This is a genomic window from Streptococcus sp. FSL E2-3494, from assembly GCF_038007085.1.
In the GTDB taxonomy this organism is placed as follows: Bacteria; Bacillota; Bacilli; order Lactobacillales; family Streptococcaceae; genus Streptococcus; species Streptococcus thermophilus.
The window spans coordinates 1-57,671 of the sequence record NZ_JBBOWN010000002.1 but is presented as its reverse complement, the minus strand read 5'-3'; the positions used below and the strand labels follow the sequence as shown (position 1 = coordinate 57,671).

The 57,671-nt window shown below is 38.0% G+C and carries 58 protein-coding genes, 6 pseudogenes and 1 riboswitch (1 of these 65 running past the window's edge); of the genes and pseudogenes, 54 read left to right on the top strand and 10 right to left on the bottom strand.

The window, feature by feature from the left end; genetic code table 11:
- The 4 genes from NST05_RS08655 to murC all read left to right on the top strand — a co-directional run.
- Positions 1-170 carry the final stretch of a cell division site-positioning protein MapZ family protein gene (locus NST05_RS08655; RefSeq protein WP_064355650.1) on the top strand. The gene continues 1,693 nt to the left of window position 1, outside the view, so only the last 170 of its 1,863 coding nucleotides appear in the window; its start codon lies beyond the left edge, outside the window; the stop codon is at positions 168-170.
- A 111-nt stretch (positions 171-281) separates the two neighbouring features.
- Complete coding sequence (locus NST05_RS08650) at positions 282-3,377, top strand: DEAD/DEAH box helicase (RefSeq protein ID WP_340742997.1); 3,096 nt, start codon at positions 282-284, stop codon at positions 3,375-3,377.
- A gap of 155 nt (positions 3,378-3,532) precedes the next feature.
- Positions 3,533-4,249: a hypothetical protein gene (locus NST05_RS08645; protein ID WP_011225424.1), complete on the top strand. Its 717-nt coding sequence runs from the start codon at positions 3,533-3,535 to the stop codon at positions 4,247-4,249.
- A 26-nt stretch (positions 4,250-4,275) separates the two neighbouring features.
- A complete protein-coding gene (gene murC, locus NST05_RS08640) occupies positions 4,276-5,604 on the top strand; it encodes a UDP-N-acetylmuramate--L-alanine ligase (protein ID WP_014607936.1) in 1,329 nt (442 codons plus the stop codon).
- 44 nt (positions 5,605-5,648) lie between these two features.
- Here the strand turns inward: murC and NST05_RS08635 are convergent.
- Positions 5,649-6,898 (bottom strand): annotated as a pseudogene (locus NST05_RS08635) (ISL3 family transposase).
- Between the two features lie 185 nt (positions 6,899-7,083).
- Here NST05_RS08635 and NST05_RS08630 point away from each other — a divergent pair.
- The 4 genes and pseudogenes from NST05_RS08630 to NST05_RS08615 all read left to right on the top strand — a co-directional run.
- Positions 7,084-7,576: pseudogene (locus NST05_RS08630) on the top strand (GNAT family N-acetyltransferase).
- 99 nt (positions 7,577-7,675) lie between these two features.
- Positions 7,676-9,652, top strand: coding sequence for an endolytic transglycosylase MltG (gene mltG / locus NST05_RS08625; RefSeq protein ID WP_084828461.1), 1,977 nt, complete (start codon positions 7,676-7,678; stop codon positions 9,650-9,652).
- A gap of 84 nt (positions 9,653-9,736) precedes the next feature.
- Entirely contained in the window at positions 9,737-10,219 is a 483-nt protein-coding gene (gene greA, locus NST05_RS08620) for a transcription elongation factor GreA (protein WP_011680708.1), read from the top strand.
- Positions 10,220-10,534: 315 nt separating this feature from the next.
- A pseudogene (locus NST05_RS08615) lies at positions 10,535-11,112 on the top strand (IS3 family transposase); the annotation flags it as partial.
- Between the two features lie 55 nt (positions 11,113-11,167).
- Here NST05_RS08615 and yidC read toward each other — a convergent pair.
- The gene (gene yidC, locus NST05_RS08610) at positions 11,168-12,085 is read right to left on the bottom strand and encodes a membrane protein insertase YidC (protein WP_002949461.1); all 918 of its coding nucleotides are present in this window, start codon (positions 12,083-12,085) and stop codon (positions 11,168-11,170) included.
- A gap of 86 nt (positions 12,086-12,171) precedes the next feature.
- Positions 12,172-12,450, bottom strand: a complete 279-nt coding sequence (locus NST05_RS08605) for an acylphosphatase (protein ID WP_065972893.1) — start codon at positions 12,448-12,450, stop codon at positions 12,172-12,174.
- A 102-nt stretch (positions 12,451-12,552) separates the two neighbouring features.
- On the opposite strand from NST05_RS08605, the gene NST05_RS08600 reads away from it, so the two are divergent.
- The 3 genes from NST05_RS08600 (at position 12,553) to NST05_RS08590 (ending at position 14,609) form a co-directional block, all read left to right on the top strand.
- Entirely contained in the window at positions 12,553-13,290 is a 738-nt protein-coding gene (locus NST05_RS08600) for a TrmH family RNA methyltransferase (protein WP_084828462.1), read from the top strand.
- Positions 13,291-13,391: 101 nt separating this feature from the next.
- A complete protein-coding gene (locus NST05_RS08595; RefSeq protein ID WP_011680712.1) occupies positions 13,392-13,886 on the top strand; it encodes an HD domain-containing protein in 495 nt (164 codons plus the stop codon).
- 33 nt (positions 13,887-13,919) lie between these two features.
- Positions 13,920-14,609: a Bax inhibitor-1/YccA family protein gene (locus tag NST05_RS08590; RefSeq protein WP_340742996.1), complete on the top strand. Its 690-nt coding sequence runs from the start codon at positions 13,920-13,922 to the stop codon at positions 14,607-14,609.
- A gap of 783 nt (positions 14,610-15,392) precedes the next feature.
- Here the strand turns inward: NST05_RS08590 and NST05_RS08585 are convergent.
- Positions 15,393-15,671: a hypothetical protein gene (locus NST05_RS08585; protein WP_224103192.1), complete on the bottom strand. Its 279-nt coding sequence runs from the start codon at positions 15,669-15,671 to the stop codon at positions 15,393-15,395.
- Between the two features lie 246 nt (positions 15,672-15,917).
- On the opposite strand from NST05_RS08585, the gene NST05_RS08580 reads away from it, so the two are divergent.
- On the top strand, positions 15,918-17,171 hold the full coding sequence (locus tag NST05_RS08580) for a diaminopimelate decarboxylase (RefSeq protein WP_071417480.1): 1,254 nt from the start codon (positions 15,918-15,920) through the stop codon (positions 17,169-17,171).
- Positions 17,172-17,200: 29 nt separating this feature from the next.
- On the opposite strand, the gene NST05_RS08575 is transcribed toward NST05_RS08580, so the two are convergent.
- A complete protein-coding gene (locus NST05_RS08575) occupies positions 17,201-17,740 on the bottom strand; it encodes a TetR-like C-terminal domain-containing protein (protein ID WP_024009728.1) in 540 nt (179 codons plus the stop codon).
- 240 nt (positions 17,741-17,980) lie between these two features.
- On the opposite strand from NST05_RS08575, the gene NST05_RS08570 reads away from it, so the two are divergent.
- The 11 genes and pseudogenes from NST05_RS08570 to yidD all read left to right on the top strand — a co-directional run bounded on the left by NST05_RS08570 (position 17,981) and on the right by yidD (position 24,123).
- Positions 17,981-18,226 carry a YneF family protein gene (locus tag NST05_RS08570; RefSeq protein WP_002949478.1) on the top strand — a complete coding sequence of 82 codons (246 nt, stop codon included), beginning with the start codon at positions 17,981-17,983 and terminating at the stop codon, positions 18,224-18,226.
- 64 nt (positions 18,227-18,290) lie between these two features.
- Entirely contained in the window at positions 18,291-19,106 is an 816-nt protein-coding gene (gene racE, locus NST05_RS08565; protein ID WP_002949483.1) for a glutamate racemase, read from the top strand.
- Positions 19,099-20,037, top strand: a pseudogene (locus NST05_RS08560) (nucleoside-triphosphate diphosphatase); the annotation flags it as partial. The gene racE and the pseudogene NST05_RS08560, both read left to right, overlap by 8 nt.
- Positions 20,000-20,104 carry a hypothetical protein gene (locus NST05_RS11105; protein ID WP_370869437.1) on the top strand — a complete coding sequence of 35 codons (105 nt, stop codon included), beginning with the start codon at positions 20,000-20,002 and terminating at the stop codon, positions 20,102-20,104. The pseudogene NST05_RS08560 and the gene NST05_RS11105, both read left to right, overlap by 38 nt.
- Positions 20,055-20,576 carry a metallophosphoesterase gene (locus tag NST05_RS08555; RefSeq protein WP_084828463.1) on the top strand — a complete coding sequence of 174 codons (522 nt, stop codon included), beginning with the start codon at positions 20,055-20,057 and terminating at the stop codon, positions 20,574-20,576. The genes NST05_RS11105 and NST05_RS08555 overlap by 50 nt, the downstream gene beginning before the upstream one ends.
- Positions 20,573-21,055, top strand: coding sequence for a cyclic-di-AMP-binding protein CbpB (gene cbpB, locus NST05_RS08550; RefSeq protein WP_084828464.1), 483 nt, complete (start codon positions 20,573-20,575; stop codon positions 21,053-21,055). The genes NST05_RS08555 and cbpB overlap by 4 nt, the downstream gene beginning before the upstream one ends.
- A complete protein-coding gene (gene xerD, locus NST05_RS08545) occupies positions 21,009-21,770 on the top strand; it encodes a site-specific tyrosine recombinase XerD (RefSeq protein ID WP_084828465.1) in 762 nt (253 codons plus the stop codon). Before cbpB ends, xerD begins: the two co-directional genes overlap by 47 nt.
- Entirely contained in the window at positions 21,770-22,483 is a 714-nt protein-coding gene (locus NST05_RS08540; RefSeq protein WP_084828466.1) for a segregation/condensation protein A, read from the top strand. Before xerD ends, NST05_RS08540 begins: the two co-directional genes overlap by 1 nt.
- Positions 22,476-23,057, top strand: coding sequence for an SMC-Scp complex subunit ScpB (gene scpB / locus NST05_RS08535; RefSeq protein ID WP_340742995.1), 582 nt, complete (start codon positions 22,476-22,478; stop codon positions 23,055-23,057). The genes NST05_RS08540 and scpB overlap by 8 nt, the downstream gene beginning before the upstream one ends.
- A gap of 92 nt (positions 23,058-23,149) precedes the next feature.
- A complete protein-coding gene (locus NST05_RS08530; protein WP_002949498.1) occupies positions 23,150-23,875 on the top strand; it encodes a pseudouridine synthase in 726 nt (241 codons plus the stop codon).
- The gene (gene yidD / locus NST05_RS08525; protein WP_084828467.1) at positions 23,872-24,123 is read left to right on the top strand and encodes a membrane protein insertion efficiency factor YidD; all 252 of its coding nucleotides are present in this window, start codon (positions 23,872-23,874) and stop codon (positions 24,121-24,123) included. Before NST05_RS08530 ends, yidD begins: the two co-directional genes overlap by 4 nt.
- A gap of 22 nt (positions 24,124-24,145) precedes the next feature.
- Here yidD and NST05_RS08520 read toward each other — a convergent pair whose 3' ends face one another.
- Positions 24,146-25,585 (bottom strand): TrkH family potassium uptake protein, encoded by a 1,440-nt coding sequence (locus tag NST05_RS08520; RefSeq protein ID WP_024704180.1) that lies wholly within the window; start codon positions 25,583-25,585, stop codon positions 24,146-24,148.
- 6 nt (positions 25,586-25,591) lie between these two features.
- Positions 25,592-26,941 carry a Trk system potassium transporter TrkA gene (gene trkA / locus NST05_RS08515; RefSeq protein ID WP_084828468.1) on the bottom strand — a complete coding sequence of 450 codons (1,350 nt, stop codon included), beginning with the start codon at positions 26,939-26,941 and terminating at the stop codon, positions 25,592-25,594.
- A 259-nt stretch (positions 26,942-27,200) separates the two neighbouring features.
- Here trkA and NST05_RS08510 point away from each other — a divergent pair, with 259 nt between their 5' ends.
- From NST05_RS08510 to NST05_RS08465, 10 genes and pseudogenes are all read left to right on the top strand, one after another.
- A complete protein-coding gene (locus tag NST05_RS08510; RefSeq protein ID WP_372585740.1) occupies positions 27,201-27,740 on the top strand; it encodes a tRNA (cytidine(34)-2'-O)-methyltransferase in 540 nt (179 codons plus the stop codon).
- Between the two features lie 106 nt (positions 27,741-27,846).
- A riboswitch (FMN riboswitch) is annotated at positions 27,847-27,969 on the top strand.
- Between the two features lie 81 nt (positions 27,970-28,050).
- Positions 28,051-28,608, top strand: coding sequence for an ECF transporter S component (locus tag NST05_RS08505; protein WP_084828469.1), 558 nt, complete (start codon positions 28,051-28,053; stop codon positions 28,606-28,608).
- 2 nt (positions 28,609-28,610) lie between these two features.
- Complete coding sequence (locus NST05_RS08500; RefSeq protein ID WP_084828470.1) at positions 28,611-29,261, top strand: phosphatase PAP2 family protein; 651 nt, start codon at positions 28,611-28,613, stop codon at positions 29,259-29,261.
- A gap of 196 nt (positions 29,262-29,457) precedes the next feature.
- Positions 29,458-30,357 carry a helix-turn-helix domain-containing protein gene (locus NST05_RS08495; RefSeq protein WP_084828471.1) on the top strand — a complete coding sequence of 300 codons (900 nt, stop codon included), beginning with the start codon at positions 29,458-29,460 and terminating at the stop codon, positions 30,355-30,357.
- A 173-nt stretch (positions 30,358-30,530) separates the two neighbouring features.
- A pseudogene (locus tag NST05_RS08490) lies at positions 30,531-30,890 on the top strand (cysteine peptidase family C39 domain-containing protein); the annotation flags it as partial.
- A 165-nt stretch (positions 30,891-31,055) separates the two neighbouring features.
- Entirely contained in the window at positions 31,056-31,451 is a 396-nt protein-coding gene (locus NST05_RS08485; RefSeq protein WP_252989162.1) for an ABC transporter transmembrane domain-containing protein, read from the top strand.
- 83 nt (positions 31,452-31,534) lie between these two features.
- Entirely contained in the window at positions 31,535-31,903 is a 369-nt protein-coding gene (locus NST05_RS08480) for an ABC transporter transmembrane domain-containing protein (RefSeq protein ID WP_252989163.1), read from the top strand.
- A gap of 84 nt (positions 31,904-31,987) precedes the next feature.
- A complete protein-coding gene (locus tag NST05_RS08475; protein WP_159341049.1) occupies positions 31,988-33,163 on the top strand; it encodes an IS256-like element IS1191 family transposase in 1,176 nt (391 codons plus the stop codon).
- 217 nt (positions 33,164-33,380) lie between these two features.
- Complete coding sequence (locus NST05_RS08470; protein ID WP_232694047.1) at positions 33,381-33,950, top strand: ATP-binding cassette domain-containing protein; 570 nt, start codon at positions 33,381-33,383, stop codon at positions 33,948-33,950.
- 106 nt (positions 33,951-34,056) lie between these two features.
- Entirely contained in the window at positions 34,057-34,389 is a 333-nt protein-coding gene (locus NST05_RS08465; RefSeq protein ID WP_024704184.1) for a DUF805 domain-containing protein, read from the top strand.
- Between the two features lie 145 nt (positions 34,390-34,534).
- Here the strand turns inward: NST05_RS08465 and NST05_RS08460 are convergent, their stop codons facing one another.
- Together NST05_RS08460 and NST05_RS08455 are read right to left on the bottom strand one after the other, a co-directional pair.
- Entirely contained in the window at positions 34,535-35,014 is a 480-nt protein-coding gene (locus NST05_RS08460) for a DUF4153 domain-containing protein (RefSeq protein WP_224107489.1), read from the bottom strand.
- Positions 35,015-35,455: 441 nt separating this feature from the next.
- Complete coding sequence (locus NST05_RS08455) at positions 35,456-35,827, bottom strand: hypothetical protein (RefSeq protein ID WP_224107488.1); 372 nt, start codon at positions 35,825-35,827, stop codon at positions 35,456-35,458.
- 404 nt (positions 35,828-36,231) lie between these two features.
- Between NST05_RS08455 and NST05_RS08450 the strand changes: the two genes are divergently transcribed.
- The 15 genes from NST05_RS08450 (at position 36,232) to NST05_RS08380 (ending at position 51,395) form a co-directional block, all read left to right on the top strand.
- The gene (locus NST05_RS08450; protein WP_024704185.1) at positions 36,232-36,747 is read left to right on the top strand and encodes an AmiS/UreI family transporter; all 516 of its coding nucleotides are present in this window, start codon (positions 36,232-36,234) and stop codon (positions 36,745-36,747) included.
- Between the two features lie 24 nt (positions 36,748-36,771).
- Positions 36,772-37,074, top strand: coding sequence for an urease subunit gamma (locus tag NST05_RS08445; RefSeq protein WP_002886558.1), 303 nt, complete (start codon positions 36,772-36,774; stop codon positions 37,072-37,074).
- A gap of 11 nt (positions 37,075-37,085) precedes the next feature.
- Positions 37,086-37,397 carry an urease subunit beta gene (locus tag NST05_RS08440; RefSeq protein WP_002886559.1) on the top strand — a complete coding sequence of 104 codons (312 nt, stop codon included), beginning with the start codon at positions 37,086-37,088 and terminating at the stop codon, positions 37,395-37,397.
- A 15-nt stretch (positions 37,398-37,412) separates the two neighbouring features.
- On the top strand, positions 37,413-39,131 hold the full coding sequence (gene ureC, locus NST05_RS08435; protein WP_084828473.1) for an urease subunit alpha: 1,719 nt from the start codon (positions 37,413-37,415) through the stop codon (positions 39,129-39,131).
- 139 nt (positions 39,132-39,270) lie between these two features.
- Positions 39,271-39,723, top strand: a complete 453-nt coding sequence (ureE, locus tag NST05_RS08430; protein WP_002949549.1) for an urease accessory protein UreE — start codon at positions 39,271-39,273, stop codon at positions 39,721-39,723.
- On the top strand, positions 39,713-40,426 hold the full coding sequence (locus tag NST05_RS08425; protein WP_002946398.1) for an urease accessory protein UreF: 714 nt from the start codon (positions 39,713-39,715) through the stop codon (positions 40,424-40,426). Before ureE ends, NST05_RS08425 begins: the two co-directional genes overlap by 11 nt.
- 29 nt (positions 40,427-40,455) lie before the next feature.
- On the top strand, positions 40,456-41,070 hold the full coding sequence (gene ureG, locus NST05_RS08420) for an urease accessory protein UreG (RefSeq protein WP_002889928.1): 615 nt from the start codon (positions 40,456-40,458) through the stop codon (positions 41,068-41,070).
- A 1-nt stretch (position 41,071) separates the two neighbouring features.
- Positions 41,072-41,911 carry an urease accessory protein UreD gene (locus NST05_RS08415; protein ID WP_084828474.1) on the top strand — a complete coding sequence of 280 codons (840 nt, stop codon included), beginning with the start codon at positions 41,072-41,074 and terminating at the stop codon, positions 41,909-41,911.
- Between the two features lie 3 nt (positions 41,912-41,914).
- Positions 41,915-42,892: a cobalt transporter CbiM gene (cbiM, locus tag NST05_RS08410; RefSeq protein ID WP_011680723.1), complete on the top strand. Its 978-nt coding sequence runs from the start codon at positions 41,915-41,917 to the stop codon at positions 42,890-42,892.
- Positions 42,889-43,668, top strand: a complete 780-nt coding sequence (locus tag NST05_RS08405) for an energy-coupling factor transporter transmembrane component T (protein ID WP_084828475.1) — start codon at positions 42,889-42,891, stop codon at positions 43,666-43,668. The genes cbiM and NST05_RS08405 overlap by 4 nt, the downstream gene beginning before the upstream one ends.
- A 1-nt stretch (position 43,669) precedes the next feature.
- Positions 43,670-44,383 (top strand): ABC transporter ATP-binding protein, encoded by a 714-nt coding sequence (locus tag NST05_RS08400; RefSeq protein WP_011225459.1) that lies wholly within the window; start codon positions 43,670-43,672, stop codon positions 44,381-44,383.
- A 164-nt stretch (positions 44,384-44,547) separates the two neighbouring features.
- Positions 44,548-45,396 (top strand): amino acid ABC transporter substrate-binding protein, encoded by an 849-nt coding sequence (locus NST05_RS08395; protein ID WP_011680725.1) that lies wholly within the window; start codon positions 44,548-44,550, stop codon positions 45,394-45,396.
- A 230-nt stretch (positions 45,397-45,626) separates the two neighbouring features.
- Positions 45,627-48,518, top strand: coding sequence for a non-ribosomal peptide synthetase (locus NST05_RS08390; RefSeq protein WP_011225461.1), 2,892 nt, complete (start codon positions 45,627-45,629; stop codon positions 48,516-48,518).
- A complete protein-coding gene (locus NST05_RS08385) occupies positions 48,515-50,161 on the top strand; it encodes an NUDIX domain-containing protein (protein WP_011225462.1) in 1,647 nt (548 codons plus the stop codon). The genes NST05_RS08390 and NST05_RS08385 overlap by 4 nt, the downstream gene beginning before the upstream one ends.
- A 25-nt stretch (positions 50,162-50,186) precedes the next feature.
- Positions 50,187-51,395 (top strand): MFS transporter, encoded by a 1,209-nt coding sequence (locus NST05_RS08380; RefSeq protein WP_011225463.1) that lies wholly within the window; start codon positions 50,187-50,189, stop codon positions 51,393-51,395.
- 222 nt (positions 51,396-51,617) lie between these two features.
- On the opposite strand, the pseudogene NST05_RS08375 reads toward NST05_RS08380, so the two are convergent.
- Positions 51,618-51,973, bottom strand: a pseudogene (locus NST05_RS08375) (transposase); the annotation flags it as partial.
- 128 nt (positions 51,974-52,101) lie between these two features.
- Here NST05_RS08375 and NST05_RS08370 point away from each other — a divergent pair.
- The 6 genes from NST05_RS08370 to NST05_RS08345 form a co-directional block, all read left to right on the top strand.
- Entirely contained in the window at positions 52,102-52,950 is an 849-nt protein-coding gene (locus NST05_RS08370) for an amino acid ABC transporter substrate-binding protein (protein WP_084828477.1), read from the top strand.
- 160 nt (positions 52,951-53,110) lie between these two features.
- Entirely contained in the window at positions 53,111-54,016 is a 906-nt protein-coding gene (locus NST05_RS08365; protein WP_084828478.1) for a MetQ/NlpA family ABC transporter substrate-binding protein, read from the top strand.
- A gap of 61 nt (positions 54,017-54,077) precedes the next feature.
- Positions 54,078-55,451 (top strand): M20/M25/M40 family metallo-hydrolase, encoded by a 1,374-nt coding sequence (locus tag NST05_RS08360; RefSeq protein WP_084828479.1) that lies wholly within the window; start codon positions 54,078-54,080, stop codon positions 55,449-55,451.
- The gene (locus tag NST05_RS08355; protein WP_084828480.1) at positions 55,444-56,511 is read left to right on the top strand and encodes a methionine ABC transporter ATP-binding protein; all 1,068 of its coding nucleotides are present in this window, start codon (positions 55,444-55,446) and stop codon (positions 56,509-56,511) included. Before NST05_RS08360 ends, NST05_RS08355 begins: the two co-directional genes overlap by 8 nt.
- On the top strand, positions 56,511-57,203 hold the full coding sequence (locus tag NST05_RS08350; protein ID WP_084825771.1) for a methionine ABC transporter permease: 693 nt from the start codon (positions 56,511-56,513) through the stop codon (positions 57,201-57,203). The genes NST05_RS08355 and NST05_RS08350 overlap by 1 nt, the downstream gene beginning before the upstream one ends.
- 122 nt (positions 57,204-57,325) lie before the next feature.
- On the top strand, positions 57,326-57,671 hold a 346-nt coding region (locus NST05_RS08345; RefSeq protein ID WP_340742994.1), incomplete at its 3' end, for a cation:dicarboxylate symporter family transporter.

Here is a 57,671-nt window from a genome sequence, read left to right as displayed (position 1 = left end):
GTGGGTACTTCTCAGGAGATAACTTTATCCTTGAGCCAGTCAACATCATCAACGGAAATGGTTATTACAACATGTACCTTCCAGATGGAACTTATCTCTTTAGTATCAACTGTAAGACAGGTTACTATGTAGGCAATGGTTCAGGTCACTCAGATAAACTTGATTATTAATAAAAATCGACGACACTCCCTAGGGAGTGTTTTTTTTTGTTTTATCTTTGTGAAGTCCGAATTTATAAGAGTTTTGTGCTATAATAGGGGGATAAGATAGGGGTGAATACTATGGCGAAATTGATTCCGGGTAGAGTCCGTAATGAGGGAATTAAACTTTTTGAAAAGGGTTTAATTGCCATTAGTCAGGTCTCAGAAACTCAGTTGGACACGACGGTTGGTCAACATCATTTAATTTATGCACTCGATGATCCTGAAATCATGTGTGACTGTGATTTTTTCGCTCAAAAAGGCTATTGCTCCCATTTGGCAGCGGTTGAGTACTATCTAAAAAATGCTAAGGAGGGCCAGCGTCTCTTAGCAAAATTAGAGGAGAAACAAGAGTCCGCCCAGGACCAAGAGCGGGGGCGTTCTTTTGGTGGTTTATTTTTAGAGAGCCTTTCTCTGAATGAGAATGATACAGTTAGATATAGCCTCACGGTAGAGGGAGAGGAATCTACCTTTGGTTCAGAGATTTGGTGGAGTTTACGTTTACGTCGCTTACCGGACGAACGTTCTTACGTTGTTCGAGATATCCCAGCCTTCCTCAAGCTTATAGAGACTGAAGGCTATTATCAGATAGGTAAGAATTACTATGAACCTCTATCACTCATTCAGTTTGACCAGGCTTCACAAGCATTTTTAGACTTTTTAGGACGGATGATTCCAGATGAAGCCAAAACAAATTTAACCTTTATTTTACCGAATAATGCACGACACCTTAGTCTCCCCTATGGTTTTTTTGAGGAGGGATTGAGGTTGATGCAAGATTTGGATGGCTTCAGGTTTGAATGGGAAGGTATTGAATATCGCAGCTTTTTGGTAGAGGACTTGACTGCTGAAGCCAATCTTTTCTCGTTTGATATTTGTGTCGAGCCCAAAATGATTGAATTGACTGTTGCTGAGAAAAATAGCCAAACATTTTTTAATAATCGTATTATCTTTTATCAGGGTGTTTTCTATCGTCTTAATAGAAAACAGCAAAAAATTTTGCTTGGCTTACGTTCTCTCCCTATCGGAAGCGATTTGAATAAACATGTCAGTTTTAATCTAGAAGAACAAGCTATCTTAGCTGCTAGTCTTTCTGATTTTAAGACTATGGGACCGGTTAAAGCCCCAAAAGCGTTTAATATCAAAGATTTCACCCCGAGATTTCGCTTTGATTTGAAAGGTGAACGCGAGGTTGTGCTCACATTGGCTTTTGATTTTGATGGATATGTTGTGGATAATCGTTATGAGTTAAGTCATTTAGGCTTTACTAGTAACTATCGTAATGAACAGGCTATTTTTCGTTTGATGGTTAAACATGGATTTACCCCTGATTTTCAGTCATCTAAACGCTTAAATAGTAATCAAGAGCTCTATGATTTCTTTATAAATACTCTACCAGCTTTTGAAAATGCAGGGCCAGTTCTTATTGGACAGGAGTTGCGTGACTTACGTGTTGAACAGAGTCCACAAATTCAGGTAGAGCGTCAAGGAAATCTATTAGAGATTTCGTTTGATTTTTCAAGTCTCGATGATGAGGATGTGGATCATGCTTTAGAAGCTTTGATGGACAGAGCGCCCTACTTTGTTAATCGTAGTGGTCAGTTGATTGTCTTTGATGAGGGGACACAACGTATCAGTGAGAGTCTAAGAACTTTGAGGGCCCGTTATTCGGGGGAAGGGCATCTAGAACTCCATCAATTAGCCGCCTATCAATTGATGGACTCTCTTTCAGAAAATGATTCTGTTCGTTTTTCAGAAGATTTTCAACAGCTAGCGCAACATTTGAGAAAACCGGAAACATTCGACTTGCCATCCTATCATGTAGAAGTTGACCTTCGTCCTTACCAAGAAAGAGGAGTTCAATGGCTATCAATGTTGCATCACTATGGTTTTGGTGGTATTTTAGCCGACGATATGGGGTTGGGGAAAACTTTACAGACCATTGCTTATCTTTCTGCACATTTAGAGGATGGACAACGAGTCTTGATTCTATCGCCATCGAGTTTAATTTACAATTGGCAGGATGAGTTTAAAAAATTTGCTCCTCAGTTAGATGTAGCAGTTTCTTATGGACTTAAGCCAAAACGTGATGAGATCATTGCAGAAGACCATCAGATTATTATTACTAGCTATGCTTCATTCCGTCAGGATTTTGATATTTATAAGGCTGGTCAGTATGATTATCTCATTCTAGATGAGGCACAGGTCATGAAGAATACTCAGACGAAGATTTCTCAATATTTACGTGATTTTTCTGTTCCGCATTGCCTAGCTCTATCTGGAACGCCTATTGAAAATCATTTGTTGGAGATTTGGTCTATTTTCCAGATTGTTTTACCAGGGCTTTTACCAGCTAAGAAAACTTTTCTTAAGCTAACACCTATGGAAGTGGCCCGGTACATTACTCCATTTATTCTTAGACGTAAAAAAGATGAGGTTCTTCCTGATTTACCGGACCTGATTGAAATTACACACCAAAGTGAATTGTCGGATAGTCAAAAGGCTATTTATTTAGCACAATTGCAACAGATGCAACAAGGTTTAATTTCAGCAAGTGATCAGGAAATCAATCGTCGTAAGGTGGAAATCTTGTCAGGAATTACCCGCTTACGCCAAATCTGTGACACGCCAGCCCTCTTTATGGATTACGCTGGTGATAGTGGGAAATTAGATAGTCTTAGAGACCTACTTAGTCAAATTAAGGAATCAGACCATCGTGTCCTTATTTTTTCACAATTTCGTGGGATGTTAGATATTACAGAGGAACTTTTACAAGAGTTAGGTATTTCCTCTTATAAGCTAACAGGGTCGACCCCATCTGATAGTCGTCATGAGATGACCAGAGCCTTCAATCAGGGGAGTCGAGATGCCTTTTTGATTTCTTTAAAAGCAGGGGGGGTAGGACTCAACTTGACTGGTGCTGATACAGTTATTCTGATTGACCTTTGGTGGAATCCAGCGGTGGAAATGCAGGCTATTAGTCGTGCTCATCGTATAGGTCAGAAACAAAATGTCGAAGTTTTCCGTTTGATTACAAGAGGTACTATCGAAGAGAAGATTCTTGAGCTTCAAGAAGGTAAGAAAAATCTCGTTACAACAGTATTAGATGGCAATGAAAGCTGTGCTAGCATGACAGTTGAGGATATTAAAGAAATTCTTGGTATTGCAATATCTTAATCTGTTATATTTAATATTGGAATACTAAGATATAAAAATGACACTAGGCAAATCTTTTGAATTAGGATATAATAGAATATTGCAAGACGTATCTCCCCATTCCCGATTGTTTATATTAAGATACGCATCATCTCGAAAACGAAAGGAAGTCTTTTATGCATCGCCAAAGACGACAATTTCCGTTGATTCCGGACGGAGAATCTTGCTTGCAAGAACCTATCTCTATGCGTTTATACGAAAATGAAGATTTAATCACTAATATCCGTGGTCCTTATCAGGATAAGGACTATAACGATTTCTTTCTGAACCATGATTTCTTGTCAGCTAAGCCTCATAAACGTAAGCAGGCTCCAGACCGAGCTGAAACACAAGAGGATGGAATGACTTATGCTGAAGAAGCCCGTGAAAAGGCGAAGCGTGACGTACGTGATAAACGCCAAAAATACCTACGCCAAGAAGCTCAATCAACTAAATCTACGAATATCCGTTCACTAGCTGCTAAGCCTAAGGTAGAAAATAAGCCAAGCTTTGAGGCTACTGTTGAGGCAGTTGCTGTAACGACAGATAAGGAGCCAGTGATGACGTCTATCTTGGGAGCTCCTGTAAGTGCTATTAAGAGAACATTAGCACCAAATGGTAAACACTCAAAAATCCATCACTTGGCAAATCGTCTGAAACAAGATACTTATATCTTGGCAGAAGTGGCTCCAACTTATCAACAACCTAGTAATCCATCTCGTAAGAACGTCAAGAAAAATAGCTATGACTTCTTGAAACGTAGCCAGGTTTATAATTACACAGAACGTCAAATTCACCGTGAACACCGAATTGCTCAAGAACTAAATTTGACGCATTTAGAAGATGCAAATTAATCGCAGTTTGATTGCAAGGAGAAACTATGTCAAAAACTTATCATTTTATTGGAATTAAAGGATCTGGTATGTCGGCTTTGGCTTTGATGCTCCATCAAATGGGACACAAGGTTCAAGGTTCCGATGTGGAAAAATACTACTTCACTCAACGTGGTCTTGAGCAAGCGGGCATTCCAATCCTTCCTTTCGATGAAAAAAACATCACTGAAGATGTTGAATTGATTGCTGGGAATGCTTTTCGTGAAGATAACAACGTTGAAATTGCTTATGCCATTAAAAATGGTTATAAGTTCAAGCGTTACCATGAATTTTTGGGTCATTTCATGAATCAGTTCACTAGCTTTGGTGTGGCTGGTGCACATGGTAAGACCTCTACGACAGGACTCTTGTCACACTCTATGAAAAACATCACAGATACGTCATACCTTATCGGTGATGGAACAGGACGTGGTTCTGCCAATGCGCAATACTTTGTCTTTGAAGCAGATGAATATGAACGTCATTTCATGCCGTACCATCCTGCTTACTCAATTATCACTAACATTGACTTTGACCATCCAGATTACTTTACAAGTATTGATGATGTTTTCTCAGCATTCGATGATTATGCAAAGCAAGTACAAAAAGGGCTCTTTGTTTACGGTGAGGATTCTAACCTCCGTAAAATTACATCCAATGCACCAATCTATTATTATGGATTTGAAGAAAATGATGACTTCATGGCAACAGATATTATTCGTACAACCACGGGGTCTAACTTCAAGGTGAAGCATGATGGACAAATCATAGGGGAATTCCATGTACCAGCTTATGGTCGTCACAATATCTTGAATGCAACTGCGGTTATTGCTAACTTGTATGTAGCTGGTTTTGACATGGCCTTAGTTGCTGAACATCTAAAAACTTTCTCAGGGGTTAAACGTCGTTTCACAGAGAAAATTATTAGTGATACCGTTATCATCGATGACTTTGCTCACCACCCAACTGAAATTATTGCAACACTAGATGCAGCACGTCAAAAGTACCCATCTAAAGAGATCGTTGCTATTTTCCAACCACATACTTTTACCCGTACCATTGCTCTTCTTGATGACTTTGCTGAGGCTTTAAATGAAGCGGATGCTGTCTATCTGGCACAAATTTATGGTTCTGCGCGTGAAGTTGACCACGGTGATGTAAAGGTTGAAGATCTTGCCGCTAAGATCAATAAACCTGCCAAAGTGGTTACAGTTGAGAATGTTTCACCTCTCCTTGACCATGACAATGCTGTCTATGTCTTTATGGGAGCTGGGGACATCCAACTTTATGAACGTTCATTTGAAGAGCTCCTAGCAAGCTTGCAAACCCACATGTAATATAGGCTCTTTGTCAACTGTAGTGGGTGACGAAAAGCTAACATCTAGAGAGGACCGGATAGGTCCTCTTTTTATGTATGTTCAGTGTGATGAAGACACGTTTCTTAAAGTTGATGAAGTTTCTAAAACCGAAGCCCAAGCGTTTAATGTCTTTAATTAACTTATTAGTCGCTTCAAGTTTTGCGTTTGAATAGTCTGTTTCTAGTGCATTTTGGATGTATTGCTTGTGTCTAAGAAAAGTCCTAAAGACCGTTTGAAAATAGTGATTGACCTTGCTTCTATTTTCCTCTATCAGGTCAAAGAACTCACCTACTCTCTTCTCCTGAAAGTGAAAAAGCAAAAGCTGATAAAGTGTATAGTAGTCAGTAAGCTCTTTTGAAAAGACTAGTGTCTTCTTAACAACTTCATGTGGTGCTAAAGTTTGGCGGAAAGTCTTTGAATAGAAAGAGTTGAGAGATAACTTACAGCTGTCCTTTTGGAAGAGTCGCCAGTGATTTTTCAAGGCTCGATAGGGTAGTGACTTCTTATCGAACTGGTTCATAATTGCAATTCTAGTCTTTAAAAAGGCACGTCCAAGGTGCTGGATGATGTGGAAACGATCAAGAACGATTTTTGCGTTTGGAAAGAGCTTGCGAGCCAGTGGAATATAAGCTCCAGACATATCCATCGTGATAAACTGTACCTGTTGCCGGACTTTCAATGGATACTTCAAAAAGTAGTTTCGTATAGTAGTTTGGCGGCGATTATCAAGGATGGTTATGAGTTGGTTTGTCTCATAATTCTGCGCCACAAAAGCCAATTCCCCTTTCTTGAACCCAAACTCATCCCAGGACATAACAGCAGGGAGTTTGTCATAATGTTCCTTGAAAGTGAACTGATCAAGCTTACGATAGACAGTGGACGTCGACACGCGAAGTCTTCTTGCAATATCAGTTAGTGACACCTTCTCAGTTAGAAGCTGTGTAACTTTTTGTCGGACTAGATTGGAGATTTGGCAGTTTTTCTCAACGATAGATGTCTCAGCTACCGTGACTCTTCTACAACTTTTACACTGGAAACGACGTTTTTTCAGACGTAGTAGAGTTGGCGTTCCCGCTTGCTCGAGAAGAGGGATTTTAGAAGGCTTTTGAAAGTCGTACTTGATCATCTTTCCATGGCAGTGAGGACATGATGGTGCAGGGTAATCGAGTTTTGCTTGAATCTCGATATGAGTATCAGTTTCAAAAACAAGTGAAATCTTGATATTTTGGTCTTTAATTCCGATTAATTCTGTGGTATTCTTAATAGGTCTCATAAGTTCTTCCTAATGGTAGTTTTGTCACTTTTCATTATAGTTCTTATGGGACTTTTAGTGTACACTCAAAAAGCTCTATAATCTCTACAGTAGTTTTACCCACTACAGAAATTATAGAGCCGTAATATATTAAGGGCTGTAGCGATTTCGCTCGGCTCTTTCTCTTGGATAGAAAGGAATCTTAGATGATTATTCGACACGCTAGAACGAATGATTGGACTGATGTTGTTCGTATCGAACAAGATAAATTTTTCGCCTGAAGAGGCTGCTACACCAGAGGCTCTTGCAGAGCGTTTAGAGACAATTTGCGATACTTTCCTAATTGCTGAAATTGATGGCACTGTAGCTGATTATATCGAAGGACCTGTGATTTCGTAACGATATCTTACAGATGACTTGTTCTACAAGGTAACTCCTAATGCTAGTCAAGGAGGCTATATCGCGGTTACTAGTTTATCTATCTCCAAAGACTTTAAAAGGCAAGGTGTTGGAACATCCTTGATTGCAGCTTTTAAAGACCTGGCTATTGCTCAAAAACGTCAAGGGATTAGCTTGACTTGTCATGATTACCTGATTACCTACTATGAGATGAATGGTTTCATTGACGAAGGTGAGTCCAAATCAAACCATGGCGATAGTATTTGGTATAATATGGTCTGGGAGAACCCAGAAGGCTAGTAATACCAGTGTTACGTTACTGTGACAAAGAACCAATTGATTTGCATTAACTGGTTTTTTAAGATATAATGGCGTTTGTTACTATAGAGGAGGTATGCCTTGACGGACAAGCATAATGAATACTCGGAATCTGCTGAAGATAGCCTAAGCTTTAAAAATCAGATTCTTCGAGATTTACAAGAAGCGACACGGCTCCGTTCTCTTCGTGAGGAGGAGCATAAAAAAAGTGCAGCTGTTCCCGAGACACCACTTTCAATGTCAGCTGATAGCCATGCAATAGATTCTGGATCAGCGTCAAATAAAGTAAGTAACCAAAATTTGAGTTCTCATTCTGTTGCTCATAGTGCTATAGCTAAAACTATGACTTCTGAGACGGTTCGAGATTTTCAATATAGTGTTGACTTGTCTTCTAATTCTCAAGCTGATTCTTCAGCCCCTGATGTCCATTCAAACGTAATATCAAGTCCTAAAGAGCAAGTTGATAAGGAGAAAAATTTAAGTATTCCTCAGGAGACTGAAATATTGAAACGTCGTTTTAAACGTCCAGTTTGGGAAACTAGTCTTAACGCGGAATCAGAGGAAAAATATATTCCTGCAGATGTTGCTAAGGAGCTTATTGAAGCTAAGGCTAAAGAAGCTATCTACACGAATCCTAAAGAATTGGTGTCCAAGATGACATCAGAACGTCAAAAAGAAGCATTTTTGCGGGAACATCATACAGTAAGTAATCACTCTGAACCAGTAAGAGTTCAGTCAGATCTAGTAACTGATGGCAATGAGGGTGATGAGAGTATTGCTTTAGCAGCAGCCTCTGAAAAATCTAACAAAAAGAAACGTAAGAAAGTGAAGAAGAAAAAGTCTTCGCCAAAAGATGTTAAACAGGACGGAATCATCAACGAAGAACCGATTTCACGCTCCAACCGAAATCAAAAACTCAATAAAAATAATCGTCGTGCAGGACGAGTTGCAAGAAACATCATTGTCTTCTTGATTCTTATCTTATCATTAGCTGGATTCTTTGGTTATCGATATGTTAGTGATGCAGTTGGTGCAAAAGATGTCAAGTCGACTAAGTTTATTAGTGTTGAAATTCCTGAAAATTCAGGTAGCAGTTACATCGGTCAGTTGTTGGAATCAGCTGGTGTCATTAAATCTGGTAAAGTCTTTAATTACTATACCAAGTTTAAGAACATTTCAAATCTAAAAAGTGGTTACTATAACCTTCAGCCTAGTATGACTATGGATGAAATTATTGAGGCACTTCAGAAAAAAGGAAGTGATAAGCCTCAGGAACCATCTCTGGGTACAGTCTTGGTTAAAGAAGGATACACCATTGAGAAAATCGCCAAGGCGGTTGAAGTTAATTCATCAGCTAAAAAAGGTAAACATTCATCTACTGGACTTAAGGAAAAAGACTTCTTGAAACTTATGAAGGATGATGCTTTCATTACTAAGATGAAAGCGAAGTACCCAACCTTGTTGGCAAACCTTCCGAATTCTACAGATGCTAAGTATGTCCTAGAGGGGTATCTGTTTCCAGCGACTTATAATATTCATGACGATACGACGGTGGAATCTTTGGCAGAGGAAATGCTATCTACGATGGACACCCACCTATCACCATACTATGCAACAATTTCATCAAGTAACCACAACGTTAATGAAATCTTGACTCTAGCTTCTCTTGTTGAAAAAGAGGGAGCAACTGATGATGACCGTAAAAACATTGCTAGCGTTTTCTATAATCGTCTTAATTCAGACATGGCCCTGCAAAGTAATATCGCGGTTCTTTATGCTCTTGGAAAACTTGGTCAAGAAACGACCTTGAAAGAAGATGCAACGATTGATACGAATATTGACTCCCCTTATAATGATTATGTTCATAAAGGGTTGATGCCTGGTCCTGTAGATAGTCCTAGTCTGTCGGCAATAGAAGCGGTTATCAATCCATCTTCTACCAAGTACATGTACTTTGTTGCGGATGTATCAACTGGTAATGTCTATTTTGCTGAGAGCTATGAAGAGCACCAGCATAATGTTGAAACTTATATTAATAGCAAACTAAAAGATAAATAGTCTGATTGGTTAATTAAAATTCAGTAACTGACTACTGAGTTTGATTTCAAACCAACTGGCTAAAAAAATAGGAAAGAGAAGAAAATGGCAGAAAAAACATATGTAATGACCCTAGCAGAAAAAAAACAACTTGAAGCAGAATTGGAGGAGTACAAACTCGTACGTCGTCCGGAAGTTGTAGAACGCATCAAGATTGCCCGTTCTTATGGTGACCTTTCAGAAAACTCTGAGTATGAGGCGGCTAAAGATGAGCAAGCCTTTGTTGAAGGTCAAATTCAAATTCTTGAAACAAAGATTCGTTACGCAGAAATCGTTGATAGTGATGCTGTTGCTAATGACGAAGTTGCGATTGGTAAAACAGTTGTTGTGCAAGAAGTTGGTACAAGCGACAAAGATACTTACCATATCGTTGGTGCAGCCGGTGCTGATATTTTCTCAGGTAAAATTTCAAATGAAAGCCCAATTGCTCAAGCCTTGATTGGTAAGAAAGTTGGAGATAAAGTAGCTATCGAATCACCAGCAGGTAGCTACTCTGTTGAAATCCTTAGTGTAGAAAAAACATCCTAAGCAAATGTTAGGACAAAATTGTCTAGCATTTGAATAAACATCGAAATACCTACATGGTGTAGTAGCTTTTTGATCCTTGTGGGAGTGAGGCAGAACATTTGTTCTGTCTCACTCCTTTTTTAGTTACCAGAGATATTAGGAGCTAGGTTAGTCTTAGTTTATCTATAAGAACACACTCTTGAAGTTTTTTGAACTAAACCCCAAAAGTTAGACAGAAACAATCTACCTTTTGGGGTGTTTTATTATGAAATTAGCTTATGAAGATAAAGTTCAAATATATGAATTGAGAAGACAAGAGGAAGAGTACCTAAAATGGGGCGTAAACGCAAGTATTCTTCATACCAAGGAGAAGTTGGCAAGAAAGCAGATAACCTATTCAACGTCAATTTGAAAGCTCTAAACCAATGGAAAAGTGTTATACGGATGTGACAGAGTTTGCAATTCCAGCAAGCAGCCAAAAGCTCTATTTATCACCAGTATTAGATGGCTTCAATAGTGAAATCGTCGCTTATAATCTTTCTAGGTCGCCGAATTTAGTACAAGTAAAAGCTATGCTAGAACAAGCTTTTACAGAGGAGCATTACGAAAATACAATTCTCCATAGTGACCAGGGATGGCAATGTCAACATGATTTCTATCATCATTTTTTAGAGGGTAAAGGAATCCAACCGTCCATGTCACGTAAGGGAAATAGTCTAGACAATGGTATGATGGAGTCCTTCTTTGGCATTCTTAAGCCTGAGATGTTTTATGGTTACGAGAAGACGTTTCACTCACTTGAGCAATTGGAACAAGCTATTGTAGACTATATTGATTATTACAATAACAAACTAATCAAGGTAAAACTAAAAGGACTTATTTCTGTGCAATACAGAACTAAGTCCTTTGTGTAAATTAATTGTCTAACTTTTTGGAATCAGTATACTCTTCCAAGAGTGTTTTTGTAGCTTATTTACGATTTTGCTTACCAGCGTTACGGTTTTTTTTGGCTTTATTTGCAATTGCTTGGGTATTTTTTGGAGTAACATCTTTACGCTTGTTTGGTGTTGTACGAGGGGCTTTTGGAGGATTCTTTTTGAACTCTTCAGCAACTTTCTCTTTTAAGCGAGGTTTGATGATATAGTTAGTAATCAACTGCTGGATAATAGAGAAGATACCACCAACTAACCAGTAAAGGATTACGGCTGCAGGTGAGCTAATACCAAAGAAAATCATCATGATTGGCATGCTGTACATAGTTGCCGCCATTTGCTTACGTTGCTCCTCAGGAACTTGTTGAATAGACAACCAAGATTGGAAATAGTAAAGAGCGGCAATGATGATAATCAATGGGAAGTCACGATGACCGAGGTTAAACCAGAGGAAGTCATCCTTGAGTACACCAGGAGTGTAACGTGCTGCATAGTAAAGCGCTGAGAAGAATGGAAACTGAATCAATAGAGGAAGACAGCCAATACCGCCCATCAAGCTAAGACCGTTTTCACGTTGAGCTTGCATGAGTTCAGATTGAGCAGCCATTTTTTCTTCTTGAGTTTTAGCGTTACGCAAACGTTCGTTTATTGGTTCCAAGATAGGGGCTAGGTACTCACGTTTTGCTGATTGGTAGGCTGCACTACGAGATTGGTGAAGACCAAGTGGTAATATAATCGAACGAACAATGATAGTTACGAAGATAATACCAAGACCAAATCCCAGACCAAGATTGTTTGCGAAGTAGGTGATGACGTGGCTCATAGGACGACCAAGTAGGTTCCAGACCCAGCCAGTGGGATTACCAGACTTATCAAGGCTCACACATCCTGATAGGAAGAGAAGCATGCTGGCAGCAAGCCCCATAAGGGCTAGACGTTTTTGAATTTTATTCACAATATCATTCCTTTTGTTTTTTAGTTATACTTGTCTATTTTACCCTTTTTTAAGGAAGAGAACAAGCTAAAAACGGAGGCATCATCTTAATTCGCCATGCGAAAATCACTGTAATTTGAGAAGTTAGCCATGGTTACATCAACATAGGTTACATTAGACCATTTTGAAGGTCCTTTTCGAACTTCTTGGATAAACTTAGCTAACTTAGCAGGTTTATCTGATTGCGCTAGAATTTCAACAGTTCCATTATCGTTGTTCCAGACTCGACCGTAAATATCTCCAATTTCGAGTGCTAATGCATAGGTTGAATAACGAAAACCAACACCTTGGACTCTTCCTGAGACTAATAATCTTACTTTTTGCATGGGCCATGACCTCCTTTTGAAAATTCTTTCTTTCAGTATAATCCTTACTATAAAGTCGGTCAAGTCCTAGATTTATCAAGGAATTTCTGCTACAATGAGTGTATGGAAGTCATTCAATCAAAGCAAAATGCTAGTATCAAGACTGCTAGAAAATTGTTGCAACGCAAGCACCGTAAAACCAGTTATCTTATAGAAGGATGGCATCTCTTCGAGGAAGCAAAGGCAAGTGGTGCGCATATTCTTCAAATTTTTGTGCTTGAGGAGATGGCTGACCGTGTAGCTAATATGTCTAAGGTTAAGTTGGTTAGTCCGGAGGTTCTTAAGGAGCTCTGTGAAACTCAGACGCCTCAAGGGATTGTTGCAGAAGTTGCTAAACAAACTCAAGCTTTGCCAGACCCTCTTTCAGGGAAGTATCTGCTATTGGAGGATGTTCAGGATCCTGGTAATGTTGGGACAATGATTCGAACAGCAGATGCTGCAGATTATGATGGGGTCTTTTTATCAGATAAATCCGCTGATATTTATAATCAGAAGACCTTACGTTCTATGCAGGGAAGTCATTTTCATCTGCCAATCTACCGTGGACCAATTCTTGAGATGGTTGAAACTTGTAAAAAACAAGATTTACCAGTCTTGGCAACGACTCTCTCAGAGGTTTCCGTTGACTATAAAGCAGTTAAGACAGACGGTAATTTTGCCCTAGTGATGGGAAATGAAGGTCAGGGAATCAGTAAGGAAATGGCTGAGTCCGCTAATCAACTGGTACATATTAACATGCCAGGCCAGGCAGAGAGTCTTAATGTTGCTGTTGCTGCAGGGATTCTCATGTTTAGTCTCTAGGTCCTAAGGATGATTTTATTGAGAAACATTCGCCTTTTAAGATAAATTTAAGCTCTAGTGATATAATGAAGAAGTATTAGAAACATTCATGAGGTATTATTATGAATCGACCAGAAGATGATAAAGAATTCATGGAAGTTGTTGGACATTTGATTTCACACCCACGTTTTCAAAAATTGGATGGGATTGTCCAACATTATCATTCGACACGTTTGGAACACTCGGTTAATGTTAGTTACACCAGCTACAAGATTGCTAAAAAATTAGGTTGGGATGCTGAGAGCACTGCCCGAGGTGGTCTCTTGCATGATTTTTTCTATTATGATTGGCGAGTAACCAAATTTAATAAGAGTCATGCTTGGGTGCACCCACGGATTGCTGTTCGTAATGCTAGAAAGCTTGTTAATTTAAACAAAAAAGAAGAGGATATCATCCTCAAACATATGTGGGGAGCAACTATTGCACCGCCGAAGTATAAGGAATCTTATATCGTTACCATGGTGGATAAGTACTGGGCTGTTAAAGAAGCAGTGACACCTTTACGAAATCGCATTAAAAATAGTAAGTTTTTTCCGTCGCAATACTCTACAAAGTAGCCACAATTAATTTATTAAACTCAGGAGATATTTATGAAATCAAATGCAATTTATACAACTAGTGATGCAGGATTAAATCGCTTTTTCGGGAAGATTTATGGCCTTGTTGGTATTGGGGTAGGGCTTTCAGCAGTCATTTCTTATCTGATGTTATTCCCTCTCTCTCATCTTTTTGTCAACATTCTCATGAATTATTCTTGGATCTATATGGTAGCTATTTTTGTTGAGTTAGCCTTGGTTTTTTTGGCTAGTGGTGCTGCAAGAAGAAATACGCCTGCGGCTCTGCCTTTATTCTTAGTTTATTCCGCTCTGAATGGCTTTACACTTAGTTTTATCATCGTTCAATATACGCAAGCTATTGTTTTCCAAGCTTTCCTAAGTACTGCCATTGTCTTCTTTGTCATGGCACTTATCGGAGTTTCTATTAAGCGTGACTTGTCAGGAATGGTCAAATTTCTTATGGCAGCTTTGATTGGAATCATTGTGGCTAGCTTAGTTAATATTTTCTTTGCAAGTAGCACGATGAGTTTTGTGATTAGTATTGTATCAGTTCTCATTTTCTCTGGTTTAATTGCTTATGACAATCAGTTAATTAAAAAGGTTTATTATAGTACTAATGGTCAAGTCACAGATGGATGGGCGATTTCTATGGCGCTTAGTCTTTACTTGGATTTTATTAACTTGTTCTTGAATATCTTGCGAATCTTTGCGAGGCGTGACTAGTTAAAAAAAATCAGCCATTCGGCTGATTTTTTTGTGTTTAACGTTTTTTGTAATTGTTTCTTGTTGACCTGTATAGGTGTAGGAGAATAGATAGTAATCTCATTTTTCGACCTAGCCATCTTTATCGGAAAAGGCCTACTTATCGTCTTTCTTAGTGAGTTCAACTGAGCAATCCTTAAAGATATTTATTTCGTCTGTCTATGCTACTGATGGACTTACTTTTTTTGATTGAATTAGGTAAATAAGTTTCCATGCAGTATTGTCTAGTCAATTGGTCGCGATTTCCAGCGTTAGCACCATTGCTTTGTAGGTAGTTTTTAAGATCGTCAATAAGCCTTGGATGGTTAGCCACATATGCATCGTCTGCAGCTCTCATACTGATAGTTGACATGTCAATGTTAAACTCCGTCTTATCTTTAGTAACGAAAATGTTGTCAACAGAGTAACTACCCCGTTCACGGTTAGAAGTTTGAGTCCATCCGAAAACTTTTGGAATTTCATCTCCAGTTGGTTTGATATGATCAGTTTAATCATAGCTATATTGAAGACTATCTGAGAAATATTGACTAAGTTCACTCTTAGCCTTGCCTAGGTCAGTAGAAACAAATTTATTGTAATTTTTACTTTCTCCACCTAGAAGAACTGCGTTAAAATAAGCATCAATATCTTTTTTAACATTGGTAGTTGTTTGACCATCGAAATTTTTTGGACTAGTTGAAACCGTCTGCCCCTCTGTCTTTCCATCTTTTGATTTAAAATAGAGTTTATATTTTTAATCGTTGTTCACTTCGAAAAAGAGAGACTGGTCTTGTAGTCATTAGCTTCAACTTTTCCAAAGTCATCTGTAGCATTTTCTACGTTATTATTTTTGGTGAGGAGAGTAGGTAGGTCATCTTTGTCAATCTTACTTGCTGTGACTTTTTTACCATCCTCATCTTTGAGGTAAAATTGTTTAGTAGATGTTTTTAGCTCATTTTTCATATCTTCAGAAATTTGCTCACGTTTGAATGAGGCTTCAACCAAGGTCTGATCATCTTTAAGTTTGAGGGCTCTTCTAGACATATAGATAATGTCGTTAACAGAAAGCTTAACATCGAGTTTTGGTTTGGCACATGCTGACAATGTAAAAACGGCTATTAGAGAAATCGCCCCAGAATAAAGATATTTTTTTATACATAATTCCCATTATTTCATTAAGTTGACACGTCTATTGTATTATGAAATATCCCTTGAGATTATTAGAAATTTGGATTTCAAGCCTTTTCTTATGCTATAATAAGGTTACTATTGTAAAAAATGGAGAATAAAATGACAAAAACACCCTTTATTACGGCGGATAAACTCGATCAAATCACTGCAGAATTTCCAACACCTTTCCACCTTTACGATGAAAAAGGTATTCGTGAAACAGCGCGTGCAGTTAATGCAGCCTTTTCATGGAATCCTGGTTTTAAAGAATTCTTTGCTGTAAAGGCAACACCTAATCCAGCAATTCTCAGAATCTTGAAGGAAGAAGGGTGCGGTGTAGATTGTGCGACTGATACAGAGCTTGTCATGAGTAACAAAGTTGGTTTTGATAGTACTGCTATTAGTTTTACGTCTAATGATACACGAGCAGAAGAATTTGTTTACGCGCGTGATATCAATGCGATAATTAACCTTGATGCTTACGAAGATATTTTCTTCTTGGAAGAGTCTGCAGGGATTCCTGAAACGCTTTCTTTACGCTTTAACCCAGGTGGTGTCTTCTTACTTGGTACAGATATTATGGATCATCCTGAAGAATCTAAATTTGGGATGACTAAGGAGCAACTTTTCAAAGGTTATGCCTACCTTAAAGAAAAAGGGGTGAAATCATTCGGTTTGCATGCCTTCTTGGCGTCAAATACAGTAACGAATGAGTACTATCCAACCTTGGCTGCTCAACTCTTTGAATTGGCTGTAGAAATCAAGAATGAGCTTGGTATCAGCCTTGACTTTATCAACTTATCAGGTGGTGTTGGGGTAGACTACACGCCAGCGAACAAGCAAAACGATATTGCTGCTATCGGTGAAGGTGTTCATACTAAATTTGATGAAATCCTTGTTCCAAATGATCTTGGGGACATTAGTATTTACACCGAACTTGGTCGTTTCATGACAGCGCCACACGGACTCCTTGTTACTAAGGTTCTCCATATTAAGGATACTTATCGACGTTATGTTGGTGTTGATGCTTCTGCAGTTAACTTGCTTCGCCCAGCAATGTACGATGCCTACCACCACATTACTAATATGACTAATCCAAATGGTGATATTCAAGTGGTTGATGTCACAGGTTCGCTTTGTGAAAACAATGACAAGTTTGCTAAGAACCGTGAATTGCCTGAGGCTCGTATTGGGGATACCTTGGTTATCCATGATACTGGTGCCCATGGTTTTTCAATGGGTTATAACTATAATGGCCGTCTTCGTTCGGCAGAAATCCTCTATCAAGAAGATGGAACAGCGCGAATGATTCGTCGTGCAGAGACTATGAATGATTATTTTGCGACACTTGACGGATTTGATTTTGAAATTTAACAAAATAAGCTAGACCTAGGAGGTCTAGCTTATTTTGCTTTAATAATAACCGCTTCAAGAAGTGTAATGGCCGTCCCTTCTGGAGATTCAATGCAGCCTTCCTTTAGCCAGAGTGCCAAAATGGTAACAATGGTAATGACGTAAACTTCCGAAGAATACTTGACTGGAATATGATAGCTTCTTTCCATAAGTTCTGTGACATTTTCAATATCAGAGTTAAGGATGGTCTCGATAATGAACTCACAAATCAATTCATTGATGTTTGGAATATGTGTCATTAATGTGCGACAGAGCTTATGATTTTCCTTAAGATATCGTAGCATCTCGGTTAGAACACCTTTTTGATAGGTCATATACTTTTGCAGAATACTTGAAACTTTATCTAAAATCTTAGACAAGGTAGTTTCAACCAAGTTATCTTGATTTGAATAGTAGTAGAAGGTTGGTCTGCTGAGACTTACTTTTTTGATGATGTCTGTGGTGTTGATTTGTTCGAGTGAACTCTCTTCTGAGAGTTCAGTAAATGCATTGACAATTTTTTGTTTGGAAATAGTTACTTCCTTTAGCATAAGTAAGCCCCTTTATATAAACATAATAATTTCAAGACTTATATAAAAACCTAATTTTTTCCCTGAAATCTTACAAGTATTTCGCAGTTGTAAGCAAAAGAGGCTGAAACTCTCATTTTATCAGTATTTTAGATAAGTAATTTTTTTGCGGACTCGTTAAGAAACTAACGTCTTATTTGTCAGTAAGGCCTATTTTTGCTATAATATAAGGTAAATCAACGTTATAGGAGAATTAAATTTATGAACACCGTCCTTTGGATTATTCTTGTTTTTGTAGCCCTTTTGGGTGGCTTCTACGGAGGCGCATATTTTTCCCGCAAACAAATTGAGAAAGAATTAGCTGAAAATCCTCGTTTGAATGTGGACGCTGTTCGTACAATGATGTCGGCAGCAGGCCAAAAGCCTAATGAAGCTAAAGTGCGTCAAACATATAATCAGATTATTAAACAACAAAAACAAGCACTTGCAAATAGCAAGAAAAAATAATGGTGGGGAGCTGGGACGTGAATCTCAGCTTTTTACATGTAATGTAAGGGGATAAGGAGGCAAGATGGATAATCGACCTATAGGATTTTTGGATTCTGGTGTCGGAGGCCTGACGGTAGTACGTGAACTTAAACGTCAGTTGCCTCACGAGTCCATTGTTTATATTGGTGATTCTGCTAGGGCTCCATATGGCCCTAGACCAGCAGGACAAATCAGAGAGTATACCTGGCAGTTGGTTAAATTTCTCCTGACTAAAGACGTAAAGATGATTGTTATTGCTTGCAATACGGCGACAGCAGTGGTTTGGGAGGAAATTAAAGAGGCTTTGGACATTCCAGTACTAGGTGTGGTTTTGCCTGGTTCTAGTGCTGCCATTAAGTCTAGCCGGTCTGGTCAAATTGGTGTCATTGGTACTCCTATGACAATTTCGTCTAATATCTATGAGCAAAAAATTAAGCGTCTGGCCCCACAAATGAATGTCCTGAGTTTGTCCTGTCCCCGTTTTGCCCCAATTGTTGAATCAAATGAAATTAATTCAAGTGTGGCTAAAAAGATTGTCTATGAAAGCATGGCTCCTTTAGTTGATAGGGTAGATACCTTGGTTTTGGGTTGCACCCACTACCCACTTTTACGCCCGATTATTCAGAATGTTATGGGGCTAAGTGTCAAATTAATTGATAGCGGAGCTGAAACTGTTCGTGATGTTTCTGTCTTGCTCAATTACTTTGAAATTAACCGTAGTCGTGAGGTCAAAGACAAGACGGAAGAATACTACACCACAGCTAGTGTGCTTGGTTTTAAAGAAATTGCTGAGCAGTGGCTGGGTGAGGAAGTTACTGTCCAACATGTAGATTTGGATAAGGAGTTAGAAAATGACTAAATCAATTTTTGAATATAAGGATGATCAAGACTGGTACTTGGCTAGTTTTGGAAGCTATAATCACTTGACATGTTTTGGTGATGATGAGGCCTATGAACAATATGTTGACTTTTTTCAGGGCTTGACTAACACCTTAGATGTTAGTGGTTTTCAGTTACATGTTGTTAAACACTCTTCGGATCTTCGCTTAGTGTCTTTTATTTTGGATTGTTTGAAAGAGGAGCTTGGTCGAGACTTGGTCGTTACGCAACATCAAGGAACTTTGCTTGTAAGTGAAGGGGATAAGCTTCTCTATGTCCACGTACCTAGAGAAGGTGTCTCCTTGGATGATTTCTTTGGTTCTGATAATAAATCAGACTTTGGTGATGTTTTGTTGATTGCGACACGCAACGAAGGAAAAACCAAGGAGTTTCGGAAACTCTTTGGAAAGCTTGGTATTAAGGTAGAAAATCTTAATGATTATCCAGATCTTCCTGAGGTTGCTGAAACTGGTATGACCTTTGAAGAAAATGCACGCTTGAAGGCGGAAACTATTTCGAAATTAACTGGGAAGATGGTTCTTTCAGATGATTCAGGTTTGCAGGTAGATGTTCTTGGAGGTTTGCCAGGTGTGTGGTCTGCTCGTTTTGCGGGTCCAGAAGCTACCGATGCTGAAAATAATGCTAAGTTACTGCATGAACTTGCCATGGTACTTGATGATAGCAAACGCTCTGCCCAGTTCCATACAACCTTAGTTGTTGCAGCACCTGGACGTGATAGTTTGGTTGTTGATGCAGACTGGAAAGGTTATATTGGTCGAGAACCTAAAGGTGACAATGGTTTTGGTTATGATCCCCTTTTCTTAGTTGGTAATACGGGTAGGACAGCAGCAGAGCTTTCTACAGAGGAAAAAAATGAACAATCTCACCGTGGACAAGCTGTTAAGAAACTTATGGAGGTATTCCCAGCATGGCAGAACAAACAATAATCGTAATGAGCGACTCTCATGGAGAACGTGATATTGTAGTAGACATAAAAAAACGTTATCAAGGGAAGGTAGATGCCATTTTCCATAATGGAGATTCTGAGTTAGAATCAAGTGATTCTGTTTGGGAAGGTATCCATGTGGTTCGTGGTAACTGTGACTATGATTCAGGTTATCCAGAACGTTTGGTCGTGAAACTTGGTGATGTGATTACTGCGCAAACGCATGGTCATCTCTTTGGGATTAATTTTACCTGGGACAAGTTGGATCTTTGGGCACAACAAGAGGATGCTGATATCTGTCTATATGGGCATTTACATGTGGCAGCAGCTTGGCGAAATGGTAAGACTGTGTATATCAATCCAGGTTCTATTTCACAGCCACGTGGCCCAATCCATGAGAAACTCTATGCTAAGGTGATTATAAACGATGCAAAGATTCGTGTGGAATATTACACACGTGACCATGAACTTTATTCAGAACTTACACAGGAATTTGAACGATGATTGCTAAAGAATTTGAAGATTTTTTGTTGGCTCATTTAGACAACTATTTGATCCCATCAGATCAAGTTACTATTTTTATTGATAGCCATAACGCTGATCATGTGGTTTTGCTTTTGACAAGCAATGGTTATTCACGTGTGCCCGTTTTGACTAAGGACAAGCATTATCTTGGGACAATATCTTTGGCGGATATCAAGCGTTACCAAGATGAACATAACTTGCAAGAGTGGGAGATGGTTAATCGCGATATCGGACCGATGACTTCAGATGTTGTGGCAACAGTGAAAGATGATGCTAATCTAAGTGAGGTAATGCATAAGCTGGTTGATAATCCTTTCCTTGCAGTAGTTGACAGCCAAGGTATTTTTAAAGGAATTATTACACGAAAATCAATTCTCAAGGCAGTTAATAGCCTCTTACATGACTTTACACATGACTATATCATCATTCCAAAAACAACTGACAACTCAGATAACTGATTTTCTAGCTAGGAAGACCATTTCTGATAGCTCAAAACAAGCTTATGCTTATGATCTTAAGCAGTTTGTAAACTGTCTTCCAGGACGAGTAGATCAAACCAGTCTCAAGCTTTATGAAAATCAACTCAAGGAGTGGAAGCCTTCTGTGCAAAAACGTAAGCGCTCGGCTGTTAATCAGTTTTTGCTTTACCTTTATCAAAAGGGTGAGCTAGAGGAGTTTTTTAAACTGTCAGAGACTGCACCACTCCCTTCTCAGCAAGAAGAGTTAGAAATCTTTGATTTGTCGTCGCTCTATGAGGGACAAGAAGGGCCCGGTAAACTGGCTTGTCTGTTTATTCTAGAGTTAGGACTCTTACCTTCGGAAATCTTGGAGCTGAAATGGGAAGATATCGACTTGGATTTTGGTGTTGTAACAGTGGCTAAGGGAAGTACTAAGCGTGTTCTCAGACTGGATGGAGCTTTGAAAGAGCTCTTATTTGGGATTAAAAATGACAATAGTCAGGGATTGATTTTGAGTAAGGCTTTTACCCGTCAGTGGCTGTATAAGCAGATTCAATCTTATGTTGGTGGATGCGGCTTATCGGGGGTAACTGCCCAAGTCTTGCGCCAGCAATATATCCTTAGACAGATTGAAAAGGGAACGGGCGCCTTTGAACTTGCTCGTTTACTTGGGCTAAAAAGTCCAGTGACCTTGGAGAAATACTATAAAACCTAATGGATATTAAGTTAAAAGATTTTGAGGGGCCACTGGATTTGTTGCTCCATCTGATTTCTAAGTATGAAGTAGACATTTACGATGTTCCCATTGTTGAGGTCATCGAGCAATACTTGGCTTATTTGGCGACCTTGCAAGCTATGAAGCTAGAGGTTGCTGGGGAATATATGCTTATGGCTAGCCAGCTCATGTTGATTAAGAGTCGAAAACTATTGCCGACAGTTGTAGAGGATGAGCCTGAAGCGGATGATCCAGAACTAGAGCTCTTGAGTCAGCTAGAAGAATATGCACACTTCAAAGCAGCTAGTCAAGTGTTGGCTAAGAAGCATGAAGTGCGAGCTCAGTATTTTTCAAAACCAAAAGTAGAATTAGTTTATGAAGATGTGACGCTGAATCAGGATAAGACGATTCAAGATATTTTCTTGGCTTTTTCAAAAATCATGGCTGAAAAGCAAGAAGAAATTCGTCGAAGCCACACGACTATTGCACGTGATGATTATAAGATTGAAGACATGATGTTAATCATTGAGGAGGCCTTTAGTGCGAAAAATAAATTGTTTTTAGATGAGCTTTTTTCAGATGCTAAGGATATGAATCAAGTGATTACACTCTTTTTGGCAACTCTTGAATTAATTAAGATACATCGAATCTCGGTACAGCAGGAAACAATTTTTGGAACAATTACTCTAAGAAAGGAATGGACGAATGAGTAGTCACTTAGCACGATTAGAAGCCCTACTTTTTGTAGCTGGTGAAGATGGTCTTAATCTAAGGACTATGGCACAGCTCTTGGAAATACCAGTGACGGGACTGACTCAGTCCTTAGAAAAATTGCAAGCCAAGTATGAGGCAGATGAGGACACAGCACTTTGTTTATTGGAATCGTCAAATACCTATAAGATCGTGACTAAGCCTGATTTTGCATGTCTTCTGCGTGACTATTCCAAAACGCCAATCAACCAAAGTCTATCCCGAGCGAGTCTCGAGGTACTTTCTATAGTTGCTTATAAACAGCCCATTACTCGCGCTGAAGTTGATGACATTCGAGGTGTCAATTCCAGTGGCGCTATTGCCAAGCTTCAGGCTTTTGGTCTCATTCGAGAGGCTGGTAAAAAGGATGCTGTGGGTCGTCCCAACCTATATGCGACAACTGATTATTTCTTGGATTATATAGGAATTAACAGTTTAGACGAACTTGTGGCCATTGATCAACTAGAACTTGAAGAGCAAGAAACGAGCCTATTTAGGGAAGATGCTCCAGAAGATCTTGAGGATTTGGACAATTAAGATTAAACCTTGTTGAAACTAATCATTAAAAATTAAGAAACATAGCAGAGATGCTAGGTAGAAAGGATACAGCTGAAGCTGTAGAAAAAAGAATGCGAATTAATAAATATATCGCCCACGCTGGTGTGGCTAGTCGTCGTAAAGCTGAGGAATTGATTAAAGAAGGCCGTGTGACTTTAAACGGTAAGACCGTTATGGAATTGGCAACAATTGTCAAAAATGGAGACATTGTCGAGGTAAATGGAAGCCCAATTTATAATGAAGAAAAGGTATACTACCTTCTTAATAAACCACGTGGGGTTATTTCTTCAGTATCTGATGAGAAAAACCGTAAGACGGTTATTGATCTAATGCCCCACGTTAAGGAACGTATCTATCCTGTTGGTCGTCTTGATTGGGATACGACTGGCCTTCTTATTTTAACAAATGATGGTGACTTTACCGATAAAATGATTCACCCACGTAATGAGATTGATAAGGTTTATTTGGCGCGTGTTAAAGGTATTGCGACCAAGGAAAATCTTCGTCCTTTGACTCGTGGTGTGGTGATTGATGGTAAAAAAACTCAGCCGGCCCATTACAATATTATCAAGGTGGATCATGAAAAGAACCGATCAGTCGTCGAGTTGACGATTCATGAAGGGCGAAACCATCAGGTTAAGAAAATGTTTGAATCAGTAGGTTTGATTGTTGATAAGTTGTCACGTACCCGTTTTGGTACCCTAGATTTGACAGGACTACGTCCAGGAGAGTCACGCCGTCTAAACAAAAAAGAAATTAGTCAGCTTCATAACATTGCTGTTAACAAGGTTAAATGATGAAGAAGTTTCTGATTGCGTTAGTAAAGGCTTATCAGAGATGGATTTCTCCCCTGTTTCCACCGTCTTGTCGTTTTCGTCCAACTTGCTCAGTCTATATGATTCAAGCAATAGAAAAACATGGTTTAAAGGGAGTTCTTATGGGAATCGCCCGTATCTTAAGATGCCATCCCCTATCAGAGACTGGTGACGACCCAGTACCAGATTATTTTAGCCTAAAACGTAATAAAACTCCCTTGGACAATTGAATCCAAGGGAGCTTTTTTATGCTTAAATTTTTGACCATGTTTTTGGTAGGAATAGGAGCAATAAAGGATAGATTTCCAAACGTCCAGCAATCATAGCAAATCCCATGATTAGCTTAGACAAAGGACTAAAAATAGCGAAGCTATCAGTTGTTCCAAGTAAAGGTCCAATATTGTTAAATGTTGAAGCAGCAGCACTTGTCACAATCAAGAAATTTTGATTATCCAAGGACAGGATTGTAACTAGACTTAGTATGATCAACACATATACAGCCAAATAATTAAGAACGCTATGCTGTGTTTCTTTATCAAGAACACTTCCATTAATGTGTAGAGATAGGATACGGTTAGGATAGAGGCTAGCTAAGGTCTGATTACGTGCAATTTTAGCAATAATCATAGCACGGATAACCTTGAAGCCACCAGCTGTAGAACCCGCTGATCCCCCGATAAACATCAGGAGAAGTAGGATGTACTGAGAAAATAGTGGCCATTTGGTAATATCTGTTAGACCAAATCCCGTCGTTGTGATAATCGTTGACACTTCAAAGAATGAGTATTTAAACGAGTCAGCTAAACTGTGGTAAATCCCAAAAATATTGAGGATAATTAAACTTGTTGATACCGCAACAATCGTAAGATAGGTACGTAGCTCTTCATCTTGGAAGAAGAATCTGATTTTGCGAAGCAGGATATAGAAGTACAAGTTGAAGTTAACGCCAAATAGTAGGGTACCAACTGTAACCACATAAGTAATTAAATCGCTGTTATAGTAGGCAATAGAGTCATTATAGACTGCAAATCCACCGGTACCAGCACCTCCCATCGCAATGACAATACTATCGAAGAGTGGCATGCCACAAATCCATAGAATCATAGCAAAGATCACAAACATGCCCAGATAGATGATGTACAAAATCTGAGCTGTATTTTTGAGCTTGGCAACGACCTTACCAAAGACTGGACCAGGCACCTCTGCACGCATAACCTCATGATGACCATTTTTACTGTTGTTCATGATGGCTAGAGCAAAGACCAGCACCCCCATCCCTCCAATTAGGTGAGCGAAGCTTCGCCAGAAGAGGAGAGAATGGGTCAAGACCCCAGTATCTGTGAGAATAGTAGCCCCTGTAGTTGTGAAACCTGAGCTCATTTCGAAGAAGGCATCGATGACACTTGGGATTTGCCCAGAAAAAACAAACGGTAATCCCCCAAAGAATGACCAAAGTACCCAACAGAGGGCTACAATGAGCATTCCTTCTTTGGTGTAAATGCGGTAGTTCTTAGGTTTAAAGAGAGTACCAAGCACTCCGATAAAAAGGAGGATCGCCATAGTCCCCAAAATGCTGGCAAATACCTTGGCGTCTTCTTGATAAATAAGAGCCACGATAAGAGGTACAACTAAGAGTCCAGCTTCAATGAGGAGCAGTTTAGAAATAAGAAAACGGACAATAGATCGATTCATGGCAGCTTACCTCTTCAATAAGTCGTAAATGTGGGTTACGTTTTGCAAGAGAGTAACGACCACGATTTTATCGCCAATTGCCAATTTATCTTCTCCAGTTGGGAAGATGGCTTTTCCATTACGGATGATAGCAGCAATAAGGACACCATGAGCGAATTTAAGTTCAGAAAGTTTCTTCCCAGCGATTTTATTATTTTCCTTAATTTGGAATTGTAGGGTCTCGATACGGCCATTAGCTACGTGGTGAAGCGCGTCAAGACTAGAATCTTTGGCGTTATAGTGACCACGAACAAAGTGCATAACGGTATCAACAGCAATACTCTTAGGAGTGACAATTGTTGTTGTCTCACGTGTATCGACAATCTCTAAAAGACTGGTACGGTTGACCTTGGTAATATTTTTATGGACACCAAGACTTTCAAGGAACATAGAGGTGATGATATTTTCCTCATCTACTCCAGTTAGAGTAGCAACAGCATCATAACTAGCTGCGCTCTCTTCAAGAAGAAGGTCTTTAGCAGTACCATCCCCTAAGATAACGGAAACTTCAGGGAATATTTGACTAAAGGTTTGCGCACGGTCCATTTTCTGTTCAATCAATTTGACCTTAATACGGTTGTTTTTCAAGATATTTAGTAAGTAGTAGGAGATACGTCCAGCACCAATCAACAAAAGTTTTTTGATGCTTTTTGGTTTAATATAACTGTGGAAAAGTGCCATGTCAACACGTTTCCCAGTTACATAGATCTTATCCCCAGCTTGCATGGTAGCATTCCCGTATGGAATGGTGAGGTCGCCTTGACGATCAATCATACAAACCAAGATGTTACCGAATTTCTTACGAAATTGTTCCATTGTCATACCGGACAATCGGCTTGTTTCAGTGACCCTAAATGCCATAAGGATAACCCGTCCATTAGCAAAGGTTTCAACTGATAGAGCGTTTGGAAATTCAACGGTATTGGCAATATAGCGAGCAGTTAAAAGTTCAGGGTTAACTACTAATGAGAATCCGAGGAAGTTTTTGTCTTTGAAATAAGTATTAGAATATTCTGGGTTACGTACACGAACGATAGTTTCTTTTGCACCCATTTGTTTTGCCAGAACTGCTGATATCATGTTTACTTCATCTTTATCAGTCATGGCGATAAAGACATCGCAGTTATTAACCTCGGCTTGTTCCAAAATCTTGAAATTTGCCCCATTTCCAGCAAAGCCCATAACATCGTAGCGTTTACTGATGCGTTTGAGGACCTCTTCCTTTTCTTCAATTAAAATAACGTCGTGCTTCTCATCAACAAGAGAACGACAGAGTGCCGTACCGACTTTACCAGCACCTACGACAATAATACGCATGAGTTACCTCCAAATAATCATTACTATGATACTTTATTTTGGCCGAAAAATCATCCTTTTCAGCCAGCTTTATAGGTTATTCCTGTAAAAAAGGTGATGAAGTTAAAAATATTAATTTTTTTTCTACTAATAGTGTTGACTTTTACAGCTAAAGTGCTAAAATATACTCAACCATTCACTATTTTAAATCTAACCTGTCATGATTTAAGCTAATGAATGTCCATAACCATGTCGTCTGCTGAGCTTGACTCCGGGCGACATGGCATTTTTTATGTCTAGGAGAAGTCAGATGTCACGTAATCATATTGTCTTGTTTGAGCCCCGTATTCCACAAAACACTGGAAATATTGCACGTACCTGCGCAGCAACCAATAGCCCCCTCCACATCATTCGACCTATGGGGTTTCCAATTGATGACAAGAAGATGAAGCGCGCAGGCCTGGACTATTGGGATAAGCTTGATATCACTTATTATGACAATTTGGCTGATTTTATGTCTAAAAATCATGCTGGTCGTTTGCATCTAGTAACGAAGTTTGCGGATAAGACGTATTCAGAAGAGGTCTATGCTGATGGTGAGGATCACTATTTTATGTTTGGTCGTGAGGATACAGGCCTACCTGAGGACTTTATGCGTGAGCATCCTGAAAAAGCTATTCGTATTCCTATGAATGATGAACATGTCCGTAGTCTTAATGTCTCAAATACGGTTTGTATGATTGTCTATGAAGCTCTTCGTCAGCAGCAGTTTGAGGGGTTGGAGCTGAGTCACCGCTACCATCATGATAAATTAAAATAGATACTTCATGTTGTCTTAAAAGAATAAGTATAGTTATTGACTATCAACAAATTAGAAATCCATAAATTAAGAACCTTGTCACCAAGGTTTTTTTGTGTTATCCTTAAAGGGTCTTCGGGGCAGGGTGAAACTCCCGACCGGCGGTGATTCTTTGGATAAGTCCGCGAGCGCAAGCTGATGAGGTGTAATTCCTCAACCGACAGTATAGTCTGGATGGAAGAAGACCAGTCTTTTTGCGTAGGCTTTTTTTGGCATAGGCAAATCCATTGGGAACTTCTTTCAAATTGTTAAAATTTGGAGGAATTTTTTTATGACAAACACACATAAATTGGCTTACATTGCCATTTTATCTGCAGTTTCATTCTTGTTGCTTTATTTTTCATTTCCATTGATTCCAGCAGCAGACTTTTTGAAGGTTGATTTTTCAATCCTTCCTGTTCTTATCGCCTTGGTTATCTTTGATTTTAAGAGTGCTGTTGGTGTTCTCTTGCTTCGTTCATTGTTAAAGCTCTTACTAAACAATGGTGGCCCAGAATCAATGATTGGGCTTCCTATGAATTTTGTTGCTCTAGGAGTCTTTGTTTGGGGCCTAAGCTATTTTTGGAAGAAAAATCAAACAAGCAAGAATTATATTCTTGGTTCTGTTTTAGGAACGATTTTGCTTACAGTTGCCATGGTTGTTCTTAACTACATTTATGCAGTACCACTCTATGCTAAATTTGCTAACTTTGATATTGCGCAATTCATAGGTCTCTATAAATACCTTTTCGCTATGATAGTACCTTTTAACTTACTGGAAGGCTTGATTTTTTCAGTAGCTTTTGCTCTTATTTATGCCCCGCTTAAGTCTATATTAGTAAAATTATAAATATGAAACACAAATACACACATTATATTTACGCTTCCTTTGCCTTTTTGTTATTTGTTACTCTCGGTTACATGGTTAAGTTCTACCCTGAAGCCTTGACAGAATTTGATAGCAGCATACAAACTAGGGTTCGAGGAGACTTACCATCAGGACTGACACGCTTCTTTAAAACAATTACCATTCTTGGAAACACGCCGGTCCAGGCTATTATTGCAATTGTAGCAGTAATCTGGCTTTATTTACGTCAATATAAATCAGAAGCTATCTTTGTAGGTACCAGTGGGGTTATCGCTAGTGTTATGATTGTAAGTCTGAAGTACATTTATCAGCGTCAGCGCCCATCAATTACGCATTTGTTACATGCGGGAGGCTACTCTTTTCCTAGTGGCCATTCTTTAGGGACATTTATGATTCTTGGTGCTATTGCTATTGTCCTTGCTCAGCGTATGGAGAAAAAAGAATCCCAAGTAGCAGTTTATGGTATTACTGGCCTTCTGATTGCTCTTGTTGGACTGTCTCGTATTTATGTGGGTGTTCATTATCCAACTGATGTTTTAGCTGGCTTTACCCTAGCGTTTGGCTTGCTTAATGCTGTCTATCCAACTTATGACCGTATTCGCTTTGAATGGCGATTTCAAAGCAAACAGAAATAAAACAATATGCAGTTCTGAACTGCATTTTTTTGTTGGATAATCAAGATTTATCTTATAAAAAAACATTATTTTGTTATTAATGTATAAAAATATCGTATTTAAGACTAATATTCTGTTAAAAAAGCATTAACTGTATATTAAATATATTACAATTGTGATATAATATTTTTAAAGTTTTGATATAAAGGAGATTCTCTTGAACATAAAAGACAGCATTGGACTAAGAATCAAAACTGAGCGTGAACGCCAACAGATGTCACGTGAAGTGCTATGTTTAGATGGTGCGGAATTGACTGTTCGCCAGTTAATTCGTATTGAAAAGGGGGAGTCTCTCCCGTCTTTAGATAGATTATCGTATATTGCTAAACGTTTAGGAAAAAGTATGACAGAGTTATTGGATCAAGACAATATTACCATTCCTGACGAATATTATGAAATGAAGAATCGTTTGATTAAGTTTCCAACGTACAGAAACCCTGACAGAATAAAGTCTAAACTTACTTTGATTGAGGAAGTCTATGAGAAATTTTTTGATATTCTTCCAGAAGAAGAATTATTAACTCTAGACATTCTCGAAAATATATTGAGTTTTACTAGCTGGGAGGAGAGTCCAAAAGTTGAGGAGATATATGAAGACTTGTTTGAACAAGTCAAAAGGAAGAGGAAATTCTCAACTAACGATTTATTAGTCATTGACTATTATTTCTTTCATCTTTATGGCAGAAAACAGTATGACAAAAAACTATTTGAAAGAATTATAAAGAGAGTATTAAATCAGGAAATTTGGACAGATGATGTTTACAATATTGTTTTATTTAATGATTTGATGGCTATTGCTGCTTTAAAGATTTTTCACAATTCCTTCTCAGACTTCTTAACAGTTGTGGATAAAGCCTTAATTGTCATAGAAAAATCACAATTATATAGCTACAAGCCTAGTGTTTTTGTACTTAAGGCTAAATATGAACTTCTGCATAAAGAAAACAAGAAAGAGGCTGCAGAGAATTATGATAAGGCCATAATGTTTGCTTCCGTTTTGGAAGACTCGGTTTTAGAGGAAAGTATAAAGGCAGGAAAATTGGCAGATGGTTTATAGAAATGGTGGTGACATAAATGTCACTACTTTTTTAGGGTTAAATGTGTACTATAGAAATATAAATAATAGTTAAAAGGAGTTATATTTTGAAAACCCTGAAAATATTTGTACTATTTTCACTACTTATTGCTATCTTGCCTTATTTTGCAGGATGTCTTTAATAAGGAGCCATCATGCCAAAATGTCCATATATTTCACAGGTTGTTCAGCGTGATTGTGGGGTAGCTGCCTTAGCTATGATTCTCAAGCACTATGGTTCATCCTATAGTTTGGCTTATTTGCGGGAGTTAGCTCAGACTTCTCGTGAAGGAACTTCTGCGCTTGTTTTGGTTGAAGCGGGCAAGCAGTTGGGGTTTGAAACTCAGGCCATTCGTGCAGATTTAGACTTGTTTAAATAAGAAAACCTATCTTCCCCTTTTATTGTACATGTGGTTAAGGATGGTGGTATTCAACATTATTATACATTATTTGGTAAGGACAAGGGGCAGGTTGTAATTGGTGATCCAGATCCTAGCAAGAAGGTCATTAAATTGTCCCTAGAGGATTTTGACAAGGAATGGACAAGGGTTGCTCTATTTTTTGAACCGGGAGAAAACTACATTAAATATAAGGAAGAGGTACCTGGTCTTCTTTCGTTTTTACCAATTTTATTTCGTCGTAAAAGTTTGATAGCAGTCATCGTCTTGCTGAGCTTTCTGGTGACCCTTGTTAATATTATTGGTTCTTATTATTTGCAGTCTATTATAGACCGCTTGATTCCTCAAGAAGACTATTCTCTTCTGATTGTGATTTCTCTCGGTTTGTGCATCGCCTATCTAGCCCAACAAGTCTTCACTTTTTTCAAAGATTATCTTCTACATCGATTGGGTAATTACTTGTCCATTTCTGTTATCCTTCCTTATATTAAACATGTCCTTTCTTTGCCCATTAGTTTCTTCGGTTCACGTCGTACTGGTGAAATCACGTCACGTTTTAGAGATGCCAACACCATTATCGATGCTCTAGCTTCAACAATCTTATCGATTTTCCTAGATGTCACCATTGTGATAACTTTAGCTGTCGCCCTTATTTTACAAACCGTTCTCTTTTTTTGATGACCTTAACTTTGTAGTTCCTCTTTATGTTTTGATTATTCTGGCCTTTTTATAAGCTTTTTGAGAAGGAAAATTATCAATTGATGGAGGCAAATAGTCAGGTCAATACCGCTGTTATTGATGATTTGCGAGGTATTGAAACCTTAAAATCCTTGAGGGTTGAGGAAAGACGCTATCGAGAAATTGAGGTGAAATTCCATGACTATTTGAAGAAGTCTTTGTCTAAGGCCAAGTGGCAATTAACGCAGGATGGGTTAAAGACAGTGGTTCAGTTAGTTTCTAATGTCTTTATCCTCTGGTATGGGGCACAATTGGTCATGGAAGGGCAACTATCTGCAGGTCAGTTGATTACCTATAATATGTTGTTGAATTATTTTACAACTTCTTTAATTAATATCATCAATCTCCAATCTAAAATTCAGAAAGCCAAAGTCACCAATAATTGTCGGTAGTGTAAAATAAGTTGTGTAAACACAAAAAGGAATAAATCCGTTATAGTAGAGTTGCAAAACATTACTAGAAAGAGATTTATTCCTATGACTCAGTTTACCACAGAACTACTTAACTTCCTAGCCCAAAAGCAAGATATTGATGAATTTTTCCGTACTTCTCTTGAAACAGCTATGAATGATCTGCTTCAAGCAGAGTTATCAGCCTTTTTAGGGTATGAACCTTACGATAAATTAGGCTATAATTCTGGGAATAGTCGTAACGGAAGCTATGCACGGAAATTCGAAACCAAATATGGGACTGTTCAGTTGAGTATTCCTAGAGATCGTAATGGGAACTTTAGTCCAGCTTTGCTTCCCGCTTATGGACGTCGAGATGACCACTTGGAAGAGATGGTTATCAAACTCTATCAAACCGGTGTAACGACTCGAGAAATTAGTGATATCATCGAGCGAATGTATGGTCATCACTATAGTCCTGCCACAATTTCTAATATCTCAAAAGCAACTCAGGAGAATGTCGCTACTTTTCATGAGCGAAGCTTAGAAGCCAATTACTCTGTTTTATTTCTTGACGGAACCTATCTTCCCTTAAGACGTGGAACCGTTAGTAAAGAATGTATTCATATCGCACTTGGCATTACACCAGAAGGACAGAAGGCTGTTCTTGGATATGAAATCGCTCCAAATGAAAACAATGCTTCTTGGTCCACCCTGTTAGACAAGCTTCAAAACCAAGGAATCCAACAGGTTTCTCTTGTAGTGACCGATGGCTTCAAGGGGCTTGAAGAGATTATCAATCAGGCTTACCCATTAGCTAAACAACAACGTTGCTTAATTCATATTAGTCGAAATCTAGCTAGTAAAGTGAAACGAGCAGATAGAGCGGTTATTCTGGAGCAATTTAAAACGATTTATCGTGCTGAAAATTTAGAAATGGCAGTGCAAGCTTTAGAGAACTTTATCGCTGAATGGAAACCAAAGTATAGGAAAGTCATGGAAAGTCTGGAGAATACGGATAATCTTTTAACTTTTTATCAGTTTCCCTACCAGATTTGGCATAGCATTTATTCGACAAACCTCATTGAGTCTCTTAACAAAGAAATCAAACGTCAAACGAAAAAGAAGGTTCTTTTTCCTAACGAGGAGGCTCTGGAACGTTATTTAGTTACCCTGTTTGAAGATTATAATTTCAAGCAAAATCAACGCATCCATAAAGGGTTTGGCCAATGTGCTGACACACTTGAAAGCTTATTTGATTAACATTCTTCAACTCTACTTGAGTGTTTACACATAATTATTGACAGTATCTAATTGTCTTCAAGAAGTTTATGTTGTGGACAAGGAAGAAAAAGGAAAACTTAAAGAGTTATCTTTTAAACAACTTGCTTTTAAAGGAGTCAGTCACCGTTTTAGTTATCAGTAAGAGACTCTTAGTAAGATTGATTTGACGATTAATAAGGGAGAGAAAATTGCCATCATGGGTCAGAGTAGTTCTGGGAAAACGACTTTAGCGAAGATTTCGTCAGGTTATTACACAAAATCTAGTGGTCATGTAAGCCTAGACAAAGCTTCTATTAGCCAAGCGGAGTTGCGCCAGTTGGTGGCCTATGTTCCACAACAGACCTATGTCTTTATGGGAACAATATTAGAAAATTTATTGTTAGGCCTTGAAGGAGAAGTTGATGAGCATCTTATTCTGAAAGTCTGTGAACAAGCCGATATTTTGGCTGATATTCAAAAGATGCCCCTAGGTTTTCAGACCCAAGTATCTGAAGATGGAGGTCTGTCTGGCGGTCAAAAACAAAGATTAGCTATAGCAAGGGCTCTCTTGTCCAATCAACCAATCTTGATTTTTGATGAAGCTACAAGTGGTCTGGACAGGGAAACTGAAAGTAGAGTAATGGCCAATCTTTCTAAACTGACACGAACAATGATTTTCATTGCTCACCGTAGCAGTGTCTACCAACATGTCAGTCGTGTAGTGACTATGGCAAATGGGAAGCTTGAAGCAGCTAGTCCCAACTTCAATCCATTCCAGTTCATTTAAAATCATCTTCCTATTTATATAGAAAAATTAAGGAATCTAAAATTTCAAATCTTGCAGCCGTCTTCTTTATGTAGTATACTGGGGCATACTATTAAGAGGTGTAAACATGTTAGAGGCATATAAAAATTTTTGGTTAGATTATCTCGATTTTTATGGTCGTACAAAACGATTAGATTATTGGCGGGTTGTCCTGATTAATGGCGTTATCGGTAGCTTGGTTTTCCTACTGATGTACTTGCTTGGGCAAACAAAAGGTGCTGGATTTACATTGACGGATTTCATTCTATTTATAGCAGCAACGGCGCTTCCTACCATTTCTATGCAGATTCGTCGTCTACGTGATGCCAATTTCAATGTTGCTTGGATTGTATTAAAAGCGACACCACTACTAGTAGTACTTTGGGTGATGTATGCCTTTCCTATAAGAGATTCAAAATAACTCCAATATAAAAAGGATGAAACTAGTTAATCTAGTTCCACTCTTTTTTTCTTATAAAATAAAGCTACCTAAGAGGCTAACGAGGGTGAAGCTGATAGTTGCATAAAATACAGCGAGACGGGTCGCCTGGATAGGTTTATAAAGTCTAATAAGTGTTAGGACATACCAAATAAATAGTACTGTGACAAACCAACCTGATAGTAAGCGACGTGGCGTTACACCATAAAGTGCTATATAAACGCCAAAGAGTTTCCAGCCGGCGATAAGGGGCAAAGAGGCTAGCAAAAGTAAAGAGTAGGGTACTCAACAAACGAAGCCCCTTGTGGGTGAAGAAGTTTTCTTTAGAAAAAATGTAAAGTCCAGCTAGGATTCCCAAGTTAAGGGTAGAGACTCGAACTAATTGCCAGAAGCCCTGAACAGCAATATGTGAGGCTTGATGGGCTGGAATTTTGACTTGGTTGAGAGAAAGGAGTTCTCCCATTTGACTAGTGGCAGTTAATATGAATAGGGCATAAGTAAGGCAGAGGCTTCCGAGTACGATATAAGCTGCTACTTTTGGAAACTGACGGGTTGTTTTAAGACGGCCTTCAAATCGTTTTTGACTAAGTGGCTTTTCTTTTGCCAAATAGGTTGCAATAAGTTGAGCAAAAAGTCCTGAGCCAGAGGGATACTGGTTATTAAACGAGAGAATAATAATCCGTTATCCTTGAAGGTGATAGTGAAATCAAGTAGAGTAGCAAGTGTATGGAAGAACTGTTGCCAAAGTTGTCCGAAAGCAGGCAAGACCTGACTAGCAGCGAATACCATCAGTATCAAGGCAATCATGATACTAATGAGAATCATCCATTTGTGGTTCTGAACTGCGTGTTTTTCTTCTTCAGAGAGCTCTTGTTTAGGTGCTGTTTTATAGAGTAGTGTCCAGGCTCCGATAAAGAAATATTTCAGTGGGAAGATGCAGCTAGTGTATAATGAGGTCTAGCCAAACCATAATTCCCAAACGGTCTTGACTACTTTGTCCAGTACGTGCCATTAAGTAAAGGAGGATACTCGCATGAAGGCAAAGAATCTAAGCGCTCCCCCAGTTGTCGTGCAGACCCCAAAGACTAATTTGTAAACCTTGTAGTAGACTAGTGACCATAAGTATTGCCGATTCAAGTCGCATTCCCTTTGCTTTTCCACCTAATAGACGACAGCCCAGTTCAATCGTACTTATCAAGACAACGATTGCTGGAAAGGCAAAGGAAAAATGGGTCAAGTAAGTGACATATAGGAAGCAGGCCACGAGACAGGCGACAATCAGTCCCTTAATTTTCCAAATGTCTTTTGGTGAAAAATATTCCAAGAGTTTCTTGGTTTTGGTTTGAAGACTAGTCTTTTCGTCGGGATATTCCTGGGAGACTAGCTGTAAATTAGTAGTATAGTTATTTGTTTTAATCATAATTCTCCTTTTGGATGTTAGTCCAAAAAAGACTTTATTATAAAAAATGTTCAATTTTGTCACCCAACTGTAAAATTACTAAAAATAGGTCTATGGACTTAGGTCTGGAGAATGAGTTGGAAAAATAGGTGAGTAAAAAATATTATTCTCACATTGAATGATAGATTGTACGGGCTATATTGTCAGAAACTGTCAAATGCTAAAGATAGTTTTTTAGAGATTAACTGTTTGTTTATCTGGGATTGAGCAAAGGACTTCTATCGAGGATCACCAAAGGTGATGTCATTTTTTGACACTATATGTTAGATTGACTGCTATCTAAATGTTGCAAAATTTCTGAAAATTCGTTGACATGTTTTTTCAAAGTAGTATGATATTAACATAAAAAAACTTAGGAGGTTCTTATGTTAGGTGTCATCCTACTCTATGTTGGTATGGTTTTGATGAGTAATGGACTCCATCGTTTAGAGGGTATTCCTGATAAATCAAATGTTGTCATGAATATCTTTACGGGTGGTCTGGGTTTGATTCTCAACATTATTGTCATTGCTTACGGAGCTTGTACAGGGCAAGGTGCTGAATGGTTTTATGGTAGCGCTACTGGTCTTTTATTTGCTTTCACCTATCTTTACTCAGCAATCAATACGATTTTCGATTTTGATCAACGTTTGTATGGGTGGTTTAGTTTATTTGTGGCAATTAATACGATACCAGCAGGGATTCTTTGCTTAACATCTGGATACGGTGGTAATGCTTGGTATGGTATTATTTGGTTCTTGTGGGGTGTCCTATGGCTAACTGCCTTTATTGAAATTAATCTTAAGAAGAATCTAGGAAAATTTGTCCCTTACCTAGCTATTTTTGAAGGAATTGTAACAGCTTGGATTCCAGGGCTTTTGATGCTTTGGGGCAAGTGGTAAGCATTGATTTAAGGAGGAAAAACGATGCAATTGACAATGCGCGAGCAGGAAAAAATGATGATTAGCCTTGCGGCTATGATTGCTCAACGACGTAAAGACAAAGGAATCAAATTGAATCATCCAGAAGCAGTTGCTTTAATCACTGACTATGTGCTTGAAGGTGCAAGAGAAGGTAAAACTGTTGCCCAATTGATGGATGAAGCTCGCAATCTCTTAACACGTGAAGATGTTATGGAAGGTATTGCAGAAATGATTCCAATGATTCAAGTTGAAGCTACTTTTACGGACAGTACAAAACTGGTTACTGTTCATGATCCTATTCAGTAAGGAGAAATGTAATGATTCCAGGTGAATACCATGTGGCGAGTGAGCCAATTGATTATAACGGTGGTTATGAAGCCATTAGTCTTGAAGTGAAAAATGTGGGTGACCGTGCTGCTCAAGTGGGTTCTCACTACCATTTTTATGAAGCAAACGAAGCTGGTCTTCAATTTGATCGTGAAAAGGCGCGAGGCAAACGTCTAGATATTCCAGCAGGTACAGCCATTCGTTTTGAGCCAGGTGAAACGAAAACAGTACAACTTATTGACTTTGGAGGGAAACGTCGTATTTTTGGTTTCAATAACAAGGTCAATGGTTTCTTAGACTAGAAAGAGGACAAATCGATGAGTTTTAAAATGGATCGTGAAGAGTATGCTCAACACTATGGACCAACTGTAGGGGATAGTGTACGTCTTGGAGACACCAATCTTTTTGCAGCCATTGAAAAAGACTTTACTGTTTATGGACAGGAATCTAAGTTCGGTGGCGGTAAAGTTTTGCGTGATGGTATGGGTGTTAGTGCTACGGAAACACGTGACAATCCATCAGTTGTTGATACCATTATTACAGGTGCAACCATCATTGACTATACAGGTATTATTAAAGCAGATATCGGTATTCGTGATGGTAAGATTGTTGCTATTGGTCGCGGTGGTAACCCAGATACAATGGACAATGTGGACTTTGTTGTGGGTGCTAGTACAGAAGCCATTGCTGCAGAAGGTTTGATTGTGACTGCTGGTGGTATTGACCTCCACGTACATTATATTTCTGCTGACCTTCCTGAATTTGGTTTGGATAATGGAATTACGACCCTCTTTGGTGGTGGTACTGGTCCCGCTGACGGTAGTAATGCAACAACATGTACACCTGGTAAATTCCATATTACTCGTATGTTGCAAGCTGTTGATGATATGCCTGCTAACTTTGGTTTCCTTGCCAAAGGTGTTGGTTCTGAGACTGAAGTGGTTGAAGAGCAAATTAAAGCTGGTGCAGCAGGAATTAAGACACACGAGGACTGGGGTGCGACTTACGCAGGAATTGATAATTCCCTTAAAGTTGCGGATAAATACGATGTTTCTTTTGCGGTCCACACCGACTCTTTGAATGAGGGTGGATTTATGGAAAATACTTTGGAATCTTTCCAAGGTCGTACCGTTCATACCTTCCATACCGAAGGTTCTGGTGGTGGGCACGCTCCAGATATTATGGTTTTTGTAGGTAAGGAAAATATTTTGCCATCATCAACTAACCCAACTAACCCATATACTACAAATGCTATTGGTGAGTTGTTAGATATGGTTATGGTTTGTCACCACTTGGATCCAAAAATCCCAGAAGACGTATCTTTTGCCGAATCACGTGTTCGTAAACAAACTGTGGCTGCAGAAGATGTTCTTCACGATATGGGAGCCCTTAGTATCATGACTTCAGACGCCATGGCAATGGGACGTGTCGGTGAAGTAGCAATGCGTTGTTGGCAACTAGCTGATAAGATGAAGGCTCAGCGTGGTCCACTTGAGGGAGATTCAGAGTTTAACGATAATAACCGTATTAAACGTTACGTGGCTAAATATACAATTAACCCTGCCATCACCAATGGTATTGCAGACTATATCGGTTCTGTAGAAGTTGGTAAATTTGCAGATTTGGTTATCTGGGAACCAGCACAATTTGGTGCAAAACCTAAGTTGGTGCTTAAGGGTGGTATGTTAACTTATGGTGTTATGGGTGACGCTGGTTCAAGTCTTCCAACACCTCAACCACGTATCATGCGTAAATTATATGGTGCTTATGGTCAAGCGGTTCATAAAACAAATCTTACATTTGTCTCTCAATATGCTTATGATCACGGTATCAAAGAAGAAATTGGTTTGAATAAGATTGTTCTTCCTGTTAAGAATACGCGTAACTTGACTAAGCGTGATATGAAGCTTAATGACTACGCTCCAAAAACAATCCGTATCGATCCACAGACCTTTGATGTCTTTATTGATGATGAGTTGGTTACTTGTGAGCCAATCCATACGACATCATTGTCTCAACGTTATTTCTTGTTCTAAGGAAAACGCTATATACATGAGGCTGGATTTTTTCCTCCAACCTCTTTTGTATTTTACAGCCATAACGTTTTTAGCACTTATTAGGTTGCTATATGAGTCTGATGCTAGACTTTTAAAATGTAATAGAAAAGGAAAAAGTATGATTTTTACAAAAGTAGATGCTCTTGTTAAGGATATCGATGTGGACAAATACCATATTGAAACAGTCATTCTTTCGAGTGACGATCTTAACAAAAAAATTATTCGTGTGAAGAGTGATCATGGGAATGAATTTGGTATTCGTCTTGATAAGGGACAAAAATTGCAAAATGGATCTGCCTTTTTTATCGATGATCACCATGTCCTAGCTATTGGTGTTGAGTCACAGGATTTGATTGTCATCTCACCTAAAGATATGGATGAAATGGGAATCACAGCTCACATTCTTGGGAATACTCATAAACCGATTGAGGTGAAAGATGCCAAGATTTATTTAGAGGTTGACCCAGTTGTAGAGCAAGTCTTGACTCAAAAAGAGATTGCCTACACGATTGAAGAAGTGGTCCTTGATAAACCCCTACGCCATGTGAATTTAACTGCCCATGAACATTAATCCCTTTGCTAATGTATCTTTGCAAGATTATCTTGAAATTGTGCAAATTGTCGATTCAACCTTTCCAATTGGATCATTTAACCACTCATTTGGGATGGAAAATTATCTGCGTGAAGACACTGTAACAGATGATAAAGGTTACGAAGAGTGGCAAGAAGCCTATTTAGCCAGTCAGTTTAAATATGGTGAAGGTCTTGTAATCAAACTGGTTTATGATGCTATGGTTACAGATAACATAGACCAGGTTTGGTATTATGATAAGGTCTTGACAGTTTCAACGCAAGCGCGTGAAACAAGACAGGGGACTAAAATGATTGCTAAACAAATGCTTCGACTCATTCAAAGGCTTCATGCTATTCCGGTATTGGATGACTATCAGTCTAAAATACGTAAGGGTGTGGCCTTCGGCAATCCAGCTATTGTCTTTGCGCTCTATGTGTTTAACAAGGGCTTGGGATGTAATGAAGCCATAGCACTTTATGGTTATAGCGTGATTTCGACGATGGTTCAAAATGCTGTGCGTGCCATTCCCCTTGGACAGTTTGCTGGACAGGAGATTGTTTTACGTAGCTTTTCGCAATTAGAAAAAATGACACAAGAAATTCAAGAATTGGATGCGTCCTACCTTGGGGCCAATACGCCTGGTCTTGAATTAGCTCAGATGAAACATGAAACACAGGTATTCCGCCTATTCATGTCCTAAAATATCAACAAGGTTGAGAGGAAAAAACAATGACAAAACGTACTGTAATTATTGGAGTTGGTGGACCTGTTGGTTCAGGTAAAACCCTTTTGCTTGAGCGTCTTACACGACGTATGTCTGACTTAAATTTAGCAGTTATTACTAACGATATCTATACAAAAGAAGATGCCCTTTTCTTGGCTAAAAATTCAAGCTTAGACGAAGACCGTATCATTGGTGTAGAAACTGGTGGATGTCCTCATACTGCGATTCGTGAGGATGCCTCTATGAACTTTGAAGCGATTGAAACTCTTCAAGAGCGCTTTAATCATGATTTGGATGTTATTTTCCTTGAAAGTGGTGGAGACAACTTGGCTGCGACCTTCAGCCCTGATTTGGTTGATTTTACCATTTATATTATTGACGTTGCTCAGGGTGAAAAAATCCCACGTAAGGCTGGTCAAGGGATGATTAAGAGTGATTTGTTCTTGATCAATAAGACTGACCTTGCACCTTATGTTGGAGCCAACCTAGATCGTATGCGTGAAGATACCCTTCATTTCCGTAACGAAGATTCTTTCATTTTCACAAATTTGAATAATGATGACAATGTTAAGGAAGTAGAAGAATGGATTCGTAAGAATTTCCTACTAGAGGACTTGTAAGATGACACAAGTTTACGATGGCTTTGTCCATCTTGGATTTTCAAATCGAAATGGTCGTACAATTTCCCACAAGAAATATCAAGAAGGTAACTCTCGAGTATCGGCAGATAATTCAGATGCCAATGGCGTTCCTTACTATTTCCTCATTAATATGGGTGGGGGTTTTGTCGAGGGTGAGCAGTATCAAGTGACCATTGATGTTAATAAAGATGCTCATGCCTTGGTGACAACTCAAACACCTACCTATGTTTACAAGTGTGAGAAAGGACAGTTGACACAACAGAATACGTCTATCACACTTGAAGAAAATAGTTATTTGGAGTACATGGCTGATGAAGTTATTCCATATTTAAAATCACGCTATTTCCAAACAAGTCGTATTGATATGGATAAGTCTGCCCACTTGATTTATTCAGATGGTGTAACGGCAGGTTGGTCTCATGAGGATTTACCGTTTCAATACCATTATTTTCGTAATTTGACACAAATTTACCAAGATAATGAGCTTGTTTATAGCGATCAGACTCTCTTAGAGCCTGAGAAACAAGATATGTTTAAACTTGGTTATTTTGAAGGATGGCGTAATTACAATAGCTTGGTAATGGTGTCCCCAAATATTGACGAGGCTTTTGTTAAGGCTTTGCAGAAGCACTTAGAAGGGCTAAATCTTGAGTCTGATTTTGCCATTTCATCCTTAGATATCTCAGGTTTGGTGTTACGTATCTTAGGAAAAACTGCTGAGGATAATCGTCGCATCATTTATTCTTGTGCAGACTATTTTAGAAAAGAAATACATGGATTAACCACTTTGAATTTGAGAAAAAATGATATGAGGAGATAAAAAATGCATATTCCTGAAAATTACCTAAGCCCTATGACTTGTGCGGCAATGGGGGCAGTTATGTTGCCTATTTGGTATAAGGCTGTCAAGGAAGTGAAGGTAAAGGTTAACACTGATAAAAAAACGATTCCTATGTTGGGAATCGGGACTTCCTTGTCCTTCCTTATCATGATGTTTAATCTTCCAGCCCCAGGTGGAACGAGTGCCCATGCTGTTGGGGCAGTGCTAATTGCTATATTGTTAGGACCTTGGGCCTCCTGTTTAGCAGTTAGTGTGGCTCTAGCTATGCAGGCTTTGCTATTTGGTGATGGTGGGATTTTGGCCTTTGGTGCGAATGCCTTTTGTATGGCTGTTGTCATGCCATTTGTGGGTTATGCTGTTTATAAACTCTTGAATAAGTGGACAAAGAATAGGATAATTGCTAGCTTTTTTGGAGGTTATATTGGAATTGTAGTTGCGGCCCTGACTGTTGCGGTTTTACTAGGAATTCAACCGATTCTCTTTAAAGATAGCAGTGGTAATCCGCTTTACAATCCATATCCTTTGAGAGTGACGCTTCCAGTAATGGGCTTGACTCACCTGCTTATCGGCTTGGTAGAAGGATTTTTCACAGCCGGTGTTCAAGAATTCATTGAACGTTTGAATATTGATAATACTCAGGAAATAACGACTAAAAAACTACGTCCTTTATTGCTCTTTATCCTAGCCTTAATTATCCTAACGCCACTTGGTTTATTGGCGACGGGAACAGCTTTTGCAGAATGGGATGTCAAAGAGTTAGTAGAAAAATTGTCTCATTACCATGTGGAAGCCCAAGCGCCAAAAGGAATGTTGAATGGTTTTTCATTCAATGCCCTTTTTCCAGATTATAGTATCGCAGGCATTCCAGAAATTTTGGGTTATATCCTGAGTGCTGCCTCTGCTGTTTTGATTTTCTTCATCCTCTATCGCTTGATTTTCGGTAGAAAGATTGAAAAATGATTCTGCCAGATTGGATGTCGGAAGAGCGCCCAGTAGTTACTAAAGTCGGTAGAAATAACTTTCTTATCCGGAATCGTCACCATCTGGAAGCTCTTCTTCAAAAGTTTGAAACGCATCCTTTAAAAGTAGCATCAGTCTTTCATCCAACAGCTAAGGTTTTACTTCTCTTTTTCTTACTTGTTTTAGTGGGAATTAGCCGAAATCTCATAGTTTTGTGGATTGTAGCCTTGTTTTTAGGAGCTGGCGTGGCTTTTTTACCGCATTCTGTTTTAGTAAGAACTTTGAAAAAAACTGTAGTGTTGTTGATCTTCCCTTTAGTTCTTTATCTACCGCATCTCTTACTTAGCGGAGGTCAATCGCTCTTTCTTTTTAGACTTCCTTTGATTGCCGTAGCCATTGCTTATTATTCAGAGACAAGTACAATAAGTGATATGCTAGTGGCATTAAAAGGGTTGCATTTTCCTGATCTTGTTCTGCTCCAGTTAGATATCACCATAAAATATATCGATGTCTTTGGAAAACAATTAATGGATTTGCTCAAAGGGATTGAAGCACGAAGCTTTGGCGGCAACCATCGTTTCCGGATTGGAAGTAATATCTGGGGAATTTTATACCTTAAAGCTATACGCTATGGTGAGGAACTGACTCAAGCCATGGAAGCACGTTGCTTTGTTGGTGAGTATGTCAAGTCATCACAGTCATTCACATGGAAGGACTGGCTGGCCTTGATAGGTCTAGTAGCAGTGATTTTAGGACAGATTATGTTAGGAGGATGAGATGTTTCAATTGAAACAAGTGGCCTGTGCCTATGAACAAAAAAAGGTCTTTACTGGTCTTGATTTGGAGATTAGACAAGGACAATATGTGATGTTGATGGGGGAAAATGGGACTGGAAAATCAAGTCTTATCAGTTTATTAACTGGCTTCAAGCAGGAAGAATCTGGTCGCATTCTTTTCTTAGGGAAGGACCTCAAAGAATGGCTGAAGGACAAACGTCAAAAACGAGATTTTTATAGTCGCCTCGGAATCCTCTTTCAGGATGTGGATAGTCAGTTATTTAATTGTACTGTCTATGATGAGATTGCTTTTGGTCCACGTCAGCTAGGTCTTACCGAAGAAGTGTCACAGCGCGTTCAAGACACGCTATCCCTGCTTAAAATTGAAGATTTAAGAGATCGCGTTCCCTATCAACTGTCTGGTGGAGAAAAGAAGAAAGTGGCTTTTGCCAGTATCATGGTAACTAATCCAGATGTGTATATTCTTGATGAACCCTTCAATAATCTTTCTAAAGAATATGAAGAATTTTTTAGGGAACTTCTACATGAGCTTCATTCAGCTGGGAAAACCATTATCATGTCTGCTCATCACTTTAAGCATCTTCATCACGAAAAGGCTGATGTTCTTCTTTTTGAAGACGGCAAAGCTGATTTCTTTCCTGCCCAGGAAGTGCTCAGTAACCAGCAAGTAATTGAGCGTTTGTCACATTATTAATAAGGATAAGTAGGAAATCGTTCTAGGTTTCCTACTTTTTTCTTTGTCAAACAATTGATATTTTTAGGTGATAGTATTTTCTTATCACTTTGATTATGTTTAAGTATTAGTTAAGCTTAGTGAATTCTGTTACAATAAAAAAATCAATCTCAAAGGAGAGTATTATGAAACTTAAAAAAATTCTTGGAATTACGGGTGTAGCCATTGCTTCAGTGGCTTTGCTTGCTGCATGTTCATCTAAATCACCAAAAGAAGCATCTAAATCTTCAGGTGCTAAAGAAACAATTAACTTTGCCACTGTTGGGATAACAGCACCGTTCTCATATGAAGAAAACGGTGAATTGACTGGTTACGATGTGGAAGTGGCTAAAGCAGTCTTCAAAAACTCTGACAAATATGAAGTGAAATTCCAAAAAACAGAATGGTCTTCAGTATTTACAGGTCTTGACTCAGCTAAATACCAAATGGCTGGGAACAATATCTCTTATTCAGAAGAACGTGCCCAAAAATATCTCTTCTCATATCCAATTGCTACCACACCAGCTGTTTTGACTGTTCCAAAAGATAGTAATATTAAGAAATATGATGATATTGCTGGACACTCAACGCAGGTTGTTCAAGGAACATCGACAGTTACTCAATTGACAGAGTTTAATGATAAACATTCAGACAAGCCAGTTGAACTTAACTACACAAATGAAAATATTGAACAAATGTTGACAAATTTGAATGAAGGCAAATATGACTTCAAGATCTTTGAAGCACAAACTGTTAATGCAATCATCAAAAACAATAAATTGAGCAACTTGAAGACTATTGAGCTTAAATCTGATGAACAACCATACATCTACTTCTTGTTCGCAGATAATCAAAAAGATCTTCAAAAATTTGTAAACAAACGTTTGGAAGAACTCCAAAAAGATGGTACTTTGGCTAAGTTGGCTGAAAAATTCTTTGGAAACAAAGATTATATTCCAACTAAAGACGCTTTGAAAGTTCCAAGCAAAAAATAAGAAAGGAGTTGGGAATGATTCTCAGCTTTTCCATATAATTAAAATCGGCTCTTTGTCAACTGTAGTGGGTGACGAAAAGCCTTTGTTTATTATATGATAAATAAAAGAGGGAAATGATGAAAAAGGTAAAATTTTTGCCAACTTTGAAAATTGCTTTTGAAATTCTTATTGTTGTGTGTGGATAAATTATGAATGACAGTGCATAATCAATCAAATTAAGGAGAAGAGAAATGACCATATTAAAAACTTTTAGTGATACGGTGAAACAATATCCTTCTAAAGTTGCTGTTATGTATAGCGGAGGAGAGTTTACTTTTCAAGAAGTAGATGTGATGTCTAATTTTATTGCTAAGCAGCTACTACTCAATAGCGATGAAGAGACTGTACCTTTTTATATAGAAAAAAATAAGTATGTTTTACCAGTTGTTTTGGGGATAATGAAATCGGGTAAAATTCCGTTACCTATAACAAATAGTCTTGAGGTCAAAATATCATTAGAACGTATTAGCGAAGTTGTCTTTGACGTGTTGATAAGTGATAGGGATGTTAAACTTGAAAATCATTCAGTAACTCTTTTGCTCTTACCCAAAAAATTAGAAAGTTACAGTGAGTATCAAGAAGTAGCTACAACTAAAGAGAATGAAATTGCACATATTATCTGTACTTCTGGAACTACTGGGGTTCCTAAAAAAGTATTTTTAACTGATGATAACATAGATTGGCTTGTAAAAGAATTTTATAAAATTGTGAAGTTTACTTCCGAATCAAAATTTTTATTTACAACTCCCTATACTTTTGATGTTTCATTAACAGAGATTTTGGCACCTGTATATACGGGTGGTACTTTGGTTTGTTACGATGGTGGGATTCAGAATATTATTCGACTAGGAGAAACAATTGAGAAAAAGAAGATAACTCATTTATCATTATCTCCGTCTTTTGCTGAAACTATTATTGATATTAGTGGGCCAGAAGTATTCCAGAATTTAAGAGCGTTGTGTCTAGCAGGTGAGACATTTCCTAGTTCATTAGCGAATAGGTTGAGAGGGCTTATTCAGCAAGGGTGTCGAGTATTTAATTTATATGGGCCTTCAGAAACAACAATTTATGCAACCTACTATGAGTTGAAAGATAGAAAATATAATACTGTTCCAATTGGTAAGCCTTTGCCTGGGGTTCAACTAAAGATAGCTTCTCAAAAAGAGAATTCTAAGATGGCAGAACTTCTAATTGGTGGTAATGGAGTAACGGAAGGGTATAGACTACAACCCGAATTAAATAAAGCTAAGTTTAAGTTGATAGGTTCAAATAGGTACTATGTAACGGGGGACTACGTTTATTACCAAGGAGATAACTTGGTATTTAGTTCAAGAATAGATAGCCAAGTCCAAGTAAATGGTATTCGTATTGAATTAGATGAGGTAAAATCTATTGTAGATAAACTTAAATCAGTTAAATCATCACGAGTTGTTTTTTATAAGAAGAAACTTGTCGTATTTTATGAAGCCGATTTGAATATTAAAGAAGATATTATTAGAAGTTTACCTAGTTACTTAAATCCGACGGTAGTTAAAGTTGAGAGTTATTATCTCAATCAGAATAGAAAGTTGGATGTTCCAAAAATGCTTGAGATATATTATTATAAAAAACAAAGTCAACAAGGAGATGATGTTAGAAAAAATATTTTAGATGTACTATCTAAATTTGAAAGAGTTGATATCACAGATTTGGATTCGTTAGAATTAGTTAGATTTTATTTAGAGATTGAGGATATCTTTGATATTGAAATTAAAGAAAATGATTTTTATAGGCTAAAGAGTGTAGATTCGATTGTGGACTATATTAGAAATAAATCATTTTTTCAAGAACGTTCAACTGAGCCAAACGATAGTTTTACTAAAGAACATGACTTGGTTAATTTAGAGTATAATCTCACAAAAATGAATTATCGTTATTTGAAAAATATTATTACTCCTAGCCCGACACAAAAGAGACTTTATAAAAACAATCAAAATCGTGTTATTGGTTTTAATTTAGCACTGGAAGAAGTGACTTATTTAGAATTGAATAAGCTGCACCATATTATTAAATATTTAAGCTATAAAATTGATATATTTAGACTTGTTGTCGAAAAGGAGCAAACTCGATTTAGCATAGGTATTGTGAATGAAGGAGATTACTCACCTAATATTATTGTACTAAATAATTTACCAACAGAGTTAGAATTACAAGGAATATTAGATAATATAGAAGTGATTCCTATTCCAATTATTGTGGTGGGAACAAGAGATAAAAAAGTAAGATTTTATTTTCCATATCATTCTATTGATGCATCATCATTAAATAAACTTGGAGATACAGTATATCAACTGTACGAAAAAAAGATAGTTATTGATGAAGTACCTAGTAGTTCACTGGTTGCTTTTTCGCAGTTTAAAAGGGAGGTGTTACAGAATGATGTCTCTGGGGATGTTCTTGCTAGATTGCCAAAGATAAAGCCTGCTATTGAGTTTGAGAAATTAAATGATGAAGTTCAATGTTTTCAAGTTTCTTTACCAGAAGATATTAAAGGAGACGATGTATATCTTTTTACAATTTATGCTATCTCACAGTGTATTTTAAGCGACTATAATCTGTCTGCTATATCTGGGGGTCTATCTTTGGATTTTAGAGATTATGAACAGTTTGATGCGTATGACTTAATAGGAGACATTCACAAGAAAATTCCATTCCAAGTAAATCGAACTGAAACTTTTGAGGAGTTTAAAAACTCTCATTTCAAAATTTTGGAGATCTATCGTACAGGTATTGATTACTATGAAATTGCAATGTTAGGAAATGATATGAGTGCTAAAGAAGTGCAAGAACGATTAAATAATCTGTCTCTATCAATAAATTTCATTGGCGAAGCATTTAGGTTAAAAGATACTATTAATAATATAATTGATGTTGATTTTGATAAAAATTTTATTAATGTATTTGTACATGAGCGATTTGCATACGCAGTTATAAAATCTGAGTTATTGAGTAATAGTGTTTATGACTTAATGCATAAAGATAGCAAATTCGAGCTAAAAGTAATTGATAAAAAACGACTGGAAAATGAGGAGACAAACCGATGAGTATTTATAAAGATATAGTAGAGGGGTACCAACTGAATAATATTCAGGAAAAGGATAAATTGAATAACGTTTTGGTACAGCTTAATGAAAAAGATGATCAAGAGATGATAAATAGAAAGAATTTCATTGGGCATTTTACAGCATCAGCATTTGTTATTTCAAAAGATAACAGGCGTTTATTGATGGTTCACCATAATATTTTAAAAAGATACCTACAGCCTGGGGGGCATATTGATAAAAATGATAGAAACCCGCTAGATGCAGCGAAACGTGAGCTGTTTGAGGAGACTGGGATAGATTCTGAAATATTGACGTATCAATGTGCAGAACCATTGAATAGCTTGATACCTTTTAATGTTTCTGTGCATAAGATACCAGAAAATAAATTGAAGAATGAGCGTTCCCACTACCATTATGACTTGCAATATTTATTTTATATTGAAAATGAGGTTGATGTGAAAATTGACAGCAACGAATCGAGTTCCTATGAGTGGATTCAGCTAGATAATGTAAAGGACATGGACGGCTATAAGGAAATCATTAAGAAGATTGAAAAACTTGAAGCAGCTTCTCAAGAACGTTTTTTATCTAATATGCTGAAAGGTGCATCGTTTGAAGACATATCATGTATTACTGTACAACATATTATTCCAAGTACAATACCGATTATCATGACATTGCAAAAAATATTTGGGCATCGTTTGTTAGTGTGTGCTAAACCAAACTCTGTTGATAAGATGGTATGGCACAAGCTAGAAAATATGGGGGTAAGATTAACATTAGCTTCAAGGGATGAATATTTTAATGTAGATTATCTGGGGATAAAGAGTAAAACAATTTTATTAGACATTGGTGGGTATTTTGCCTCAATTGCTCAGATTCCAAACTTACCTATCGAGTGTATCATTGAAGATACAGAAAATGGGATTCAAAAATATGAGAATGTTATTGATCAAATAGAATATCCGTTATTTTCTGTCGCTAGAAATCCCCTGAAGAAGAATGAGGATTACTTAGTTGGTGCGGATATTGTTTTTGGGACAGATTATATATTACATCAAAAAAATTTATTAATGCAATATATGCAAGTGGTTTGTATTGGATATGGGAAAATCGGTTACGGCATCTGTACCAAATTAAGAGAACTTGGTATTAGACCGAAGGTGCTGGAAAAAGATAGCATGAGAACTATTCAAGCGGTACGTGATGGTTGCGACATTTTGCTAGAAAAAGATTTCAAGAATATTGATTTGATTTTTTGTGCGACCGGTTCAAAAAGTCTAGATATTTTAGATTTTCGCTCTATCAAAGATGGAACCTTCCTAGTCTCTGCAACATCTAGTGATGATGAATTTAATTATAGCTATTTATTGGATGAATATGAAGAAATAGTCGAAACTTCATTAATCACTAGATATGAAAGTGAAGACAACTATTTCTATCTGTTAAATCAAGGAACACCAACTAATTTTGTAGTAAACTCCGCTTTGGGAAATTATATTTTATTAGTCCAGGCAGCCATTCTATATACAGCTAAGAAGTTTATTGAAGATAGAGAAATGGCTATAGCTAAGCAAGTAAACACTCTTTCGGATGAGGATAACTATAATATTGCGAAGCAATGGTTAGAAGAGTTCTGCTAATGAACAAATATCTGAGGAGTTTATTTTGAATAAAAAAGAACAACAAAATACATATTTACTTGTAGGGAGCCGTATTATTTCTCGTGTTGGAGATATTATGTTTGACTTTGCGAATAACACTTTTTTATCGAGTGTAAATGTTAAGTCACTTATGTTAGTTGGTATTTATCAGACATTAGAAAACATCATCAGTGTGATTTTTAATCTTTTTGGTGGTGTTCTGTCTGATAACTTTCAAAGAAAACGGATTATCATTTTAACAGATATTTTAAGCGGAGTATTGTGTCTTGCCTTATCTTTTATTTCTAATCAGCAGTGGTTGATTTATGCTGTGGTTATCACAAACATTATATTAGCTTTTTTCTCATCATTTTCAGGCCCTGCTTATAAGGCTTTTACTAAAGAAGTGGTGGAAGCAGATAATATTTCAAAACTAAACTCATTACTAGAATCGTTTATAACGGTAGTTAAAGTCGTTGTTCCCCTGGTATCGGTATCTCTATACGGTTTACTAGGATTATATGGTATTTTACGTCTAGATGGGATAACATTTATTGCATCTGGGTTGCTTATTCTCTTTATTCGTCCCATACTTGAAGAAAGTACTGGGAAACAGGTGTTTTCATTATCGAAAATCTTTTCAGATCTTTTTGAAGGAGGAAGGTATCTAGCTAGTCAAAAGGAAATTTTGTACTTGGTTATTTTATCTGCGATTGTTAATTTCTTTTTAGCAGCTTATAATCTGTTGTTACCATATAGCAATCAGATGTTCCCAAGAGTTACCGTTGGCTTATACGGTGTTTTCCTAGGAGCAGAAGCAGTAGGTGGTCTTATTGGAGCGTCTTTAAGCAGTATTCTCAATAAAGTTTTGAAAATAAAAACAATGATTTTATATCTTGGAGTATCAGGTGTTTTTCTATCTTTGACACCTATGGTATACTGTGTTTTTCCAAGTGCTTATATGCTTGCGTTATATCCTGCTTTATTCAACTTGTTTTTGACTATGTTCAACTTACAGTTTTTTTCATATATCCAAAAGAATGTGGATAATGTCTTTCTTGGTAGAGTTTTTGGGATTATTTTTACTGTTGCAATTTTATTTATGCCCATTGGGACAATGACATTTACTTTTCTTTTAAGCCCTAAAAATATCTTTAATTTTGTTATCGTTGGTTTATCTATAGGAGGTATTTCGCTTCTCTTTTATAGGATTTTTAGCAAAAGATTGAGGTAAATTTTCAGAGTAATTTTAGCTCCGATGGCGTAGTAAAATTGCTTAGTAAAGTCACAATTTATATACTTGTTAGGGCAACCATTACACACATAAGGTAATCGTTTTAGAAGTGGGCGGGCCTCACATTTTGAGTGTTGATTGATTCCTTGATGGTAAGGTGTTTACATACTTTTTTAGAGACAGTAGATGGGTCGCCGATTAGTTTAGAAATAGCTCTAAATGTCTTGTTCGTTTCTCATAAAAGTCAGCGATATTGCAGGGATTGGTATGACTAGCTGAAGCGATGTTGTGAATGTACTTGAACAAGATTTTACTGGCATAGGGATTCCCTCGTTTAGTGATGTGTTCCTTAGCGAGAAAGTTCCCAGATTCATAGTGTCTCAGGTCAATGCCAATAAAATCGTTGATTTGATTGGTATACTGCGACGAATATCTCCCAATTCGCCAATGATAGATGTCGCTGTGGTTTCTGCGATGCCAGGAATTGACCGTAAGATGTCATACTCTGGTAAAGGCTGAGCTAGAGCTACCATGTCGTTTAAGACAACCCGTCTGCGTTCAGAAAGACGAAGCAATTCGGCTCTTTGTCAAACAATTGATATTTTTAGGTGATAGTATTTTCTTATCACTTTGATTATGTTTAAGTATTAGTTAAGCTTAGTGAATTCTGTTACAATAAAAACAATCAATCTCAAAGGAGAGTATTATGAAACTTAAAAAAATTCTTGGAATTACGGGTGTAGCCATTGCTTCAGTGGCTTTGCTTGCTGCATGTTCATCTAAATCACCAAAAGAAGCATCTAAATCTTCAGGTGGCAAAGAAACAATTAACTTTGCTACTGTTGGGACAACGGCACCATTCTCATATGAAGAAAATGGTGAATTGACCGGTTACGATGTAGAAGTGGCTAAAGCAGTCTTTAAAGACTCTGATAAATATGAAGTGAAATTCCAAAAAACAGAATGGTCTTCAGTATTTACAGGTCTTGACGCAGGTAAATACCAAATGGCCGGGAATAACATCTCTTACTCAGAAGAACGTGACCAAAAATACCTCTTCTCATATCCAATTGCTACCACACCAGCTGTTTTGGTTGTTCCAAAAAATAGTGAGATCAAGAAATACGATGACATTGCTGGACACTCAACACAGGTTGTTCAAGGAACAACAACAGCTACTCAATTGACTGAATTCAATGAGAAACATCCAGATAAGCCAGTTGAACTCCACTATACTAATGAAAACATTACACAAATGTTGACAAACTTGAATGAAGGTAAATATGATTTCAAGATTTTTGATGCACCAACTGTTAATACAATCATCAAAAATAATAAGTTGAGTAATTTGAAGACCATTGAACTTAAGTCTGATCAACAACCATACATTTACTTCTTGTTTGCTGATAATCAAAAAGACCTTCAAAAATTTGTAAACAAGCGTTTGAAAGAACTCCGAAAAGATGGTACTTTGGCTAAATTGGCTGAAAAATTCCTTGGAAATAAAAACTATATTCCAGCTGAAGATGCGTTGAAAGTTCCTAGTAAAAAATAATAAAGAAGGCTGGGATTGATTCTCAGTTTTTTCATATAATTAAAATCTAGGGCAAGGTATAGTTAATAGCTATAGAGATATACAATTATAAACAATTTGCTACAATTCTCATCTTATGGGATAATAATTTAACACTTAAAACAATTAAAGGGAGTTCGTTATGAAACTTAAAAAAATTCTTGGAATTACAGGATTGGCAGTCGCTTCAATAGTAGCCTTGGCTGCTTGTGGTGCCGGTGGTAACAAATCTGCTAAAGATGATAAAACATTGACAGTTGGTATCATGACTTTGGATGATACAACTGAGCCAGTGTGGGATAAAGTCAAAGAATTGGCTAAAGACAAGGGTGTTACAATTGACTTGAAAGAGTTCACAGACTATAATCAACCAAATGAGGCTCTTAAAAATGGTGAAATCGACGTTAATGCTTTCCAACACATCTATTTCTTGAACAACTGGAACAAAGAAAATAAAGGTGATCTCGTTCCAGTAGCTGATACACTCATTAGCCCACTCCACCTTTTCTCAGGAACTGAAAACGGTAAAGCTAAGTATAAGGATGTTAAAGAGCTTCCAGAGGGAGCTACTATCTCAGTACCTAACGATAGTACAAACGAAAGTCGCGCTTTGACTCTCCTTCAAACAGCTGGTTTGCTTAAGTTGGATGTTAAAGATGGCGAATTGGCAACTATCAAGAATATTTCTGAAAATCCAAAGAAATTGGAGATCAAAGAAATCTCTGCTGAACAAGCTGCCCAAACTCTTTCATCAGTAGACGCTGCAGTTGTTAACAACTCATATGCACAACAACAAAATGTTGACTATAAAACAACCCTCTTCCAAGAAGATCCAAGTCGTCAAGATTTGAAAGAATGGGTTAATATCATTGCAGCTAATAAAGATTGGGAAAAATCAAACAAAGCCGATGCTATCAAGACTTTGATTAAGGCTTACCAAAATGATGAAGTTGCCCAAATCATTTATGATGCTTCTAACAAAGTTGACCTTCCAGCATGGAAAGGTGCACCAACACGAGATCAATTGGAAGCTAATTCAAAGAAATAAGCTAAGGGCGAAAGGGCGTGTGAGAGCACGCCGTTTTGTCGTATATGAAGGAGTCTATTTGATGGCATTTCCTAGTGAAGAAGAGCAGCTACGAAAGTTTCGTAATGATGAAGTTGCTCAGCACTATTTTGAAGTTTTGAGAACTTTGATTTCTAAAAAATCTATTTTTGCTCAAAATATTGGTCTCTATGACGTTGCTGCTTACCTCGGTGAAATTTTTTCTCGTGTAGGAGCAGAGGTAACTGTTGACGAGACCTATGCGGCACCTTTTGTCTTGGCTAAATTCAAGAGTCCAAACCCAGATGCTAAGACGATTATCTTTTACCAACATTACGACACTGTTCCAGCAGACAATGATCAACCGTGGACGGATGATCCTTTCTGTTTGACAGTTCGTAAGGGTTACATGTATGGTCGCGGTGTCGATGATGATAAGGGGCATATTACAGCCCGGTTGACAGCTCTTCGTAAGTATATTCGCGAGGTCGGAGACCTTCCTGTTAATATTACCTTTATGATGGAAGGGGCTGAGGAGTCTGCTTCGACTGACCTTGGAAAATATTTAGAAAAATACCGTGATGACCTTCTCCCAGCAGACTTATTGGTTTGGGAACAAGGAAATCGAAATAGTAAAGGACAATTAGAAATTACGGGTGGCAACAAGGGGATTATTACCTTTGACTTGTCTGTCGAGAGTGCGGATGTTGATATCCACTCTAAATTTGGTGCGGTTATTGAATCTGCTTCCTGGTACTTACTCAATGCTATTTCAAGCATGCGTGATGATCAGGGACGTATTCTTATCGATGGTATCTATGGGAAAATTATCCAGCCAAATGAACGTGAGATGGATCTTATCGAGACTTACGCCATTGAAAATGCAGATAGCCTCCGTAAGATTTATGGCTTAAAACTACCAATTTTGGAAAGCGACCGTCGTGCTTTCTTAAAAACGTATTATTTTGAGCCAGCTCTTTCTATTGAAGGGATTTCGACAGGTTATCAGGGGCAAGGTGTTAAGACCATTCTGCCAGCTCAAGCCAAAGCTAAGATGGAGATGCGCTTGGTCCCTGGTTTGACACCTGAGTATGTTTTGGATTGTATCAAGGCTCACCTCAAAAAAGAGGGTTTTGATCATATCAAGGTAACCTTCACTCTTGGTGAAGAAAGTTATCGGAGTGATATGTCAGCTCCTGCTATTGTCAACGTTATTGAGTTGGCAAAAGGCTTTTATGAGGAAGGTGTCGCTGTACTTCCGACAGCTGCAGGCACAGGTCCTATGCATATGATTTACGAGGCTTTGGGTGTTCCTATGGCAGCTTTCGGTATAGGAAATGCTAATAGTCGAGATCATGGTGGGGATGAAAATGTTAGCCTAGCAGATTACTACACCCATATTGAACTAATTAAGGAGTTAATCGCAAGTTATGAGTAATGTCATTATTGATTTGAAAAATATTGATATCACCTTTACGCAGAAACGTCGCACTATTCAAGCGGTTAAGGATGTGTCCATACAGATTGAAAAAGGTGATATTTACGGAATCGTTGGCTATTCAGGGGCTGGTAAATCTACTCTTGTTCGTGCTATCAATCTTTTACAAGTACCTACAGCTGGTAAAATCACTATCGGTGAAGATGTGATTTTTGAGGATGGTCAGGTTCAATTAACGACAAGAGAATTGCGTCAGAAACGTCAAAAGATTGGGATGATTTTCCAACACTTTAATCTTATGGCTCAAAAGACAGCTTATGAAAATATAGCCTTTGCTCTTCGTCATTCTAAACTAAGTAATGAAGAGAAGGATAAAAAAATTCGTGATCTTCTAGAGTTGGTTGATTTGGCAGATCGTGCCGAAAACTATCCTGCACAATTGTCAGGTGGTCAAAAACAACGTGTAGCGATTGCGCGTGCCTTGGCTAACGATCCAGAAATCTTGATTTCAGATGAGTCTACATCAGCTCTAGACCCTAAGACAACTAAACAAATCCTTTCACTTTTACGAGATTTGAATACAAAACTTGGGTTGACAGTTGTTATGATTACTCACGAAATGCAAATCGTCAAAGACATTTGTAACCGTGTGGCTGTTATGCAAAATGGTCAACTTTTGGAAGAAGGAAGTGTTCTTGATATCTTCTCAAACCCACAAGAGGATTTGACACAAGAATTTATTGAAACTGCAACAGGGATTGAGGATGCCTTGGCTAAGATTAATGCACAACCTTTGGTGAAAAACTTACCTGTATCTGCACTTCTTGTTCAGCTTAAATATGTAGGTTCTTCAACAGATAAACCCCTTTTGACTGAAATCTTCAAAGACTTCGGCGTTTCAAGTAATATTCTTTATGGAAATGTTGAGATTCTCGGTGATACCCCTGTTGGTGAATTGGTCGTTGTTTTAGATGGTGATTCTGATAAGGTTATTGCTGCGCAAAAAGCGATTGAAAATGCAGGTGTTAGCTTGCGAGTACTTAAGAAAGGAGACCAATAATGTCAGATTGGATTCAACAAAACTTTCCAGATATTTATCGTATCGGTATGCAGGGGGCTAACTCTTGGCCAGATGCCATCTACGCGACACTTTATATGACTGTGATTTCCTTCATCATTGGTGGGCTTCTCGGTCTCATTATGGGTCTCTTCTTAGTATTGACAGGTCCTCGCGGTGTCATTGAAAATAAATTTATTTTCCAAATATTGGATAAAATTACTTCAATCTTTCGTGCCATTCCTTTCATTATCCTCTTGGCCATTTTGAAAGACTTCACATACTTTATCGTAGGGACTAACCTTGGTAAGACAGCGGCTTTGGTCCCATTATCAGCTGCAACCTTCCCATTCTTTGCACGTCAAGTACAGGTTGTACTGGCAGACTTAGACCGTGGAGTGATTGAAGCAGCACAAGCTAGTGGTGCAAGTCTTTGGGACACGATTAAGGTTTATCTTGGCGAAGGACTCCCAGAATTGATTCGTGTATCAACAGTGACTTTGATTTCCCTTGTGGGTGAAACTGCCATGGCTGGAGCTATCGGTTCAGGTGGTCTCGGTTACATCGCCATCTACTACGGATACAATCGTTCAAGTACATCAGTTACCATCTTGGCAACCTTCTTGATTTTGATTTTGATTTTCCTTATTCAGTTTCTCGGTGATTTCTTGACCCGTAAGTTGAGTCATAAATAGAATTTGAAAGCCTATTTATCAAAGGCTTTTTTCATATCTTGACGATTTCAGTAATTTATCATAACATGGAAACTGTAGAATGCTTTGTGGTTGCCCTAATCACAAAAAGGAGTTAATTAGTTATGAAACGTTTTATTTCAGCTTGGAATAGGACCAGTCTGATTAAGCGTATTGCCATTGGTGTGGTAATTGGCGCTATACTTGGTTTACTGATTCCAAAGATTACGGTTATTGGTCTTTTGGGAGACATGTTTGTTGGTGGATTAAAGGCGATTGCACCACTCTTGGTTTCCGCTTTGGTTGCGAATGCCCTCTCTCAAACACGTGAAGGTCAGCAGAGTAACATGAAGACAGTTATTGTGCTTTATCTCTTTGGTACCTTTGCGGCTGCTTTGACAGCTGTTATTTCTCACTATATTTTTCCAATTTCCTTAAAATTAGGAGCAGCCTCAGCTACTAAGGCGGCTG

Bases quoted from the DNA above. Each gene is read 5' to 3' on its own strand.
- NST05_RS08600 (WP_084828462.1), top strand. From the start codon at position 12,553: ATGGAAGTCATTCAATCAAAGCAAAATGCTAGTATCAAGACTGCTAGA.
- NST05_RS08540 (WP_084828466.1), top strand. From the start codon at position 21,770: ATGGATATTAAGTTAAAAGATTTTGAGGGGCCACTGGATTTGTTGCTC.
- NST05_RS08425 (WP_002946398.1), top strand. From the start codon at position 39,713: ATGAACATTAATCCCTTTGCTAATGTATCTTTGCAAGATTATCTTGAA.
- NST05_RS08520 (WP_024704180.1), bottom strand. From the start codon at position 25,585: ATGAATCGATCTATTGTCCGTTTTCTTATTTCTAAACTGCTCCTCATT.
- NST05_RS08650 (WP_340742997.1), top strand. From the start codon at position 282: ATGGCGAAATTGATTCCGGGTAGAGTCCGTAATGAGGGAATTAAACTT.
- NST05_RS08390 (WP_011225461.1), top strand. From the start codon at position 45,627: ATGACCATATTAAAAACTTTTAGTGATACGGTGAAACAATATCCTTCT.
- NST05_RS08385 (WP_011225462.1), top strand. From the start codon at position 48,515: ATGAGTATTTATAAAGATATAGTAGAGGGGTACCAACTGAATAATATT.
- NST05_RS08470 (WP_232694047.1), top strand. From the start codon at position 33,381: ATGGGTCAGAGTAGTTCTGGGAAAACGACTTTAGCGAAGATTTCGTCA.
- NST05_RS08395 (WP_011680725.1), top strand. From the start codon at position 44,548: ATGAAACTTAAAAAAATTCTTGGAATTACGGGTGTAGCCATTGCTTCA.
- NST05_RS08585 (WP_224103192.1), bottom strand. From the start codon at position 15,671: ATGTCTAGAAGAGCCCTCAAACTTAAAGATGATCAGACCTTGGTTGAA.
- NST05_RS08370 (WP_084828477.1), top strand. From the start codon at position 52,102: ATGAAACTTAAAAAAATTCTTGGAATTACGGGTGTAGCCATTGCTTCA.
- NST05_RS08440 (WP_002886559.1), top strand. From the start codon at position 37,086: ATGATTCCAGGTGAATACCATGTGGCGAGTGAGCCAATTGATTATAAC.
- murC (WP_014607936.1), top strand. From the start codon at position 4,276: ATGTCAAAAACTTATCATTTTATTGGAATTAAAGGATCTGGTATGTCG.
- NST05_RS08450 (WP_024704185.1), top strand. From the start codon at position 36,232: ATGTTAGGTGTCATCCTACTCTATGTTGGTATGGTTTTGATGAGTAAT.
- NST05_RS08360 (WP_084828479.1), top strand. From the start codon at position 54,078: ATGGCATTTCCTAGTGAAGAAGAGCAGCTACGAAAGTTTCGTAATGAT.
- NST05_RS08480 (WP_252989163.1), top strand. From the start codon at position 31,535: ATGGAGGCAAATAGTCAGGTCAATACCGCTGTTATTGATGATTTGCGA.
- NST05_RS08555 (WP_084828463.1), top strand. From the start codon at position 20,055: ATGGCAGAACAAACAATAATCGTAATGAGCGACTCTCATGGAGAACGT.
- NST05_RS08510 (WP_372585740.1), top strand. From the start codon at position 27,201: ATGGCATTTTTTATGTCTAGGAGAAGTCAGATGTCACGTAATCATATT.
- yidD (WP_084828467.1), top strand. From the start codon at position 23,872: ATGATGAAGAAGTTTCTGATTGCGTTAGTAAAGGCTTATCAGAGATGG.
- NST05_RS08645 (WP_011225424.1), top strand. From the start codon at position 3,533: ATGCATCGCCAAAGACGACAATTTCCGTTGATTCCGGACGGAGAATCT.
- NST05_RS08570 (WP_002949478.1), top strand. From the start codon at position 17,981: ATGAACACCGTCCTTTGGATTATTCTTGTTTTTGTAGCCCTTTTGGGT.
- ureE (WP_002949549.1), top strand. From the start codon at position 39,271: ATGATTTTTACAAAAGTAGATGCTCTTGTTAAGGATATCGATGTGGAC.
- NST05_RS08400 (WP_011225459.1), top strand. From the start codon at position 43,670: ATGTTTCAATTGAAACAAGTGGCCTGTGCCTATGAACAAAAAAAGGTC.
- NST05_RS08415 (WP_084828474.1), top strand. From the start codon at position 41,072: ATGACACAAGTTTACGATGGCTTTGTCCATCTTGGATTTTCAAATCGA.
- NST05_RS08500 (WP_084828470.1), top strand. From the start codon at position 28,611: ATGAAACACAAATACACACATTATATTTACGCTTCCTTTGCCTTTTTG.
- xerD (WP_084828465.1), top strand. From the start codon at position 21,009: ATGACTATATCATCATTCCAAAAACAACTGACAACTCAGATAACTGAT.
- NST05_RS08580 (WP_071417480.1), top strand. From the start codon at position 15,918: ATGACAAAAACACCCTTTATTACGGCGGATAAACTCGATCAAATCACT.
- NST05_RS08445 (WP_002886558.1), top strand. From the start codon at position 36,772: ATGCAATTGACAATGCGCGAGCAGGAAAAAATGATGATTAGCCTTGCG.
- NST05_RS08365 (WP_084828478.1), top strand. From the start codon at position 53,111: ATGAAACTTAAAAAAATTCTTGGAATTACAGGATTGGCAGTCGCTTCA.
- scpB (WP_340742995.1), top strand. From the start codon at position 22,476: ATGAGTAGTCACTTAGCACGATTAGAAGCCCTACTTTTTGTAGCTGGT.
- NST05_RS08595 (WP_011680712.1), top strand. From the start codon at position 13,392: ATGAATCGACCAGAAGATGATAAAGAATTCATGGAAGTTGTTGGACAT.
- ureG (WP_002889928.1), top strand. From the start codon at position 40,456: ATGACAAAACGTACTGTAATTATTGGAGTTGGTGGACCTGTTGGTTCA.
- NST05_RS08455 (WP_224107488.1), bottom strand. From the start codon at position 35,827: ATGATTAAAACAAATAACTATACTACTAATTTACAGCTAGTCTCCCAG.
- cbiM (WP_011680723.1), top strand. From the start codon at position 41,915: ATGCATATTCCTGAAAATTACCTAAGCCCTATGACTTGTGCGGCAATG.
- NST05_RS08350 (WP_084825771.1), top strand. From the start codon at position 56,511: ATGTCAGATTGGATTCAACAAAACTTTCCAGATATTTATCGTATCGGT.
- greA (WP_011680708.1), top strand. From the start codon at position 9,737: ATGGCAGAAAAAACATATGTAATGACCCTAGCAGAAAAAAAACAACTT.
- cbpB (WP_084828464.1), top strand. From the start codon at position 20,573: ATGATTGCTAAAGAATTTGAAGATTTTTTGTTGGCTCATTTAGACAAC.
- NST05_RS11105 (WP_370869437.1), top strand. From the start codon at position 20,000: ATGAACAATCTCACCGTGGACAAGCTGTTAAGAAACTTATGGAGGTAT.
- NST05_RS08475 (WP_159341049.1), top strand. From the start codon at position 31,988: ATGACTCAGTTTACCACAGAACTACTTAACTTCCTAGCCCAAAAGCAA.
- NST05_RS08465 (WP_024704184.1), top strand. From the start codon at position 34,057: ATGTTAGAGGCATATAAAAATTTTTGGTTAGATTATCTCGATTTTTAT.
- NST05_RS08590 (WP_340742996.1), top strand. From the start codon at position 13,920: ATGAAATCAAATGCAATTTATACAACTAGTGATGCAGGATTAAATCGC.
- ureC (WP_084828473.1), top strand. From the start codon at position 37,413: ATGAGTTTTAAAATGGATCGTGAAGAGTATGCTCAACACTATGGACCA.
- NST05_RS08355 (WP_084828480.1), top strand. From the start codon at position 55,444: ATGAGTAATGTCATTATTGATTTGAAAAATATTGATATCACCTTTACG.
- NST05_RS08505 (WP_084828469.1), top strand. From the start codon at position 28,051: ATGACAAACACACATAAATTGGCTTACATTGCCATTTTATCTGCAGTT.
- trkA (WP_084828468.1), bottom strand. From the start codon at position 26,941: ATGCGTATTATTGTCGTAGGTGCTGGTAAAGTCGGTACGGCACTCTGT.
- NST05_RS08605 (WP_065972893.1), bottom strand. From the start codon at position 12,450: ATGCAAAAAGTAAGATTATTAGTCTCAGGAAGAGTCCAAGGTGTTGGT.
- racE (WP_002949483.1), top strand. From the start codon at position 18,291: ATGGATAATCGACCTATAGGATTTTTGGATTCTGGTGTCGGAGGCCTG.
- NST05_RS08575 (WP_024009728.1), bottom strand. From the start codon at position 17,740: ATGCTAAAGGAAGTAACTATTTCCAAACAAAAAATTGTCAATGCATTT.
- NST05_RS08530 (WP_002949498.1), top strand. From the start codon at position 23,150: ATGCGAATTAATAAATATATCGCCCACGCTGGTGTGGCTAGTCGTCGT.
- NST05_RS08405 (WP_084828475.1), top strand. From the start codon at position 42,889: ATGATTCTGCCAGATTGGATGTCGGAAGAGCGCCCAGTAGTTACTAAA.